The 53,981-nt window shown below is 71.8% G+C and carries 58 protein-coding genes and 2 tRNA genes (2 of these 60 cut by a window edge); 34 read left to right on the forward strand and 26 right to left on the reverse strand.

The annotated features are described in order from the left end of the window. Positions 1-360, forward strand: the 3' portion of a protein-coding gene (locus tag M1L56_RS10645) for an SRPBCC family protein (RefSeq protein ID WP_248599217.1). The gene continues 84 nt to the left of window position 1, outside the view; only the last 360 of its 444 coding nucleotides appear in the window; its start codon lies beyond the left edge, outside the window; the stop codon is at positions 358-360. Then, positions 357-1,829 carry an NAD(P)/FAD-dependent oxidoreductase gene (locus M1L56_RS10650; protein ID WP_248599218.1) on the forward strand — a complete coding sequence of 491 codons (1,473 nt, stop codon included), beginning with the start codon at positions 357-359 and terminating at the stop codon, positions 1,827-1,829. Before M1L56_RS10645 ends, M1L56_RS10650 begins: the two co-directional genes overlap by 4 nt. A 6-nt stretch (positions 1,830-1,835) precedes the next feature. Here M1L56_RS10650 and M1L56_RS10655 read toward each other — a convergent pair whose 3' ends face one another. Beyond that, the gene (locus M1L56_RS10655; RefSeq protein WP_248599219.1) at positions 1,836-2,531 is read right to left on the reverse strand and encodes an arsenate reductase ArsC; all 696 of its coding nucleotides are present in this window, start codon (positions 2,529-2,531) and stop codon (positions 1,836-1,838) included. Between the two features lie 649 nt (positions 2,532-3,180). On the opposite strand from M1L56_RS10655, the gene M1L56_RS10660 reads away from it, so the two are divergent. The 3 genes from M1L56_RS10660 to M1L56_RS10670 all read left to right on the forward strand — a co-directional run bounded on the left by M1L56_RS10660 (position 3,181) and on the right by M1L56_RS10670 (position 5,538). Continuing rightward, positions 3,181-3,684, forward strand: coding sequence for a hypothetical protein (locus M1L56_RS10660; protein ID WP_248599220.1), 504 nt, complete (start codon positions 3,181-3,183; stop codon positions 3,682-3,684). Between the two features lie 57 nt (positions 3,685-3,741). Next, positions 3,742-4,380, forward strand: a complete 639-nt coding sequence (locus M1L56_RS10665; protein ID WP_067948748.1) for a DNA-directed RNA polymerase subunit beta — start codon at positions 3,742-3,744, stop codon at positions 4,378-4,380. A gap of 270 nt (positions 4,381-4,650) precedes the next feature. After that, the gene (locus M1L56_RS10670; RefSeq protein WP_248599221.1) at positions 4,651-5,538 is read left to right on the forward strand and encodes an aminodeoxychorismate lyase; all 888 of its coding nucleotides are present in this window, start codon (positions 4,651-4,653) and stop codon (positions 5,536-5,538) included. 56 nt (positions 5,539-5,594) lie between these two features. Here M1L56_RS10670 and pstB read toward each other — a convergent pair whose 3' ends face one another. The 8 genes from pstB to M1L56_RS10710 all read right to left on the reverse strand — a co-directional run bounded on the left by pstB (position 5,595) and on the right by M1L56_RS10710 (position 14,899). Continuing rightward, positions 5,595-6,374 carry a phosphate ABC transporter ATP-binding protein PstB gene (gene pstB, locus M1L56_RS10675; RefSeq protein WP_067948744.1) on the reverse strand — a complete coding sequence of 260 codons (780 nt, stop codon included), beginning with the start codon at positions 6,372-6,374 and terminating at the stop codon, positions 5,595-5,597. A 26-nt stretch (positions 6,375-6,400) separates the two neighbouring features. Next, positions 6,401-7,495 carry a phosphate ABC transporter permease PstA gene (gene pstA, locus M1L56_RS10680; protein ID WP_248599222.1) on the reverse strand — a complete coding sequence of 365 codons (1,095 nt, stop codon included), beginning with the start codon at positions 7,493-7,495 and terminating at the stop codon, positions 6,401-6,403. Further along, positions 7,495-8,433, reverse strand: a complete 939-nt coding sequence (gene pstC / locus M1L56_RS10685; RefSeq protein ID WP_067948740.1) for a phosphate ABC transporter permease subunit PstC — start codon at positions 8,431-8,433, stop codon at positions 7,495-7,497. The genes pstA and pstC overlap by 1 nt, the downstream gene beginning before the upstream one ends. 86 nt (positions 8,434-8,519) lie before the next feature. Further along, the gene (locus tag M1L56_RS10690) at positions 8,520-9,617 is read right to left on the reverse strand and encodes a phosphate ABC transporter substrate-binding protein PstS (RefSeq protein ID WP_374256527.1); all 1,098 of its coding nucleotides are present in this window, start codon (positions 9,615-9,617) and stop codon (positions 8,520-8,522) included. A gap of 150 nt (positions 9,618-9,767) precedes the next feature. Continuing rightward, complete coding sequence (locus M1L56_RS10695; RefSeq protein ID WP_248599223.1) at positions 9,768-10,853, reverse strand: phosphate ABC transporter substrate-binding protein PstS; 1,086 nt, start codon at positions 10,851-10,853, stop codon at positions 9,768-9,770. 171 nt (positions 10,854-11,024) lie between these two features. Then, positions 11,025-11,969: an NUDIX hydrolase gene (locus M1L56_RS10700; protein WP_067948736.1), complete on the reverse strand. Its 945-nt coding sequence runs from the start codon at positions 11,967-11,969 to the stop codon at positions 11,025-11,027. Then, positions 11,966-14,164, reverse strand: a complete 2,199-nt coding sequence (locus tag M1L56_RS10705; protein WP_248599224.1) for an RNA degradosome polyphosphate kinase — start codon at positions 14,162-14,164, stop codon at positions 11,966-11,968. Before M1L56_RS10705 ends, M1L56_RS10700 begins: the two co-directional genes overlap by 4 nt. Positions 14,165-14,209: 45 nt before the next feature. Continuing rightward, positions 14,210-14,899, reverse strand: coding sequence for a response regulator transcription factor (locus M1L56_RS10710; RefSeq protein ID WP_067948732.1), 690 nt, complete (start codon positions 14,897-14,899; stop codon positions 14,210-14,212). 73 nt (positions 14,900-14,972) lie between these two features. Here M1L56_RS10710 and M1L56_RS10715 point away from each other — a divergent pair, with 73 nt between their 5' ends. The 3 genes from M1L56_RS10715 (at position 14,973) to M1L56_RS10725 (ending at position 17,214) form a co-directional block, all read left to right on the forward strand. After that, a complete protein-coding gene (locus M1L56_RS10715) occupies positions 14,973-15,320 on the forward strand; it encodes a hypothetical protein (RefSeq protein WP_248599225.1) in 348 nt (115 codons plus the stop codon). A gap of 140 nt (positions 15,321-15,460) precedes the next feature. Next, positions 15,461-16,069, forward strand: a complete 609-nt coding sequence (locus tag M1L56_RS10720) for an FABP family protein (RefSeq protein ID WP_067948728.1) — start codon at positions 15,461-15,463, stop codon at positions 16,067-16,069. Beyond that, a complete protein-coding gene (locus M1L56_RS10725) occupies positions 16,069-17,214 on the forward strand; it encodes a folate-binding protein YgfZ (RefSeq protein WP_248599226.1) in 1,146 nt (381 codons plus the stop codon). Before M1L56_RS10720 ends, M1L56_RS10725 begins: the two co-directional genes overlap by 1 nt. 39 nt (positions 17,215-17,253) lie before the next feature. Here M1L56_RS10725 and M1L56_RS10730 read toward each other — a convergent pair whose 3' ends face one another. After that, a complete protein-coding gene (locus tag M1L56_RS10730) occupies positions 17,254-18,081 on the reverse strand; it encodes a class I SAM-dependent methyltransferase (RefSeq protein WP_248599227.1) in 828 nt (275 codons plus the stop codon). Between the two features lie 110 nt (positions 18,082-18,191). Here M1L56_RS10730 and M1L56_RS10735 point away from each other — a divergent pair, with 110 nt between their 5' ends. Next, on the forward strand, positions 18,192-18,938 hold the full coding sequence (locus M1L56_RS10735; protein ID WP_248599228.1) for a phosphoglyceromutase: 747 nt from the start codon (positions 18,192-18,194) through the stop codon (positions 18,936-18,938). Between the two features lie 85 nt (positions 18,939-19,023). Here M1L56_RS10735 and phoU read toward each other — a convergent pair whose 3' ends face one another. Continuing rightward, entirely contained in the window at positions 19,024-19,677 is a 654-nt protein-coding gene (gene phoU / locus M1L56_RS10740) for a phosphate signaling complex protein PhoU (protein WP_067948720.1), read from the reverse strand. Between the two features lie 188 nt (positions 19,678-19,865). Between phoU and M1L56_RS10745 the strand changes: the two genes are divergently transcribed. Both M1L56_RS10745 and M1L56_RS10750 read left to right on the forward strand, forming a co-directional pair. Next, entirely contained in the window at positions 19,866-21,155 is a 1,290-nt protein-coding gene (locus tag M1L56_RS10745; protein WP_248599229.1) for a cell wall metabolism sensor histidine kinase WalK, read from the forward strand. Continuing rightward, a complete protein-coding gene (locus tag M1L56_RS10750) occupies positions 21,152-21,832 on the forward strand; it encodes a response regulator transcription factor (protein ID WP_067948718.1) in 681 nt (226 codons plus the stop codon). The genes M1L56_RS10745 and M1L56_RS10750 overlap by 4 nt, the downstream gene beginning before the upstream one ends. A 65-nt stretch (positions 21,833-21,897) precedes the next feature. On the opposite strand, the gene M1L56_RS10755 is transcribed toward M1L56_RS10750, so the two are convergent. Next, the gene (locus M1L56_RS10755; RefSeq protein ID WP_067948716.1) at positions 21,898-22,353 is read right to left on the reverse strand and encodes a hypothetical protein; all 456 of its coding nucleotides are present in this window, start codon (positions 22,351-22,353) and stop codon (positions 21,898-21,900) included. 161 nt (positions 22,354-22,514) lie between these two features. Between M1L56_RS10755 and M1L56_RS10760 the strand changes: the two genes are divergently transcribed. The 4 genes from M1L56_RS10760 to rlmB all read left to right on the forward strand — a co-directional run bounded on the left by M1L56_RS10760 (position 22,515) and on the right by rlmB (position 26,793). Next, a complete protein-coding gene (locus M1L56_RS10760; protein ID WP_067948714.1) occupies positions 22,515-22,997 on the forward strand; it encodes a CarD family transcriptional regulator in 483 nt (160 codons plus the stop codon). A gap of 83 nt (positions 22,998-23,080) precedes the next feature. Continuing rightward, positions 23,081-24,310 carry a 2-C-methyl-D-erythritol 4-phosphate cytidylyltransferase gene (gene ispD, locus M1L56_RS10765; RefSeq protein WP_248599230.1) on the forward strand — a complete coding sequence of 410 codons (1,230 nt, stop codon included), beginning with the start codon at positions 23,081-23,083 and terminating at the stop codon, positions 24,308-24,310. 54 nt (positions 24,311-24,364) lie between these two features. Beyond that, complete coding sequence (gene cysS / locus M1L56_RS10770) at positions 24,365-25,789, forward strand: cysteine--tRNA ligase (protein WP_248599231.1); 1,425 nt, start codon at positions 24,365-24,367, stop codon at positions 25,787-25,789. Then, positions 25,786-26,793, forward strand: coding sequence for a 23S rRNA (guanosine(2251)-2'-O)-methyltransferase RlmB (gene rlmB, locus M1L56_RS10775; protein ID WP_067948708.1), 1,008 nt, complete (start codon positions 25,786-25,788; stop codon positions 26,791-26,793). Before cysS ends, rlmB begins: the two co-directional genes overlap by 4 nt. 120 nt (positions 26,794-26,913) lie before the next feature. On the opposite strand, the gene M1L56_RS10780 is transcribed toward rlmB, so the two are convergent. The 3 genes from M1L56_RS10780 to M1L56_RS10790 form a co-directional block, all read right to left on the reverse strand. Continuing rightward, positions 26,914-27,195 carry a GIY-YIG nuclease family protein gene (locus tag M1L56_RS10780; protein WP_248599232.1) on the reverse strand — a complete coding sequence of 94 codons (282 nt, stop codon included), beginning with the start codon at positions 27,193-27,195 and terminating at the stop codon, positions 26,914-26,916. Positions 27,196-27,387: 192 nt separating this feature from the next. Then, on the reverse strand, positions 27,388-28,707 hold the full coding sequence (locus M1L56_RS10785) for a DUF4032 domain-containing protein (RefSeq protein ID WP_067948704.1): 1,320 nt from the start codon (positions 28,705-28,707) through the stop codon (positions 27,388-27,390). A 79-nt stretch (positions 28,708-28,786) separates the two neighbouring features. Continuing rightward, positions 28,787-29,887: an ABC transporter ATP-binding protein gene (locus M1L56_RS10790; protein WP_067948702.1), complete on the reverse strand. Its 1,101-nt coding sequence runs from the start codon at positions 29,885-29,887 to the stop codon at positions 28,787-28,789. A 274-nt stretch (positions 29,888-30,161) separates the two neighbouring features. Between M1L56_RS10790 and M1L56_RS10795 the strand changes: the two genes are divergently transcribed. From M1L56_RS10795 to M1L56_RS10805, 3 genes are all read left to right on the forward strand, one after another. Next, positions 30,162-31,085 carry a thioredoxin domain-containing protein gene (locus tag M1L56_RS10795; RefSeq protein WP_248599233.1) on the forward strand — a complete coding sequence of 308 codons (924 nt, stop codon included), beginning with the start codon at positions 30,162-30,164 and terminating at the stop codon, positions 31,083-31,085. 95 nt (positions 31,086-31,180) lie between these two features. Next, positions 31,181-31,256, forward strand: a tRNA-Thr gene (locus M1L56_RS10800). Continuing rightward, positions 31,256-32,344 carry a DMT family transporter gene (locus M1L56_RS10805; RefSeq protein WP_248599234.1) on the forward strand — a complete coding sequence of 363 codons (1,089 nt, stop codon included), beginning with the start codon at positions 31,256-31,258 and terminating at the stop codon, positions 32,342-32,344. The genes M1L56_RS10800 and M1L56_RS10805 overlap by 1 nt, the downstream gene beginning before the upstream one ends. Here M1L56_RS10805 and M1L56_RS10810 read toward each other — a convergent pair. Together M1L56_RS10810 and msrB are read right to left on the reverse strand one after the other, a co-directional pair. Then, the gene (locus M1L56_RS10810; protein ID WP_067948698.1) at positions 32,328-32,879 is read right to left on the reverse strand and encodes a nitroreductase family protein; all 552 of its coding nucleotides are present in this window, start codon (positions 32,877-32,879) and stop codon (positions 32,328-32,330) included. The genes M1L56_RS10805 and M1L56_RS10810 overlap by 17 nt on opposite strands. A gap of 2 nt (positions 32,880-32,881) precedes the next feature. After that, the gene (msrB, locus tag M1L56_RS10815; RefSeq protein WP_067948696.1) at positions 32,882-33,283 is read right to left on the reverse strand and encodes a peptide-methionine (R)-S-oxide reductase MsrB; all 402 of its coding nucleotides are present in this window, start codon (positions 33,281-33,283) and stop codon (positions 32,882-32,884) included. Between the two features lie 186 nt (positions 33,284-33,469). Here msrB and M1L56_RS10820 point away from each other — a divergent pair, with 186 nt between their 5' ends. From M1L56_RS10820 to groL, 4 genes are all read left to right on the forward strand, one after another. Further along, the gene (locus M1L56_RS10820; RefSeq protein ID WP_067948694.1) at positions 33,470-33,814 is read left to right on the forward strand and encodes a DUF3263 domain-containing protein; all 345 of its coding nucleotides are present in this window, start codon (positions 33,470-33,472) and stop codon (positions 33,812-33,814) included. Next, complete coding sequence (locus M1L56_RS10825; protein WP_067948692.1) at positions 33,811-34,353, forward strand: LytR C-terminal domain-containing protein; 543 nt, start codon at positions 33,811-33,813, stop codon at positions 34,351-34,353. The genes M1L56_RS10820 and M1L56_RS10825 overlap by 4 nt, the downstream gene beginning before the upstream one ends. 206 nt (positions 34,354-34,559) lie before the next feature. Then, on the forward strand, positions 34,560-34,763 hold the full coding sequence (locus M1L56_RS10830) for a cold-shock protein (RefSeq protein WP_067948690.1): 204 nt from the start codon (positions 34,560-34,562) through the stop codon (positions 34,761-34,763). Between the two features lie 180 nt (positions 34,764-34,943). Then, positions 34,944-36,563: a chaperonin GroEL gene (gene groL, locus M1L56_RS10835; protein WP_067948688.1), complete on the forward strand. Its 1,620-nt coding sequence runs from the start codon at positions 34,944-34,946 to the stop codon at positions 36,561-36,563. A 69-nt stretch (positions 36,564-36,632) separates the two neighbouring features. On the opposite strand, the gene M1L56_RS10840 is transcribed toward groL, so the two are convergent. The 3 genes from M1L56_RS10840 to M1L56_RS10850 all read right to left on the reverse strand — a co-directional run bounded on the left by M1L56_RS10840 (position 36,633) and on the right by M1L56_RS10850 (position 39,651). Continuing rightward, entirely contained in the window at positions 36,633-36,923 is a 291-nt protein-coding gene (locus tag M1L56_RS10840; RefSeq protein ID WP_248599235.1) for a WXG100 family type VII secretion target, read from the reverse strand. 166 nt (positions 36,924-37,089) lie between these two features. Further along, on the reverse strand, positions 37,090-38,916 hold the full coding sequence (locus M1L56_RS10845; RefSeq protein ID WP_248599236.1) for a cell wall metabolism sensor histidine kinase WalK: 1,827 nt from the start codon (positions 38,914-38,916) through the stop codon (positions 37,090-37,092). 42 nt (positions 38,917-38,958) lie between these two features. Further along, on the reverse strand, positions 38,959-39,651 hold the full coding sequence (locus M1L56_RS10850) for a response regulator transcription factor (RefSeq protein ID WP_067948682.1): 693 nt from the start codon (positions 39,649-39,651) through the stop codon (positions 38,959-38,961). 154 nt (positions 39,652-39,805) lie between these two features. On the opposite strand from M1L56_RS10850, the gene folP reads away from it, so the two are divergent. From folP to M1L56_RS10865, 3 genes are all read left to right on the forward strand, one after another. Continuing rightward, positions 39,806-40,690: a dihydropteroate synthase gene (gene folP / locus M1L56_RS10855; RefSeq protein WP_248599237.1), complete on the forward strand. Its 885-nt coding sequence runs from the start codon at positions 39,806-39,808 to the stop codon at positions 40,688-40,690. Beyond that, positions 40,687-41,448, forward strand: a complete 762-nt coding sequence (locus tag M1L56_RS10860; RefSeq protein WP_248599238.1) for a pyrimidine reductase family protein — start codon at positions 40,687-40,689, stop codon at positions 41,446-41,448. Before folP ends, M1L56_RS10860 begins: the two co-directional genes overlap by 4 nt. A gap of 98 nt (positions 41,449-41,546) precedes the next feature. Beyond that, positions 41,547-42,251 carry a Pr6Pr family membrane protein gene (locus M1L56_RS10865; protein WP_248599239.1) on the forward strand — a complete coding sequence of 235 codons (705 nt, stop codon included), beginning with the start codon at positions 41,547-41,549 and terminating at the stop codon, positions 42,249-42,251. 55 nt (positions 42,252-42,306) lie between these two features. Here M1L56_RS10865 and M1L56_RS10870 read toward each other — a convergent pair whose 3' ends face one another. The 3 genes from M1L56_RS10870 to M1L56_RS10880 form a co-directional block, all read right to left on the reverse strand. Then, positions 42,307-43,947 carry a DNA repair helicase XPB gene (locus M1L56_RS10870; RefSeq protein ID WP_067948675.1) on the reverse strand — a complete coding sequence of 547 codons (1,641 nt, stop codon included), beginning with the start codon at positions 43,945-43,947 and terminating at the stop codon, positions 42,307-42,309. Between the two features lie 69 nt (positions 43,948-44,016). Next, the gene (locus tag M1L56_RS10875) at positions 44,017-45,882 is read right to left on the reverse strand and encodes a helicase-associated domain-containing protein (protein ID WP_067948673.1); all 1,866 of its coding nucleotides are present in this window, start codon (positions 45,880-45,882) and stop codon (positions 44,017-44,019) included. 3 nt (positions 45,883-45,885) lie between these two features. Beyond that, on the reverse strand, positions 45,886-46,161 hold the full coding sequence (locus tag M1L56_RS10880) for a hypothetical protein (RefSeq protein WP_067948671.1): 276 nt from the start codon (positions 46,159-46,161) through the stop codon (positions 45,886-45,888). A 106-nt stretch (positions 46,162-46,267) separates the two neighbouring features. Here M1L56_RS10880 and M1L56_RS10885 point away from each other — a divergent pair, with 106 nt between their 5' ends. Both M1L56_RS10885 and M1L56_RS10890 read left to right on the forward strand, forming a co-directional pair. Beyond that, entirely contained in the window at positions 46,268-46,648 is a 381-nt protein-coding gene (locus M1L56_RS10885; protein ID WP_067948668.1) for a cold-shock protein, read from the forward strand. Then, positions 46,641-47,357: a DUF3027 domain-containing protein gene (locus M1L56_RS10890; RefSeq protein ID WP_248599240.1), complete on the forward strand. Its 717-nt coding sequence runs from the start codon at positions 46,641-46,643 to the stop codon at positions 47,355-47,357. The genes M1L56_RS10885 and M1L56_RS10890 overlap by 8 nt, the downstream gene beginning before the upstream one ends. Here M1L56_RS10890 and M1L56_RS10895 read toward each other — a convergent pair. Together M1L56_RS10895 and serC are read right to left on the reverse strand one after the other, a co-directional pair. Beyond that, complete coding sequence (locus tag M1L56_RS10895) at positions 47,346-47,615, reverse strand: DUF2530 domain-containing protein (protein WP_067948667.1); 270 nt, start codon at positions 47,613-47,615, stop codon at positions 47,346-47,348. The two genes, M1L56_RS10890 and M1L56_RS10895, sit on opposite strands and share 12 nt — an antisense overlap. 10 nt (positions 47,616-47,625) lie before the next feature. Next, complete coding sequence (gene serC / locus M1L56_RS10900) at positions 47,626-48,741, reverse strand: phosphoserine transaminase (protein WP_248599241.1); 1,116 nt, start codon at positions 48,739-48,741, stop codon at positions 47,626-47,628. Positions 48,742-48,900: 159 nt separating this feature from the next. Here serC and M1L56_RS10905 point away from each other — a divergent pair, with 159 nt between their 5' ends. The 5 genes from M1L56_RS10905 (at position 48,901) to M1L56_RS10925 (ending at position 53,038) form a co-directional block, all read left to right on the forward strand. Then, positions 48,901-49,689: a metal-dependent transcriptional regulator gene (locus M1L56_RS10905; protein WP_082847158.1), complete on the forward strand. Its 789-nt coding sequence runs from the start codon at positions 48,901-48,903 to the stop codon at positions 49,687-49,689. Positions 49,690-49,937: 248 nt separating this feature from the next. Further along, a complete protein-coding gene (locus tag M1L56_RS10910; protein ID WP_067948663.1) occupies positions 49,938-50,771 on the forward strand; it encodes a C40 family peptidase in 834 nt (277 codons plus the stop codon). Positions 50,772-51,110: 339 nt separating this feature from the next. Next, positions 51,111-51,608 carry an HNH endonuclease gene (locus M1L56_RS10915; protein WP_067948660.1) on the forward strand — a complete coding sequence of 166 codons (498 nt, stop codon included), beginning with the start codon at positions 51,111-51,113 and terminating at the stop codon, positions 51,606-51,608. Positions 51,609-51,948: 340 nt separating this feature from the next. Then, complete coding sequence (locus tag M1L56_RS10920; RefSeq protein ID WP_248599242.1) at positions 51,949-52,641, forward strand: CHAP domain-containing protein; 693 nt, start codon at positions 51,949-51,951, stop codon at positions 52,639-52,641. Between the two features lie 325 nt (positions 52,642-52,966). After that, positions 52,967-53,038 (forward strand) — tRNA-Arg (locus M1L56_RS10925). Between the two features lie 15 nt (positions 53,039-53,053). Here the strand turns inward: M1L56_RS10925 and M1L56_RS10930 are convergent. Continuing rightward, positions 53,054-53,308, reverse strand: a complete 255-nt coding sequence (locus M1L56_RS10930; protein WP_248599243.1) for a hypothetical protein — start codon at positions 53,306-53,308, stop codon at positions 53,054-53,056. Between the two features lie 182 nt (positions 53,309-53,490). On the opposite strand from M1L56_RS10930, the gene M1L56_RS10935 reads away from it, so the two are divergent. Next, the gene (locus tag M1L56_RS10935; protein WP_067948647.1) at positions 53,491-53,835 is read left to right on the forward strand and encodes an ATP-dependent DNA ligase; all 345 of its coding nucleotides are present in this window, start codon (positions 53,491-53,493) and stop codon (positions 53,833-53,835) included. Next, positions 53,832-53,981, forward strand: partial view of a hypothetical protein gene (locus M1L56_RS10940; RefSeq protein WP_248599244.1) — the 5' portion only. It continues 129 nt past the right edge of the window; only the first 150 of its 279 coding nucleotides appear in the window; its start codon is at positions 53,832-53,834; its stop codon lies off the right edge, out of view. The genes M1L56_RS10935 and M1L56_RS10940 overlap by 4 nt, the downstream gene beginning before the upstream one ends.

The following is a 53,981-nucleotide window of genomic DNA, read 5'->3' on the forward strand; positions in this document are numbered from 1 at the left end:
GTCGTGGGCGCCATGCGCATGCGCGACGTCGACCGCCGATGGCCGAGTCCGGGCGCGCGCCTGCACCACTCGGTGGGCATCTGGCCCATCTACCTCGACGACGTCACCGAGTCGCGCGAGTGGGATCCGCCGCGGCGTGCGGTGTTCCGCGCGAAGGGATGGCCGATCGGCGAGGCCGTCGTCGCCATCGAGGCGAAGCCGGCCGACGGGGGTTGCCTCGTGCGCATCTCCGAGGAGGCCGCCGAGGGACCGGCGAGGTTCGTCCCGTCGGTGATCCGGCAGCCCGCCATCCGCCTGCGCAACGTGGAGACGCTCCGTCGCCTGGCCTACCTCGCCGAGGGTCGCTGGGAGGGCAAGTGACCGACGCCGTCGACGCGATCGTCGTCGGGGCGGGCCCCAACGGGCTCGCCGCGGCCGTCACGCTCGCTCGCGCCGGGCTGTCCGTCCGCGTCTACGAGGCGGCACCGACCCCCGGCGGCGGCGCCCGGACCCAGGAGCTGACGCTGCCGGGCTACCTCCACGACGTGTGCTCGGCGGTGCACCCGATGGCGCTCGCCTCGCCGTTCTTCCGCGGCTTCGAACTCGAGCGCCGCATCGAGCTGCGCCTCCCGCCCATCTCGTACGGCCACCCGCTCGACGGGGGCCGCGCCGGCCTCGCGTGGCGCGACCTCGAGCGCACCGCCGAGGGGCTGGGGCGCGACGGCGCCGCGTACGCGGGGCTCGTGCGCGGGCTGGCCGCGCACGACGATGCGCTCATGGACCTCATCGGCTCCTCGCTCGTACGCGTGCCGCGGCATCCGCTCGTCGGACTGCGCTTCGGGCTGGCCGTGCTCGAGCAGGGATCGTGGGCATGGAACGCCCGGTTCCGCGAGGAGGTCGCCCCCGCCATGCTCGCCGGCGTCGCCGCGCACGCGATCCGACCCATGCCCTCGCCGGCGACCGCCGGTGCGGGGCTGGTGCTCACGGCGCTCGCCCACGCCCGCGGCTGGCCGATCCCCGTGGGCGGCAGCGGCGCGATCGTCGGCGCCATGGTCGACGACCTGCGGGCGCACGGCGGCGAGGTGGTGACGGATGCCCCGATCGACGACCTCGCGGCCCTGCCCGCAGCACGGGCCGTGGTCCTCGACGTCACCCCGCGCGCGCTCGACCGCATCGCCGGAGATCGCCTTCCCGACCGGTACCGGAGGGCGCTGCGGCGCTTCCGCTACGGCAACGCCGCCGCGAAGGTGGACTTCGCGCTCGCCGGGCCGGTGCCCTGGGCGAACCCGGCGCTCGCCGAGGCGGGCACCGTGCACGTCGGCGGCACCCGCGCCGAGATCGCCGCGGGGGAGCGCGAGGTCGCCCGCGAGCGGCATCCGGCATCGCCCTACGTGCTCGTGTCGCAGCCGTCGATCGTCGACCCGACCAGGGCGCCGGACGGGCGGCACACGCTGTGGACGTACACGCACGTCCCCGCCGGCTCGACCGTCGACCCCACCGAGGCCGTCGTGCGGCAGATCGAACGGTTCGCGCCCGGCTTCCGCGACGTGATCCTCGCGTCCTCCGCGCGGTCGGCGGTGGACCTCGAGGCCGACAACCCGAACTACGTCGGCGGCGACATCGCCTCCGGCGCGCCGTCGCTCATGCAGCTCGTCCGCCGCCCGGTGATCTCACCCGACCCGTGGCGCACGCCGCTCTCGGGCGTGTACCTCGCGTCGTCCTCGACGCCGCCGGGGCCGGGTGTGCACGGCCTGGCTGGCTGGAACGCGGCACGGAGCGCGCTGCAGCACGAGTTCGGGGTCCTGTCGCCGCCCGACCTCGCACCGGAGGACCGGCCCGCGCGCGGCTGACCGCCCTCAGACCGTCGGCAGGATCTCGGCGAGCAGCCGTTCGACGTGGGCGCGGATCTCGTCGCGGACGCGGCGGACGCCGTCGGCGTCGAGCCCCGCCGGATCCTCGAGTCGCCAGTCGAGGTACCGCTTGCCGGGGTAGACGGGGCAGGCGTCGCCGCAGCCCATCGTGACCACCGCGTCGGCGGCGCGCACGACGTCGTCGGTGAGCGGCTTCGGGAATTCCTCGCCGGGGTCGAGCCCGACCTCGCGCATGGCGTCGACGACGGAGGGCAGCACCGCCTCCCCGGGTTGCGACCCGGCGGATCGGACGTGCACCCGCCCGCTGCCGAGCTCGCGCATGAGCGCGGCGGCCATTTGCGAACGCCCCGAGTTCTGCACGCAGACGAACAGCACCTCGGGCACCGGCTTCGGGATGACGCCCTTCGACTGCGCGAGCGCGGTCAGGCGCTCGTTCGCGAACCGGTACGCGAGGCTCGGGAGGTGCGCGTCCACGCGGGCGGTCCGCTTCAGCGCGGCGTACGACTCGAAGACGACGCGCTCGGCCGTCTCGGCGCTCACGATGCCGTCGTAGTGCGAGGCGAGCCGCTCAGCGCTGCGCTGCAGCACCTCGTACGGGTCGTCGAGGGCTCGCAGCCCGCTCCGGTCGGCGGATGACGCGGCCGCGCGGTCGCGCGCGTCGCCCAGGTCGGCCTCGGTCATGGCACCTCGTTTCGTCTCGCTCTCTTCAACCATAGACCGCGGTCTATGGATTGATCGCCGGGCGGGCGAGACTTCACCGAACGTTCACGTGCGTCGGCCCGCCCGCCCTCAGGCCGTCGGCAGGATCTCGGCCAGCAGCCGTTCGACGCGAGCCCGAATCGTCGCGGCCGCGGCGGACGCCGTCGGCGTCGAGGCCTCGATGAGTAGCGATCACCTGATGGTGCCCCCAGAGAGGCTCGAACTCTCGACCCACGGATTAACCTGCTGCACTGGGTTTCCCCAGCCACCGCACGCGGCTTGCAGTCTGGACTATCTCATCACCTTCGGCCGCGCCGGTCAGGTGCGCCGCGTATAGTCTCTGAGGTTCCCTTGCGGTTACCTGCTGATTGCCCAATCCCTCGGATTGTCACTGCCAGTTCGGCGAGTACCTCGGGCTCTCAGGGTGTTCCAGCATATAGCGGCGTTCATTCGGCGCATTTCTGCGCCGACGCTCCTGTTTTCTGTTGAAGTCCGTTGCTCTAACCAACTGAGCTATGGGGGCTCGACCACACTAACAGGCGAGGCACCTGCAGCCCGAGCGCAGCCTTGGACGGCCTGCGCGCTCAATGTCGCTGGCTGGCCGTAACCTGTCGCTCTACGCCGACGGAAGGTGGGTGCGGTGAAGCCGTGCAGCGCTTGCAAGCAACAGCTCGCACTCACGGAGTTCAATAAGCGGGCCCGCGCTGCCGACGGCCTCCAGTCGGTGTGTCGAGCGTGCAATGCCGCCCGAGCGCGTCGCTACTACGCGGACAACATCGAGAAGCATCGGGCGGCGGTCGCTGCGCAGGTCGCTAAGACTCGCGCCGCGCACGTCGAGCGGATAGGCGCCTACCTCTTGCAGCATCCTTGCGTCGACTGCGGCCAGAGCGACATCCGTGTTCTCGATTTCGACCATCGCGACGGGGTGGAGAAGTCCGCGGATGTCATGGCACTCGTCAAGGCCGCCTATTCGTGGGCGCGCGTCGCCGCCGAGATCGCCAAGTGCGACGTTCGCTGCCGTAACTGCCATGCCATCGTCACCTACGAACGGCTCGGCAGGAACTGGCGTTCGACCGTTCGGCTCCAGTCGATGGCGGAGGTCGATGCCTTCCTCTCGGCGGAGGACGGGAGCTGATTCCGCGGAGCGCGGAATCGGCACGGCTCGCAGGTCGCGGCGGTATCGTGGCCCGCGATGACCGCAGATTTCCACCGTCCCACGCGCTTTCCGCCGCGCATGTTCGAGGGTTACCTCGGCGCGGAGGATCCCGCGCAGGTGAGCCGAGTCGCCCACGACACCGCGGCGGCGGTGCTGTCGCGCGTGCGCGCCGACCCCGATCCCGAGATCGTGTCGCGGCTGGTGTCGTACACCGATGAGCACGGCATCGACGCGATCGCCGAGTTGTGGTCGCAGGCTTCGCCCAAGAGCCTTCCGGGCGCGCTGTGGCGCATCTACCTGCTGCGCACGATGATCCGGCAGGATGCCGCGGGCGTGAGCCTCGCCTTCCAGCGCGGCACCGAGGTGTCGCGCACCATCGACCAGGTCGTGGCCGGCGCCCCCACCCCGGCCGGTCCCGCGGAGATGCGCGAGCTGGCCGACGTGATCCTTCGCGGCGTGTTCTCCGGCGACTTCGCCGCGGCCCTGGAACGCGCCTCGGCGTTCGGGCGCGTGGCCGCCACCGGCTTCACGAGCCTCGCCGACGACGCGGATGCCGCGGACGCCGTGCACCCCGATCGTCCCGGCATCCTCACGCGCCGAGCGCTGCGCCTGTCGTCCCTCGCCGAGGAGCTCACCGCCTGCGCGCGGCTCTGGCGGCACGACAGCCTCGACTGAGCAGCGGCGCAGGCTAGCACGGTCGAGTCCGACACGCCCGGCCCGCACCGGGATCGGGCGTGCGGAATAGTCCTCGGGGGCCCCTCGTTTACACTTGTCGTGGCCGGTCGCAGTAACCCCGGGCTCCAAATCTCGCCGCTTCGAGCGGCCTCGCGCCGAGAGGCGTTCTGCGGCCGGCCACTTCCATGCCCGCGGGCCCACCACGGCGCCGCGACGGCCGTGCGACCGCGGCCACGGCCGCGACGACGGCCACCGGCGTAGCATCGGAGGATGGCCGACACCGTCACGTTCCTGGTCGATCCGCTGCCGACCGACGCCTCGCCCCAGTTCCTCGAGTCGTCGTTCCGCGAGGTCGAACCGGGCGCCGGTGCCCTGGCCGTGAACGACCTCGCCCCGCACCGCGGCGACGGCGTGTTCGAGACCCTCGCGATCATCGACGGTCACCCGCAGGAGGTCGAACCGCACCTCGCCCGACTGGTGAACTCGGCGCGGCTCTGCGAGCTGCCGGAGCCGAACCTCGACCAGTGGCGCCTCATCATCACCCGCGCGACCGAGCGCGTTCCGGCGCAGGGCGAATTCGCCCTGAAGCTGGCGCTCAGCCGCGGGATCGAGCCGGGCCCGAAGCCGACCGGATGGGTGCACGTGACGCCCGGCGTCGACTTCACGGCGGCGCGGCAGCGCGGCATCCGCGTCGTCACCCTCGACCGCGGCGTCGCGCACGGCGTCGGCGAGCGCGCCCCGTGGCTGCTGCTCGGCGCGAAGACCCTGAGCTACGCGGGCAACATGGCCGCGCTGCGCGAGGCCAAGCGGCGCGGCGCCGACGACGCGATCTACATCTCCTCGGACGGGTACGTGCTCGAGGGGCCCACCTCGAGCGTGATCGTGCGGATGGGCGACCGGTTCGTCACGCCGCCCCCCGCAGCCGGCATCCTGCACGGCACCACCCAGCGCAGCGTCTTCGCGCACCTCGAGGCGACCGGACGCACCGCCGAGTACCGCGACCTCACCGTCGACGACCTGCGGGCAGCGGATGCCGCGTGGCTCGTGTCGAGCGTGCGCATGGCCGCGCCCATCGTGGAGCTCGACGGCGCGACCCTGCCCCTCGACGCCGAGGCCACGGCCGCGCTGAACGCCTACCTGCTCTCGCCGCGCGACTGACGGCGACGGCCCGCCCCCGGGATCGGGGACGGGCCGTCGGTGGAGCGCGGTCGGGATCAGCCGAAGCGGCCCGACACGTAGTCCTCGGTCGCCTTCTGCGACGGGTTCGAGAAGATCGTCGTGGTGTCGTCGTACTCGATGAGCTTGCCGGGCTTGCCGGTGCCGGCGATGTTGAAGAACGCGGTCTTGTCGGACACGCGCGACGCCTGCTGCATGTTGTGGGTCACGATCACGATCGTGTACTCCTGCTTCAGCTCCTCGATGAGGTCCTCGATGGCGAGGGTCGAGATCGGGTCGAGTGCCGAGCAGGGCTCGTCCATCAGGATGACCTCGGGCGAGACCGCGATCGCGCGGGCGATGCAGAGGCGCTGCTGCTGGCCGCCCGAAAGGCCCGAGCCCGGGCGGTCGAGCCGGTCCTTGACCTCGTTCCAGAGGTTCGCGCCCATGAGCGACTTCTCGACCAGGTCGTCGGCGTCGGACTTGGAGATGCGCTTGTTGTTGAGCTTCACGCCCGCGAGGACGTTCTCCTTGATCGACATCGTCGGGAACGGGTTCGGACGCTGGAAGACCATGCCGACCTGACGGCGGACGAGCACCGGGTCGACATCCGGGTCGTAGAGGTTGTTGCCGTCGATCAGCACCTCGCCCTCGACGCGCGCGCCGGGGATGACCTCGTGCATGCGGTTGAGGGTGCGGAGGAAGGTGGACTTGCCGCAGCCGGACGGGCCGATGAAGGCCGTCACGCTGCGCGGCTCGATCTCGAGGGTGACGCCTTCGACGGCGAGGAACTTCGAGTAGTAGACGTTGAGGTCGCGGACCTCGATGCGCTTGGACACGGGTTTCCTTACTGGGGGGTCTGGGCTCAGCGCCCGAACTTGGGGGCGAAGAACCGCGCGACGAGGCGGGCGATGAGGTTCAGCGCCATGACGATGAGGATCAGGGTGAGCGCGGCCGCCCACGCACGGTCGAGGTAGGCCGAGGCGGGTGTGCCCTGGTTGGCGTACTGGGTGTACACGAACACGGGGAGGGACTGCATGCGCCCCTCGGTCATGTCGTAGTTCATGCTGTTCGTGAAGCCGGCCGCGATGAGCAGCGGTGCCGTCTCGCCGATGACGCGGGCGATCGAGAGCATGATGCCGGTCGTGATGCCCGCGATCGACGTGGGGAGCACGACCTTCACGATCGTGAGCCACTTGGGCACGCCGAGCGCGTAGGCGGCCTCGCGGAGCTCGTTCGGCACGAGCCGCAGCATCTCCTCGCTCGAGCGGACGACGACGGGGATCATCAGCACCGCGAGCGCGACCGCCCCGGCGATGCCCGTTCGGGTGCCGGGACCCCAGAAGATCGCGAACAGCGCGTACGCGAACAGGCCCGCGACGATCGACGGGATGCCCGTCATCACGTCGACCAGGAAGGTGATGCCGCGCGCGAGGCGGCCGCGACCGTACTCGACCAGGTAGATCGAGGTCATCAGGCCGATCGGGATCGAGATGAGCGCCGCGGTGCCCGTCATCAGCAGCGTGCCGACGATCGCGTGCAGCGCACCGCCGCCCTCGCCGGTGACGCTGCGCATCGAGTACGTGAAGAACTCGGGGTCGAAGCGGGCGAGCCCGAAGGTCACGACCGTGATCGTGAGCGAGACGAGCGGGATCATCGCGAGCAGGAACGCGCCCGTCACCAGCGAGGTCACGAACCGGTCGGTGGACCGGCGCGATCCCTCGACGATGCGCGAGAGCACGGTGATCACGACGACGTAGATGATTGCGGCGACGACGAGGGTGCCGACCCAGTTGAACTCGGCGCCGCTCAGCGCGATCACGCCGAACAGGCCCGCCGAGACCAGGAGGCTCGCCGCGAGGATCATCCACGGTGCGCCGTTGGGCAGCTTGCCGGCGGTCAGCGAGTTGCTGACGGGCGTCGCGACGCGGGGCTCCGGAGGGGTGAGCGTGGTGGTCATCAGTTCGCTCCCGAGAACTCGCTGCGGCGCGCCACGATCCAACGTGCGAGCGCGTTCACCGCGAAGGTGACGATGAAGAGGATGAGGCCGGTGGCGATCAGCACGTTGACGTTGATGCCGTAGGCCTCGGGGAAGCTCAGCGCGATGTTCGCGGCGATCGTCGACGGGTTGACCGACGTGAGCAACTGGAAGGTGACGGCGCCGGTGGCCGAGAGGACCATGGCGACGGCCATCGTCTCGCCGAGCGCGCGGCCGAGGCCGAGGACGGCGGCGGAGATGATGCCGGGACGGCCGAAGGGCAGCACCGCGGTGCGGATCATCTCCCAGCGCGTGGCGCCGAGCGCGAGCGCGGCCTCCTCGTGCAGCACGGGGGTCTGCAGGAAGACCTCGCGGGAGATGGCCGTGATGATCGGGATGATCATGACGGCGAGGACGACGGCGGCGGTGAGGATCGTGCGGCCGGTGCCGGAGACGGGGCCGGAGAAGAGCGGGAACCAGCCGAGGTTGTCGACCAGCCAGGTGTAGAGGGGCTGCACCGCCGGAGCGAGCACGCCGATGCCCCACAGTCCGAAGACGACCGAGGGCACTGCGGCGAGCAGGTCGACGATGTAGCCGAGCACCGAGGCGAGGCGCCGCGGGGCGTAGTGCGAGATGAAGAGCGCGATGCCGATGGAGACGGGCAGTGCGAGGAGGAGGGCGAGCGCCGCCGCCCAGATCGTGCCGAACACGAGCGGGCCGACGTACGCCCAGAAGTTCGTGTCGAGGATCGATGCGGTCTCGCCGGTCGCGAAGAGCGCGGGGACGCTCTGCACGATGAGGAAGGTCGCCACGGCCGCGAGCGTGACGAGGATCATCGACCCGGCGAAGACCGCGGAGCGCGAGAAGACGCGGTCCCCCGGTCGCTGTTTCGCCCGGATCGGGGCGGGTGCGGTGCTCATCTGGCGAGTTCCTCTGGTCTGATTCGAAAACAGGGCTGTGCCCGGCCCCGGCTTCCGGGGAAGCGTCGGGGCCGGGCACGACCTTCTTACTGGATGGAGTCGATCGCCGCGACCGCCTGCTCGCGCAGGGTGTCGGAGATCGGGGCCGAGCCGGCGTTCTCGGCGGCCACGTCCTGGCCCTCGGCGCTGGCGATGTACGAGAAGTACGCCTTCACCAGCTCGGCGGTGGCCGAGTCCTCGTACTGCTGGCACGCGATCGAGTACGCGACGAGGACGATCGGGTAGGCGGCCTCGTCCGTCGTGCGGTCGAGCTCGAGCGAGAGGTCGCCGTCCGGGCGGCCCTCGACGAACGGCGAGACGTCGACGATGGCGGCGGCCGCCTCCGGCGAGTACTCGAGGAACTCGTCGCCGACCTGCACCGCGGCGGTGCCGAGGTCGCCGGCGCGCGACGCGTCGGCGTAGCCGATGGTGCCCGTGCCGTTGGTCACGGCGTCGACCACGCCCGACGTGCCCTGCGCGGCCTCGCCGCCCTCGAACGGCCAGACGCCGTCGGCCTCGTACGTCCACACCTCGGGAGCGGCCTGGGCGAGGTAGTCGGTGAAGTTCTCGGTCGTGCCCGAGTCGTCGGAGCGGTGGACCGGGGTGATCGCCAGGTCGGGCAGGTCGACGCCGTCGTTCGTCGCGGCGATCGCCGGGTCGTTCCAGTTGGTGATCTGGCCCGCGAAGATGCCGGCGATGGTGGGCGGGTCGAGGTTCAGCGAGTCGATGCCGTCGAGGTTGAAGATGACGGCGATCGGCGAGATGTAGAGCGGGAGCTGGATGATCGTCGAGTCCGGCGCGCACGCGGCGAAGCCGCCGGCGGCGATCTCCTCGTCGTTGAACGCACGGTCGGAGCCGGCGTAGCCGCTCGCGCCCTCGAGGAACGTGTCGCGCCCCGCGCCCGAACCGGACGGGTCGTAGTCGATGGTGACATCGGGGTTGGCGTTCTGGAACTCCGCGATCCAGGCCTGCTGGGCGGCATCCATGGCGGACGAGCCGGCGCCGACGAGGTTGCCGGAGAGCGTCGACTCCGAGCCGGCGTCGCCGTTCTCGGTGGCGCCGCCCTCGTTCGCAGCACAGGAGCTGAGTGCGAGCGCCGCGGTCATGGCGATGACGGCGGGCGCGCCGAAACGCTTGAGGTTCACGTGATTCCCTTCCGGGGTTGGAATGCAGGGGGTGGGCCGGTGCCGACCCGCCTGCGACGCTAACCAGCGTGCGTGACGAGCGTCCCCCACGAGGGTGAACGGCAGGTGAACCGGGATCGACCGGCGGGGGAGCCGCAGCTGGGAGTCCGCCTACCGGATCGACTCGATCGCCTGCATGGCGCGGTCGCGCAGCGCATCCGAGATCGGCGCCGAGCCGGCGTCCTCGGCAGCGGCCTGCTGGCCCTCCTCGCTCGCGATGTAGGCGAGGTACTCCCGCACGACCTCGACGTTCTCGGGGGAGACGTACTCCTCGCAGGCGATGAGGTAGCTGACCAGCACGATCGGGTAGACGCCCGCCTGCTCGGTGGTGCGGTCGATGGCGATGGTGAGGTCGCCCTCGGCGCGGCCCTCCTCGAGCGGTGACGCGTCGACGATCGCCGCCGCGGCTTCGGGCGAGAAGGGCACGAACTCCTCGCCGACCTGCACGGCGACCGTGCCCAGGTCGCCGGCGCGCGACGCGTCGGCGTAGCCGATCGTGCCCACGCCCTTGCCGACGGTGTCGACGACGCCCGAGTTGCCCTGGGCGGCCTCGCCGCCGGCGAACGGCCACACGCCGTCGGCCTCCCACTCCCACACGTCGGGCGCGGCCGCGTTGAGGTACTCCGTGAAGTTCTCGGTGGTGCCGGAGTCGTCCGAGCGGTGCACGGCCGTGATGGGCAGGTCGGGCAGGTCCACGTCGGGGTTCGTCGCGGCGATGGCCGGGTCGCTCCAGTTCACGATGTCGCCGGCGAAGATGCCCGCGATGGTGGCGGCGTCGAGGTCGAGCGTGTCGATGCCGTCGAGCCGGAACACGACCGCGATGGGGGAGATGTAGAGCGGCAGCTGGATGACGGTGGAGTCCGGTGCGCAGCGGCCGAACCGACCCTCGTCGAGCTCGTCGAGCGTGTAGGCGCGGTCGGATCCGGCGAAGTCGCTCGCACCCTCCATGAAGGTGTCGCGGCCGGCTCCGGACCCGGAGGGGTCGTAGTCGACGGTCACGTGCGGGTGCGCCGTCTGGAAACCGGCGACCCAGGCCTGCTGCGCGGCGCCCTGGGCCGAGGATCCGGCGCCGATGACGTACCCGTCGAGGTTCGAACCGGTGTCGTCGAGGCCCATCTCGTTGACGGCGCACGAGGAGAGGAGGAGGGCGGAGGTCGCGGCGAGCGCGGCGGACGCGAGCAGGCGCGTGCGATTCACTGGGATCCTTCGGGTGGGGGACACGGGAGCGGGGATCGACCGGCGCGGCCGATTCCGACTCGCGATCGCGTGAACAGCGAAACCCACCTCGGTGAACGGAAGGTGAACAGCCGGTGCCGAGACCGGGTGGGGAAGCTGCGCATCCGCTGCATGTCGGTCGCGTCCGAAGGCTCAGGACTTCGGGGCGTGCGTCTCGATGGCGATGATGCCCGAGGAGGGGTTCGTGGCCGACAGGTGGACGACGCTGAACTCGCCGACGTCGATGCCCGCGGCATCCGTCACGTACGAGCCGAGCGGCGTCCCCGTCGCGAGGGCGATCTCCCGCATGATCTCCGGCAGGACCGGCCCGTGGCTGCAGACGACGGCGGTCTTGCCGACCCGCACGCGCTTGCCGATGACCCGCCGGACCTCGTCGTGCCCGGCCTCCCACGCGTCCTGGCTGATGCCGTCGTCGCGCTTGACCGTGATGCCGGATGCCGCGGAGAGGGGGGTCACGGTGGTCACGCACCGCACGGCCGGGCTCGAGACGATCTTCTTCGGCCGCCACGCGGTCAGCGTGTCGGCGAGGGCGACCGCCTGCCGCACCCCGCGCTCGACGAGCGGACGCGTCGTGTCGGGGCCGTCCCATGAGCCGCGCGCCTGGGCCTTGCCGTGCCGGAGCACGATGAGCGCGAACGTCGACGTCACGCCCTGGTCGACGAGCTTCGCGAAGTTGTCGAGGATCTCGCGGTCGGGCTCGTAGGTGAGGTAGCTGCGGGCGCGCTTGATGGTCACCCATTCGAGCGCGGCGATCTCGGCGTTCGGGCGGAACGTGGAGCGCTGGACGGCCTTCTCGCTGACGCGGGCCGCCCAGTAGTGCACGATCTTCTCGCGACCGCTCGGCAGCGCGTACCGCGAGACGCCGAGCGGCACCCCGAGGGCCACCGACAGTCCGGTCTCCTCCGCGATCTCGCGGACGGCGGTGCGGGGGAGGGTCTCGCCGGGGTCGACCTTCCCCTTCGGGATGGTGACGTCGCCGTAGACGGTGCGGTGGACGACGAGCACGTGCACGCGCCCGTCGATGACGCGCCAGCACACCGCGCCGGCTGCGTAGACGGCGGTCGCGACGGGGCTCATCGTCGCTTCGCCGATCGTGCGCTCCGGGCCACGCGCGACGTGCGCTGCGCGACGCGCTCGATGCGCAGGTGCTGCAGGTCGGCGAGGGGCCGGCCCTCGTCGTCGGTGGAGTGCCGGGTCCAGATGCCGTCGCCGTCGAGGTGCCACGAGCTCGTGCCGTCGTCCATGGCCTCGTCGAAGAGCTCGCCGATGTCGGCGACGTGGTCGGGGTCGGTGAGGCGGACCAGCGCCTCGACGCGGCGGTCGAGGTTGCGGTGCATCATGTCGGCCGAGCCGATGTAGACGATGGGGTCGCCGTCGTTGTGGAAGCTGAAGATGCGCGAGTGCTCGAGGTAGCGTCCGAGGATGGAGCGCACCGTGATGTTCTCGCTGAGGCCGGGGATGCCGGGCCGCAGGCTGCAGATGCCGCGCACCCAGATCTCGACGGGCACGCCCGCGTTCGACGCCCGGTACAGCCCGTCGATGATCGCCTCGTCGACCATCGAGTTGACCTTGATGCGGATGCCGCTCGGCCGGCCGGCCTCGGCGTTGCGGATCTCCTGCGTGATGAGCTTGAGCAGACCCTTCCGCAGGTGCAGCGGCGCGACGAGCAGACGCTTGAACTTCTTCTCGATGGCGTACCCGGAGAGCTCGTTGAACAGCCGCGTGAGGTCCTTGCCGACCTGGTCGTCGGCGGTGAGCAGGCCGAGGTCCTCGTAGATGCGGCTGGTCTTCGGGTTGTAGTTGCCGGTGCCGATGTGGCTGTAGTGGACCAGCCGCCCCTTCTCCTGGCGGATGACGAGCGCGAGCTTGCAGTGCGTCTTCAGTCCGACGAGGCCGTACACGACGTGGACGCCCGCCTTCTCGAGCTTGCGCGCCCACGAGATGTTCGCCTGTTCGTCGAAGCGGGCCTTGATCTCGACGAGCGCGAGCACCTGCTTGCCCGACTCGGCGGCGTCGATGAGCGCCTCGACGATGGGGCTGTCGCCCGAGGTGCGGTACAGGGTCTGCTTGATCGCGAGCACGTCGGGGTCGGCGGCGGCCTGCTCGAGGAAGGCCTGCACGCTCGTCGCGAAGGACTCGTACGGGTGGTGCAGGAGGATGTCCTTGCGGGCGACCGCGCCGAAGACGTCGGCGGGCAGGTTCGGCTCGGACCGCATCAGCTGCGCGTTGGTCGCGGGCACGTGCGTGGGGTAGTGCAGTTCCGGCCGGTCGATGCGTGCGAGGTCGAACAGGCCGCCGAGGTCGAGCGGTGCCGGGAGCCGGTACACCTCCTGCTCGGTCACGTCGAGCTCGCGGACGAGCAGGCCGAGCGTGACGTCGTCCATGTCGTTCGAGATCTCGAGGCGGATGGGCGGACCGAACCGGCGGCGAAGGAGCTCCTTCTCGAGCGCCTTGATGAGGTTCTCGGTCTCGTCCTCCTCGATCTCGACGTCCTCGTTGCGGGTGACGCGGAACACGTGGTGGTCGAGGATCTCCATCCCGGGGAAGAGGTCCTCGAGGTGGTTCGAGATGAGGTCCTCGAGGGCGATGTAGCGCGCATCCTCGACCGGCTCGTCGGGGTCGACGCGCACGAACCGGTGCAGCATCTGCGGCACCTTCACGCGGGCGAACTCGAGCCGGCCCGTCCGGCTGTTGCGCACGCGCACCGACAGGTTGAGCGAGAGCCCCGAGATGTAGGGGAACGGGTGGGCCGGGTCGACGGCGAGCGGCATGAGCACCGGGAAGATCTGCGAGCTGAAGAACTCGTGGAGGTGCGCGTGCTCGGCCTCGTCGAGGTCCTCCCACGAGACGATGCGGATGCCGGCATCGGCCAGGGCGGGCTTGACGAGCTCCTGGTACGCGGCGGCGTGCCGCAGCTGCAGCTCGTGCGCCTTGCGGGAGATGTCGGTCAGCACCTCGTGCGGGGTGCGCCCCACGTTCGTCGGCACGGCGAGTCCCGTGTTGATGCGGCGCTTGAGGCCGGCGACGCGGACCATGAAGAACTCGTCGAGGTTCGTCGCGAAGATGGCGAGGAAGTTGGCCCGTTCGAGCACCGGCAGGCGCGGGTCCTCGGCGAGTTCGAGCACGCGCTGGTTGAACGCCAACCAGCTGAGCTCGCGGTCGAGGTAGCGCTCCGAGACGAGCTCAGGGGCGCCATCCGTGTCGAGCGGCTCGAAGTCGTCGTCGAAATCGCTCGAGGTGCGGTCTTCGTCGAGGGTGGTCTCGGCCGTCATCCCCACATCATGCCACCGGGGTGCGACCGGGTGGTGAAGCGGATGTCACCGGATGGTGACGTCGGCGTCGCGCTCGTCCTCCTCGTGCACGTTGAAGCGGTAGCCCACGTTGCGCACGGTGCCGATGAGGGAGTCGAGGTCGCCGAGCTTCGCGCGCAGCCGCCGAACGTGCACGTCGACCGTGCGCGTGCCGCCGAAGTAGTCGTAGCCCCACACCTCGCTGAGCAGCTGCTCGCGCGTGAACACGCGCGACGGATGCGCCGCGAGGAAGCGGAGCAGCTCGAACTCCTTGTAGGTGAGGTCGAGGGTGCGCCCGTGCACCTTCGCCGAGTAGCTGGCCTCGTCGATGACGACGCCGGAGGTCTGGATGCGTTCGGCCGGCTGGGATGCCTGCGCCCGGCCCACGGCGAGGCGGATGCGCGCGTCGATCTCGGCGGGGCCGGCGTGCTCGAGGATCACGTCGTCGACGCCCCAGTCCGGGGTGACCGCGGTGAGGCCGCCCTCGGTGACCACGAGCACGAGCGGCACCGAGAGCCCGGTGGTGCGGAGGATCTGCGCCAGCGCCTTGGCTCCCGCGAGGTTCGTGCGGGCGTCGAGGAAGACGAGATCGGACTCGGGTGCGCGCACGAGCTGGTCGGGCGACGCGGGGATCACGCGCACCCGATGGGTCAGGAGAGACAGGGCCGGGAGAACGTCATCGTTGGCTGCCGGCGTCAGGATCAGCAGCTGCGCCACGCACACCCTCCAGTAGTAAGGTGCGGTCAATACTACGGGACGCCCGAAGGGGCGCCACGGAACGAGGGACGGCATGGGCGACGCACACGGTCACACAGCACCGCCGGCCCCGGCATCGGCGTCGGCGTCGGCATGGGGGCGGTGGGCGATCCCCGTCGTGTGGGCGCTCGCCGCGGTGGGCTCGGTGCTCGTGGTCGCCGCCGCGTACTCCGGACGCCGCGTGTGGTTCGGCGACGATGCGCCGGGGGCGGTCTACGTGGCGCTCGGCATGGTGCTCGCGGCATCCGTCATCGCGTCGATGGCCCTGCAGCTCGCCTCGCGGGAGCCGCACGGATTCGTCGGACGGGTGAGCGCCTCGATCGCGGGCGCCGTGGTGGTCGTCGCCGTGGCCGCGCTCGCGCTGCTGCCGGTCGTGCTCTGAGCAGCGGGTAGACTCGCTGCATGGATTCGCTGCTCGCCCTCGAACTCTTCTTCATCGGCCTGCTCGGGCTCGCGAGCCTCGCCATCGCCTGGGTGAGCGGCGTGGTCGTCTTCCGGCTCTTCAAGGGGCAGCGCTAGGCCGTGATCGAACTCCCGGTCGACCTCCCCCCGGAGCTCGTTCCGCTCTCCTGGCTCATCGGGGTGTGGGAGGGTTCCGGCGTCATCGACTACAAGGTCGGCGACGAGTCGGTCACGCACGAGTTCGGGCAGCGCGTGAGCTTCAGCCACGACGGCCTGCCGTACCTCAACTACACCTCGTCCACGTGGCTCTTCCCGGGTGACGAGGGTGCGGAGCCCACGCCGATCGCCGCGGAGACCGGATACTGGCGGCTCGCCCGGCCGCTCGGCGAGGGCGACCCCGGCCCCGCGCTCCTGCCCGCGACCGGACCCTCCCGGTTCCCCGACGCCGAGGCCGTCGAGACGCTGCGCAACGCCGCCGGCGGATTCGACCTCGAGGTCTCGGTCGTGCATCCCGGCGGGGTCAGCGAGCTGTACCTCGGGCAGGTCAAGGGCCCGCGCATCGACCTCGCGACCGACGCGGTGATGCGCGCCGCCGGCGCGAAGGAGTACGCGGCCGCCACCCGCCTGTACGGCCTCGTCGAGAACCACCTGCTCTGGGCCTGGGACATCGCCGCCCTCGGGCAGGACCTCCGTACGCACGCCTCGGCGCGGCTGGCGAAGGTCGACTGATGACCGGCTCCCCGTTCCTCGCGCTTCCCGGTGCCGTGCCCGCCGAGGGCGTGGATGAGGGCGTCGCGGGTCACTACGGCAATCCCATGGTCGAGCAGCGCCGACTCGAGCAGGGGCGAGCGGTCGTCGATCTCTCGCACCGCGGCGTCGTGACCGTCACCGGCCCCGACCGTCTCTCCTGGCTGAACTCGATGGCGAGCCAGCGGCTCGACCACCTCCGCCCGGGCGAATCGGCCGAGGCGCTCTTCCTCGACGCCGCCGGCCACGTCGAGCACGCCGTGCACGTCGTCGACGACGGCGAGCGAACCTGGCTCGTCGCCGAGCGCGACGACGCGCCCGCGCTGGCGTCGTGGCTCGACCGCATGCGCTTCATGCTCCGCGTCGAGGTCGCCGACGTCTCCGCCGAGGTCGCGGTCGTCGGTGCGATGCCCGAGGGCGACGGGTTCCCGCTCGACCTGCCCGACGGCGCGCTGCGCTGGACCGATCCCTGGCGCCTCGAGCTCCCGGGCGGGCACCGCTACAGCGTCGACCCGGCGCATCCCGGCGCGTTCTGGCGGTACGTCGAGGTGATCGTGCCGCGCGCGTCGCTCGCGGGCCTCGCCGCGGCCGTCCGGTCGGGGACCGCCGAACCGGCCGGGGTGCTCGCGCTCGAGGCGCTGCGCGTCGCCGCGTGGCGTCCCCGGTTCGCGACCGAGGTCGACGAGAAGACCCTGCCGCACGAGCTCGACTGGCTCCGCAGCGCGGTCGACCTGCACAAGGGCTGCTACCGCGGCCAGGAGACCGTGGCGAAGGTCGTGAACCTCGGCCGCCCGCCGCGTCGACTCGTGATGCTGCACCTCGACGGCAGCGACACCGTCCTGCCGAAGGCCGGCGACGAGGTCGTCGGCGTCAAGGTCCGGCCCGAGCCCGCGCCCGGTGAGGAGCCCGAGCGCCGGGTCGTCGGCCACATCACCTCGGCCGCCATGCACCACGAACTCGGTCCGATCGCCCTCGCGGTGGTCAAGCGTGCGGTGCCCCCGCAGCTCGAGCTCATCGTCGAGAGCCATGGCATCGACGTGGCGGCCGCGCAGGTCGAGATCGTCCCGGCCGGCGCGGGGGCCGCGGTCGACGTGCCCCGCCTGCCGCGGCTCGGCGTCCGCCCCTGAGCCGGCACCCGAAGCTGCCGACACCCGACGTGCCGCCGTTCAGCGAGCGGATGCCGCCGCGCCCGGCGCGACCGCGTCCCACGCGAGCGTGAGCTCGCCGAGTCGCCAGCGGCGCACCCCGCCGAGCACGGGCCACCCCTCGTCGCGGAGTCCGCGCGCCACCGCGATCCACCGCTGCGAGGGGCCGTAGACGGACAGCGGCGCGTGGACCCGCCATCCGCGGTCGAGCGCGACGAGGAGGTCGTGCACGCGTTCGCCGGGCACGTTCCGGTGGATGAGCGCCTTGGGCAGGCGCTCGGCGACCACGGACGGCGCGTCGAGGTCGCGCAGGCGCAGGCTGATCGTGAAGGTGCGCGGGCCGGCATCCGTCACCCCCGCCCACGCCGCGATGCGACCGAGTTCGTCGCAGGTGCCCTCGACGAGCAGCCCGCCGGGCGCGAGCCGTTCGCGCATGCGCGCCCAGGCGCCGGTGACGTCGGACTCGTCGTACTGGCGCAGCACGTTGAACGCTCGGATCACGGCGGGGGAGCCGCCGCCGGGCACGGGCACCTCGAAGCCGCCGAGCCCGAAGGAGGCCGGGAGGTCCGCGGCGAAGTGGGTACGACCCGCCCGCACGTCGGCGAGCTGCGCCTCGGCGGTGCGCACGCGCCCGGGGTCGATCTCGAGGCCGAGCACGCGCACGTCGGGGCGCGTGCGTCGCAGCCGCGTCGCGAGCTCGAAGGCGGTGACGCCGCTCGCGCCGAAGCCCAGGTCGACGACGAGCGGATCGGCCGCGCGGCGGAACTCCGGCTGGTCGGCGATCCACCGGTCGACGCGGCGGAGGCGGTTCGTGTTCGTCGTCCCCCGCGTGATGGATCCGACCGGCATGCTCCCAGTCTCGCAGGCGCGCGCCGGGCGCACGGCTCCGCTGCGCGGCATCCGTCACGCGGCGACCGCGGGAATGGGGGGCGCCATGCCGCGCCGGTAGGCTGGGGCGCATGGTCTACACCCTCGTGCTGCTGCGCCACGGCCAGAGCGACTGGAACCAGAAGAACCTGTTCACCGGCTGGGTCGACGTGCGGCTCAGCGAACTCGGCAGCGCCGAGGCGCGCCGCGCCGGCGAGCTGCTCGTCGAGAAGGGCGTGCTGCCCGACGTGCTGCACACCTCGGTGCTCACGCGCGCCATCCAGACCGCGAACCTCGCCCTCGAGGAGGCCGACCGGCTCTGGATCGACGTCCGCCGGTCGTGGCGCCTCAACGAGCGCCACTACGGTGCGCTGCAGGGCCTCGACAAGGCCGAGACCCTCGAGAAGTACGGCCAGGACCAGTTCATGCTGTGGCGTCGTTCGTTCGACACCCCGCCGCCGCCCATCGACGACGACGGCGAGTGGTCGCAGGTCGGCGACCCCCGCTACGCGAACCTCTCCGACGACGAGATGCCGCGCACCGAGTGCCTGAAGGACGTCATCGCGCGCATGCTCCCGTACTGGGAGACCGACATCATCCCCGACCTGAAGGACGGCAAGACGGTCCTCGTGACCGCGCACGGCAACTCGCTGCGCGCGCTCGTGAAGCACCTCGACGGCATCTCCGACGCCGACATCGCCGAGCTGAACATCCCCACGGGCATCCCGCTGGTCTACGAGCTCGGCGACGACTTCATGCCGACCAAGCCCGCCGAGTACCTCGACCCCGAGGCGGCGGCGGCCGGCGCCGCGGCGGTGGCCGCGCAGGGCAAGAAGTAGGGTCGACGCCCCGAGACGAGCGAAGGGCCGAGCGGATGTCGCATCCGCTCGGCCCTTCGCCGTCGCGCCTCGCGGCGCGTGGTGGTCAGACGGGGTCCGGCACCCAGTCGCCCGTGGCGAGGTACTGGACCTTCTTGGCGATGGACACCGCGTGGTCGGCGAACCGCTCGTGGTACCGGCTGGCGAGCGTCGCGTCGACCGTGTCGACCGCCTCGCCCTTCCAGGTCTCGCCGAGGACCTTGTCGAACACCGAGAGGTGGAGGGCGTCGACCTTGTCGTCCTCGTTGCGGATCTCCTCGGCGAGGCGGACGTCCTCGTTGCGGAGCAGCTCGACGAGTCGCCGCGCGATCTCGACGTCGAGCGTGCCCATCTCGGCGAACGTGGGGCGCAGGCTCTTCGGCACGACCTTGTCGGGGAAGCGGTAGCGCGCGAGCTGCGAGATGTGCGTCGCCATGTCGCCCATGCGCTCGAGCGACGCAGAGATGCGCAGCGCGCTCACGACGATGCGGAGGTCGCGCGCGACGGGCTGCTGGCGGGCGAGGATCGTGATGGCGAGCTCGTCGAGCGCCTGGGCTCGCTGGTCGATGAGGTGGTCGTCGGCGATGACCTCCTCGGCGAGGCTCACGTTCGACTCGTTGAAGGCGCGCGTGGCCTTCTCGATGGCCTCGGCGACGAGCGTCGCGATCTCGACCAGGCCGTCCTGGACCTCTCGCAGTTCCTGCTGGAACACCTCACGCATGTAATTCGACCCCTTCGGTTTCGGCTCGCGCGTCGGGCACGCGCGAGCAGCCGGCAGCCGGCCGACCCGCGACATCCTCCCCGGTGCAGGTGAACGGCAGGTGCCGCGTTCCTGAACACTCCCTAACCTACCCTCGTCCACCGGCATCCCGGACGTGACGGGCCCGGGCGGTGGTTATCGTTGGTCCCATGGACTCCACCTGGTCCGTGCTCGCCGCGCTCGCGTTCGGCGTGCTCATCGGGGCCGGCTTCACCGTCGTGCTGCACATCGCCGAACGGCGTGGGCAGAGCGCTGCGCGCGTCGTCGCGCCCACCATCCCCGACGGCGTCGACCAGGTGCTCGATGTGCTCGAGTCGGCGGGCGTCGTGCTCGACCCGTCGAACAACGTGCTCCGCGCCTCGCCGGGCGCGCTCGCGATGGGCCTGGTGCGCAACCAGATGCTCGCCCACCAGGAGCTCATCGACCTCGTCGCCGCCGTCCGCCGCACCGGCGAGCCCGTGGCGACCGAGCTCGTGCTCGCGCGCGGTCCGTTCAGCGATGCCACCATGCAGGTCGACGTCAGGGTCGCCCGGCTCGGCACGCGCTTCGTCCTGCTCCTCGCCGACGACCGGACCGAGGCCCGACGACTCGACGAGGTGCGTCGCGACTTCATCGCGAACATCAGCCACGAGCTCAAGACCCCGATCGCCTCGGTGAGCCTGCTCGCCGAGGCGCTCGACCAGGCCGCCGACGAGCCGGAACGGGTGCGGCGCTTCGCCGATCGCCTCGCGGTCGAGTCGACGCGCCTCGGGCACATCACGAGCGAGGTGATCGAGCTGTCCCGCCTGCAGGCCCGCGATGCCCTGCGCCGCGACGAGCTGCTCGACGTCGACCGCATCGTCGCCGCCGCCGTCGACCAGAACCGGGTCGTCGCCGCGGCCAAGGGCATCGAGGTCCGGCTCCGCGCGAAGTCGAAGGCGAAGGTCTACGGCGACGAGGCGCTCATGGTCGTCGCGGTGCACAACCTCATCGCGAACGCGCTCGCGTACTCGAGCGAGGGCGGGCGCGTGGGCGTCGGCGTCACCGTCGACGACGATGCGGTGGAGATCGCCGTGGCCGATCAGGGCATCGGCATCGCCCCCGAGGACCAGGACCGCGTGTTCGAGCGGTTCTACCGGGTCGACCAGGCCCGCTCCCGCAACACGGGCGGGTCGGGCCTCGGCCTCAGCATCGTCAAGCACACGGTGCAGAACCACGGCGGCGACGTCCGAGTGTGGTCGCAGCCGGGGCGCGGCTCGACCTTCACCATCCGACTGCCGCTCGCCGAGCCGCCCGTATCCCCGCCCGAGCCCGAGGACACCGCCGCCGAGACCGTCGTCGACGGTCAGGGCGACGGCTCCGCACCCGCCGGCGCGGGGCGCGGCGAATCGTCCGAGACCCCCGATCGCATCGCCGCGGCCCTGCCGGCCGCAGCCCCTTCCCGAGGAGACCGCACGTGACCCGCATCCTGCTCGTCGAGGACGAGATCGCGCTGAGCGAACCGTTGAGCTTCCTGCTCGAGCGCGAGGGCTACGAGGTGGAGGTCGCCGCCGACGGTCCCGCGGCCGTCGCGGCCTTCGACCGCGCGGGAGCCGACCTGGTGCTGCTCGACCTCATGCTGCCCGGGCTGCCCGGGACCGAGGTGTGCCGCGAGATCCGCCAGCGCTCGCAGGTGCCCATCATCATGCTGACCGCGAAGGACTCCGAGGTCGACATCGTCGTCGGCCTCGAGCTGGGCGCCGACGACTACGTCACGAAGCCGTACTCGACCCGCGAGCTGCTCGCCCGCATCCGGGCGGTGCTGCGTCGACGGATCGAGCCGGAGGACCTCGACGACGCGATCATCACGGGCGGCCGCGTCCGGATGGATGTGGACCGCCACACCGTCGAGGTCGACGGCGAGACGGTGGCGATGCCGCTGAAGGAGTTCGAGCTGCTCGAGCTGCTCATGCGCAACGCCGGTCGCGTGCTCACGCGCGGCCAGCTCATCGACCGCGTCTGGGGAAGCGACTACTTCGGCGACACCAAGACGCTCGACGTGCACATCAAGCGCATCCGCTCGAAGATCGAGGTCACGCCCTCGGAGCCGGTGCAGCTGGTCACCGTCCGGGGTCTGGGCTACCGGTTCGAGGCCTGAGACGACGAAGCGGATGCCGCGCGCTCAGGCTGCGGCATCCGCTCGATCGGTCGTGGTGGGCCGGGTTACGGCACCAGGTCGGCGTACTCGGGGAGGCGGCCGTCGAGGACGGGCACGGAGATCTCGCGGCCCTCGGCGCCGTCGGTGGTGACGAACACGGGGACGAGCCCGCCGACCTCGGCGTCGAGGCCCTCGATGAGCAGGGGCTCCTCGTCGCCGGCGCCGGGGGCGACGGTCTGGCCGGCGTCGACGTCGACCTCGACGGTCTCGCTGCCGACCTGGAGCTCGAGCGTCGCGTCCTCCGAGCCGGAGTTCGAGACGGAGAGGATCATGCTGCCCTCGTCGCCGTCCTCGCTGATGATGAGGATGTTGCGCACCGCGAGCGAACCGACCTCGGCCGAGACGCCGTCGCTGGGGTCGTACCGCTCCGTGGTCGCCTGGTAGGTGATCATGCCGCAGCCGGTTCCGCCGATGGCGATGCCGAGAGCCAGGGCAGCGGATGCCGCGAGACGCGCCTTCACAGAACCTCCAACGAGACATGCGTGCGCGCGGATGCAGGCAACCGCGCGCAGGGGACTTCGATGAGTCTAGCCTACGGGCGCAGGGGGCTTCGGGCGTGGAGGCGGAACCCTAGCACTACCTCGGTGTGATATCCTGAAAGTTGCCGAAAGGACGTCTATTCATGCTGTTTGAGGTTGGCGAGACCGTTGTCTACCCGCACCACGGAGCCGCGACGATCGTCGAAGTCAAGAAACGCATCATCAAGGGCGAAGAGAAGCTCTACCTCAAGCTGAACGTCACGCAGGGCGACCTCGTCATCGAGGTTCCCGCCGAGAACGTCGACCTGGTCGGCGTTCGTGACGTGATCGGCAAGGAAGGCCTCGACAAGGTCTTCGAGGTGCTTCGAGCGCCCTTCACCGAAGAGCCGACCAACTGGTCGCGCCGCTACAAGGCGAACCTCGAGAAGCTCGCCTCCGGCGACGTGATCAAGGTCTCCGAAGTCGTGCGCGACCTGTGGCGCCGCGACCAGGACCGCGGCCTGTCCGCGGGCGAGAAGCGGATGCTGGCGAAGGCTCGACAGATCCTGATCTCGGAGCTCGCGCTGGCCGAGAAGACCGACGAGGAGCAGGCGTCGACCGTCCTCGACGAGGTCCTCGCCTCCTAGCCCGAGCCCGGCTCCCGTACGATCGCCGCCCGCGCACCAGCGCAGGGCGGCGATCGTCGTCCGGGCGGCGATACGCTCGACGCGTGAACGATTCGACCGTCGCCGTCATCGTCGTCGCCGCGGGCAGCGGCACGCGCCTGGGTCGCCCCGAGCCGAAGGCGTTCGTCCCGCTCGGCGACGACACGGTCCTCGGTGTCGCGTTGGATGCCGTGCTCGGCATGAGCGACGCCCCGTACCTGGTCGTCGTCGCGCCCGCCGAGCGCGTCGAGGAGGCGCGGGCCATCGTCACGGCCCGGGCCGGAGCGGCATCCGTCGCCTTCGACGTCGTTGCCGGCGGCGAGACCCGCCAGGAGTCGGTCTCGCGCGGCATCGCCGCGCTGCCGCACGTCATCGAGACCGTGCTCGTGCACGACGCGGCGCGGCCGCTCACGCCGTCGATCGTGTTCGACGAGGTCGCCGCGGCCGTCCGGGCGCGGGGCCACGGCGTCGTGCCCGGCCTGCCGGTGATCGACACCATCAAGCGGGTGGACGCGCGGGGCCGGGTCGTCGCGACCGTCGACCGATCGGAGCTCGCCGCCATGCAGACGCCGCAGGGATTCCCGCGGTCGGCGCTCGAGCACGCCTACTCGCGGGCGCACGGCGAGCACACCGACGACGCGGCCCTCGTCGAGTCCGTCGGCATGCCGATCGACATCGTCCCGGGTGATGCGCGGGCCTTCAAGATCACGGTCCCGGCCGACCTGCACCGGGCCGAGCAGCTCGTGGCCGAGCGCGCCAGAGCGGATGCCGCCGCCGACGTCGCACCCGCCGCGGCCGCCGACCCCGCGGCATCCGTCTCGCTGCCCCGCGTCGGGACGGGCATCGACGTGCACGCGTTCGCCGACGATGCCGACACGCCGCTGTGGCTCGCCGGCCTCGAGTGGCCGGGGGAGCGAGGGCTCTCCGGTCACTCGGACGGCGACGCCGTCGCGCACGCCGTCTGCGATGCGCTGCTGGCCGCCGCCGGCCTCGGCGACATCGGCGGCATGTTCGGCACGGCCGACCCGCGCTTCTCGGGCGCGCACGGCGAGGTGTTCCTCGCCGAGACCGTTCGGCGCCTGGCCGACGCCGGCTTCCGGGTCGGCAACGTGTCGGTGCAGGTCGTCGGCAACCGACCCAAGCTCTCGCCCCGCCGCGCGGAGGCGGAGGCGCTCTTGTCCGGCATTCTCGGCGCACCCGTGAGCGTCGCCGCGACCACGACCGACGGCCTCGGCTTCACCGGACGCGGCGAGGGCGTGGCCGCGATCGCCACGGCGCTTGTCGTGCCCGCCTGAGCCGCGGCATCCGTCGCATCGGTCTCGCAGCGGGCCCGCCGGTAGGCTTGCGGGGTGACCGTGCGACTCTACGACTCGAAGGCCCAGACCCTGCGTGACTTCGTGCCCCTCACCGAGGGACACGTCGGCATGTACGTCTGCGGTCCGACCGTGCAGTCGAGCCCGCACATCGGTCACCTGCGGAGCGCGCTCGTCTACGACCTCATGCGCCGGTGGTTCACGGCGCGGGGCGACCGGGTCACCTTCATCCGCAACGTCACCGACATCGACGACAAGATCCTGAACGCCGCGGCCGACGAGGGCATCGGCGACCAGTGGTGGTCGCTCGCCTACCGCGTCGAGCTCGAGTTCACCGCCGCCTACAACGCGCTCGGCATCCTCCCGCCCACGTACGAGCCGCGCGCGACTGCGAGCGTGCAGCAGATGCAGGAGCTCATCGCGCGCCTCATCGAGGCGGGGCACGCCTACGTCGCGGCCGACGGGTCGGGCGACGTGTACTTCGACACGGCCACGTGGCCGGCCTACGGCGAGCTCACCAGGCAGTCCCGCGACCACATGGAGGCGGCGGCCGACGCCGACCCGCGCGGCAAGCGCGACCCGCGCGACTTCGCGCTCTGGAAGGGGCGGAAGGACACCGAGCCCGCCTCGGCCGGATGGGACGCGCCGTGGGGACACGGGCGCCCGGGCTGGCACATCGAGTGCTCGGCGATGGCGGCGCGCTACCTCGGCACCGAGTTCGACATCCACGGCGGCGGGCTCGACCTGCGGTTCCCGCACCACGAGAACGAACTCGCGCAGTCCGGCGCCGACGGCCAGCGCTTCGCCCGGTACTGGGTGCACAACGGCCTCGTGAACGTCGGCGGCCAGAAGATGTCGAAGTCGCTCGGCAACTCCGTCTACGCCGACGAACTGCTCGAGCTCGCCTCCCCGCTCGCCGTGCGGTACTACCTCGGCCAGGCGCACTACCGATCGACCCTCGACTACTCGCCCGAGGCCCTCGCCGAGGCCGAGGCCGCCGTCGACCGCATCCGCACCTTCCTCGCCCGCGTCGACCGCCGGCTCGCCGGCACGCGCCACGCCGAGACCGGCACGGATGCCACGTGGCCGGCCGCCTTCGCCGAGGCCATGGACGACGACCTCGGCGTGCCGCAGTCGCTCGCCGTGCTGCACGAGACCGTCCGGGCCGGCAACCAGGCCCTCGACGACGAGGACCTTCCGGTCGCCGCCGAGCGTCGCGGGCAGGTGCACGCCATGGTGCGCGTGCTCGGCATCGACCCGGCCGACCCGGCCTGGGCGACGGATGCCGGACCTGCGGCATCCGCGCTCGACGCCCTCGTCACCCGGCTCATCGATGACCGTCGCGCGGCGCGCGACGCGAAGGACTGGGCCACCGCCGACCGCATCCGCGCCGAACTCGCGGGCGCCGGCATCACCATCGAAGACAGCCAGACCGGAACGCATTGGAGCCTCACCTCATGAAGGGCAGCAGCGGAAAGCCTCGCGCGGGAGCCGTGCGCAAGAAGGGCAAGGGCCAGAAGGTCGGGACCGGCGGCCACAGCCGCAAGGCGCTCGAAGGCAAGGGCCCGACCCCGAAGGCCGAGGACCGGCCGTACCACAAGGCCTACAAGCGCAAGGCCGCAGCCGAGCGCGCGGCAGAGAAGTCGGGCGGCCGCACGCCGCAGCGCGCCGGCGCCCCTCGTGGCGCGTCGGGTGCCGCCCGCCGGTCGAAGTCGGGTGACGAGTCGGAGATCGTGACCGGCCGCAACGCCGTCGTGGAGGCGCTGCGCACCCGCATCCCCGCCACCACGCTCTACGTCGCCGCGCGCATCGAGATGGACGACCGCGTGAAGGAGGCCGTGAAGATCGCGACCAATCGCGGCATCCCGATCCTCGAGGTCATGCGGCCCGAGCTCGACCGGCTCGCGGGTGAGGGCGGGGTGCACCAGGGCCTCGCGCTGAAGGTGCCGCCGTACGAGTACGCGCACCCGATCGACCTGCTCGACGAGGTGCTCGCCGACGACGAGACGCCGCTGCTCGTGGCGCTCGACGGCGTCACCGACCCGCGCAACCTCGGTGCCATCATCCGCTCGACGGCCGCGTTCGGCGGGCAGGGCGTGATCGTGCCGCAGCGCCGGTCGGTCGGCGTGACGGCCGCGGCATGGAAGACCTCCGCCGGCGCGGCGGCCCGGGTCCCCGTGGCGATGGCGCCCAACCTGACGCAGACGCTCAAGGCGCTGAAGGAGCGCGGCGTGTTCGTGCTCGGTCTCGACGGGGACGGCGACGTGTCGCTGCCCGGCCTCGACTTCGCCGACCGGCCGATCGTGGTCGTCGTCGGGTCCGAGGGCAAGGGGCTGTCGCGATTGGTCACCGAGACGTGCGACGCGATCGTGTCGATCCCGATCTCGGCGGCCACCGAGTCGCTGAACGCCGGCATCGCGGCATCCGTCACGCTCTACGAGATCGCGAAGCTGCGCGCCGAGTAGCCCCCGGTGGTCGAGTAGGACGCGAAGCGCCCGTATCGAGACCCGGTGGTCGAGTAGGACGCGAAGCGCCCGTATCGAGACCCGGTGGTCGAGTAGGACGCGAAGCGCCCGTATCGAGACCTAGGTCCAGCGCTTCCTGCTCGCCGAAGCCAGGGTCTCGTGATTCCCGTGAGCGAGCGCGAGCCGCTTCGCCCGACTCCAGTTCTGGACCTGCTTCTCGCGGCGGAAGGCGTCATCGACGCGTGCGTACTCCTCGACGTGGATGAGTTCCACCGGACGGCGTCGTCGCGTGTACTCGGCACCTTCCCCCGCCTGGTGCTGGGCGATGCGGCGCTCGAGGTCGACCGTGCTTCCCACGTAAGTCGTGCCGTCGGCGCACCGGAGCATGTACATGTATGCCATGTGGGCGAGTCTGGCGCAGGCGGGCGCACGGCCGCCGGGACTGTGCACACGCGGTCTCGGTACGGGCGCGGCTTCGCCGCGTCCTACTCGACCACCGGGGCTGGGGGCAGGCGCGGCTTCGCCGCGTCCTACTTGACCACCGGGTGTCGGTACGGCGCGGCTTCGCCGCGTCCTACTCGACCCCCGGGGCGTTCAGACCTTGAGGCGCCAGTCGCCCTCGTCGTCGGGGTCGTGCACGGCCAGTTCGGCGGTGTCCGGGCCGACGGCCGGCAGCGCGGTCGTGATCGCCTCGGTCGGCGGACCGATCACCGTGGCCTCGTCGCGACGGTGCCGCAGCACATCGTTGATGTAGGCGGTGAGCGCCTCGGCCAGCGGGATGTCGTGACCCTGCTGCTGCGCCATGTACCACCGGTGCTCGAGCAGCTCGTGGAACACCTCGGCGGGCTCGAGCTTGCCGCGGAGCTCCTGCGGGACGGCGCGGACGACGGGCTCGAACACGCGCATCTGCCACTCGTGCGCGACCATCTCCTCGTCCTGATCCTGCTTGTTGTATGCCGCACGGTACGAGTCGAGGTCGTTCAGCAGGCGCCGGGCCTGGTTCTCGCCCGCGTCGAGCCCCGTGAGGCGGAGCAGCCGACGCTGGTGGTGGCCCGCATCGACGACCTTCGGCTGGATGCGCAGCGTCGTGCCGGACTCGTCGGTGCGGATGGCGAGTTCCTCGATGTCGAACCCGAGCTCGTTGAGGCGGTTGACGCGTTCGTTGATGCGCCACCGTTCGGCGAGCCCGAACGACTCGGAGCCGGTCAGCTCGGTCCAGAGGCTGCGGTAGGCGTCGACGATGCCGTTCGAGATGTTGACCGGATCGAGCTCGTCGGCGACGCGGCCGCCCGCCTCGAGGTCGAGCAGTTCACCGGCGATGTTCACGCGCGCGATCTCGAGGTCGTTCTCACGCTGGCCGTTCGACAGGCCGCCCTCGTAGAGCTTGCCCGTCTCGGCGTCGACGAGGTACGCGGCGAACGCTCCGGCGTCGCGACGGAACAGCGTGTTCGACAGCGACACGTCGCCCCAGAAGAACCCGACGATGTGCAGTCGCACGAGGAGGACCGCGAGCGCGTCGACGAGGCGGGTCGCGGTGTCGGGGCGGAGGGTCTGCGAGAACAGCGCCCGGTACGGCAGCGAGAAGCGCAGGTGCCGGGTGACGAGCACCGGCGCGAGCTCCTCGCCGTCGGCATCCGTTCGGTTCGTGATGACCGCGACGGGCTCGACGCAGGGGATCTCGAGCCGCTGCAGGGTGCGCAGCATCTCGTACTCGCCCTTGGCCATCTCGGCCGTGGTCTCCTTGATGGCCACGACGTGGCCGCTGAGGTGCGCGAAGCGGACCAGGTGTCGCGAGATGCCCTTCGGGAGCGCCGCGATGGTCTCGCTCGGCCACGCCTCGAGCGGGAGGTCCCACGGGAGGTCGAGCAGGGCGGGGTCGGTCATCGCCGACGTGATCGAGAGTGTGCCGCTCATCAGGCCCAAGCGTACCCGGGAACGACGATGCCGGCCGGGCCGGAGCCCGACCGGCATCGCGGTCGCATGGTGCGGTGCGTCAGCTCGCGACCGGCGCCTGCAGCAGGCGCGCACCCGACTCGGCGTCGAACACGTGCACGTGCTTCGGGGTCGGCATGAGGTAGACGGTGTCGCCCGCGAACGGGTGGACGCGGCCGTCGACGCGCGCGACGATGTCGGTGCGCTTGCCCTCGATGGTCGAGTGGCCGTAGAGGTAGCCGTCGGCGCCGAGCTCCTCGACGAGGTCGACGACGACCTCGAGGCCCTCGCCCTGCGTGTTCGACACGACGATGTCCTCGGGGCGGACGCCGACCGTGACGACGGGGCCGGACGCCGACGCGAGCGCCTCGCGCTCGACGTCGATGGTCGCGGTGCCGAACTTGATGCCGCCCTCGACCACGTCGGCGTGGAACAGGTTCATCGCCGGCGAGCCGATGAAGCCCGCGACGAAGACGTTGTTCGGCCGCTCGTACAGCTCGCGCGGCGTGCCCACCTGCTGGAGGACGCCGTCCTTCAGCACGGCGATGCGGTCGCCCATGGTGAGGGCCTCGGTCTGGTCGTGCGTGACGTAGACCGTGGTGACGCCGAGGCGGCGCTGAAGCGACGCGATCTGGGTGCGCGTCTGGACGCGGAGCTTGGCGTCGAGGTTCGACAGCGGCTCGTCCATGAGGAACACCTGCGGCTGGCGCACGATCGCGCGGCCCATGGCGACGCGCTGACGCTGGCCGCCCGAGAGCGCCTTCGGCTTGCGGTTCAGGTACGGCTCGAGGTCGAGCAGCTTGGCGGCCTCGAGGACGCGCGCGGCCCGCTCCTCCTTGCCGATGCCGGCGATCTTGAGCGCGAAGCCCATGTTCTCGGCCACGGTCATATGCGGGTACAGCGCGTAGTTCTGGAACACCATCGCGATGTCACGGTCCTTCGGCGGCACGTCGGTGACGTTCCGGTCGCCGATGAAGATGTTGCCGTCGTTGACCTCTTCGAGGCCCGCGAGCATGCGGAGCGACGTGGACTTGCCGCAGCCGGAGGGGCCGACCAGGACGAGGAACTCCCCGTCTTCGATCTCGAGGTCGAGCTGGTCGACGGCGGGACGGGTGCCACCGGGATAGAGGCGGGTGGCCTTGTCGAACGTGACTGACGCCATGGTTCTGTTCTCCTTCACCGGCAGGTACGTGCCGGACGATCCGTAGTGAATGGAAACGCCGACCTCGGTGTCGACGCTCCCTCAGTATGTCACGCGAGCTCCGCATCGCCGCATCCGCGTCGGTGCCCGCGGCGTGCGACCGGGGTGCGCGGATGCCGCGACCAGCCGCCGCTCGGGCGCCGTTTGGGCGATTCACAGTGTCCGCTCCTACACTCAACGGTGCGTGCGCCTGCATCCCCGCGCGCCCCCACAGCTGACCCGGAGTTGACCATCGATGAGCACTGGATCCATCCAGCCGCGCCCCAGCCGCAACGAGCGACGCGAGGCGGCCCGTGAGAAGGCCCGCCTGCTGCGCGAGGAGCAGCGGCGGAAGGACCGCCGCAAGAAGTTCCTGATCCAGGGCGGCGTCATCGTCGTGGTGCTCGCCATCGCGGCGCTCATCGGCACGATGATCTTCAACAGCGTCCGTCCCGAGGGCCCCGGCCCGCAGAACATGGCCAGCGACGGCATCCTGCTCGTCGGCGGCGAGAGCGGCATCGAGCCGGTCTCGACCCGCGCGATCCCCGCGAACGGCGAGCCGACGCCGAGCGAGCCCGACGACAGCGGCACGGTCGCGAACATCGTCGTCTACGTCGACTACCTCTGCCCCTACTGCGGCCAGTTCGAGCAGACGAACTCCGAGTCGATGCGCACGATGGTCGAGCAGGGCGCCGCGACGCTCGAGGTGCACCCGATCGCCATCCTCACGAACAAGTCCGCCGGCACCCAGTACTCGCTCCGCGCCGCCAACGCCGCGGCGTGCGTGGCCGACCGGTCGCCCGAGGCGTTCTTCGACTTCAACGCGCTCATGTTCGAGAACCAGCCGGAGGAGCTCTCGGCGGGCCTCTCGAACGACGAGATCAAGGCGCTCGCCGCCGAGGCCGGCGCGTCCTCGTCGGTCGACGAGTGCATCGACGAGACGCGGTTCAAGAGCTGGGTCGAGGATGCCACCAACCGGGCACTGACCCAGCCGATCCCGAACTCCGAGCTCGAGTCGGTCAAGGGCACGCCGACGGTGCTGGTGAACGGCAAGCAGTACGTCGGCTCGCTCGAGGACCCGGCCGAGTTCCGCGCGTTCGTGCTGCAGGCGGCCGGCCAGAGCTACTCGGAGTCCAACGGCACGCCGACGCCGACGCCCACCCCGACCCCCGCCGGCTGAGCGCCGCTCCGGTCGAGTCGACGGCCCGGTCCCCTCGCGGGGCCGGGCCGTCGTCGTCCGCTCGCGCCGCGATCGGTAGGATGTGGGGGAGTCACGCCGGCTTGGCGCAATTGGTAGCGCACCGCTCTTGTAAAGCGGTGGTTACGGGTTCGAGTCCCGTAGCCGGCTCCATGTCGAGCACACCCGCCCCGTCGTCGCAGCCCGCAGCGGGCGGCGCGGCGAGTCATCCGCACCACTCGCCCCCGCACGCGCACGCGGCCGATTCGCGGGTGCCGATGTGGGTCGCCATCGCCCTCACCGTGGTGTCCGGCGGCCTCGTGGCGCTGCAGTCCCGGGTGAACGGGCAGTTGGCGCGCGCCCTCGACGACTACTCCGTCGCTGCGGTGATCTCGTTCGGGTCCGGCCTCGTGCTCCTCCTGGTGCTCGCGGCGGCGTGGCCCGGGGGGCGCCGCGGGCTCGTCCGCCTCGGCGTCGCGTTCCGCGCCGGCGCGGTGCCGTGGTGGATGCTGCTCGGCGGCGTCGCGGGCGCCTGGTTCGTCGCGACTCAGGGCATCGCCGTCGGCGTCCTCGGCGTCGCCCTGTTCACGATCGGGATCGTCGCCGGACAGACGCTCGGCGGGGTCGTGTTCGACGTGATCGGCATCGGTCCCGGAGGGCGCCGGCCCCTGTCGGTCGCGCGCGTCGCGGGCGCCGTGCTCGCGCTCGCGGCGGTGGGGTGGGCGGTCTCCGCGCAGGTGTCCGAGTCGGTCCCGCTGTGGGTCATGCTCCTGCCGTTCACGGCCGGCATCGGCGCCTCCTGGCAGCAGGCGATGAACGGGCGGGTCCGCACCGCGTCGGCGAGCGCGCTCGCCGCGACCGTCGCCAACTTCGCGGTGGGCACGGCGGTGCTCGTCGGCGTGATGCTCGTGCATGCGGCATCCGTCGGCTGGCCCGATCGCATGCCCGCCGACTGGTGGCTCTACACGGGCGGCGCGATCGGCTGCGTGTTCATCGCCGCGCAGGCCGTGCTGGTGCGCCGCGTGGGGGTGCTGCTGCTCGCGTTGGGGCTCGTGGCCGGGCAGCTCACGGCGGCGCTCGCGCTCGACCTGCTCCTGCCGGCCACCGGCCGCCCCGTCGGGCTGGCCACGGTCGGCGGCACGGTGCTGGCGCTCGTCGCGGTCGCGCTGGCGAGCATCCGCTGGGGGCGAGCGAAGCACGCGGCGCCGCCGGAGCCCGAGCCGGTCACCGGGTCGACCGCGGCCGTCAGGCCAACGAGCTGAACCGCTGCGCCACGTCGGGGCCCACGCGCCGCTCCGGGCGGACGCGTTCCGGCCGGCCGCCGACGTAGAGCCACCCCAGCAGGTGCTCGCCCGGGGCGAGGTGGTGTGCGTCGGCGACGAGCGGATGCCGCGTGAGCGGCCCCGTCCGCCACATCACGCCCCACCCGGCCTCGTCGAGCAGGAGCGAGAGCAGGTGGGCGACCCCGGCCGCCGCGGCGTCCTGCTCCCACTCGGGGACCTTCGGATGCGGCCTCGTGCAGGCGACGACTGCGAGCAGGAGCGGGGCGCGCAGGGGCTTCGCCGCGAGCTTCTCGGCCGCGGCTCCCTCGGCGCCGGCGGCGGCCGCGAGCGACCGGCCCACGCGGGCGCGGGCGTCGCCGCGCACGGCGATCACGCGCCACGGGGCGAGCGACGCGTGGTCGGCGACCCGACCGGCCGCTTCGAGCAGGTCGCGGAGCTCGTCGTCGCCGGGTGCGGCATCCGTCACCTCGGGCCACGACCGGCGGGCGAGCGCCGCCTCGCGCACGGATGCCACGCTCAGGACTCGGGCGTGAAGTCGAGGGCGATCGAGTTCATGCAGTACCGGTCGCCGGTGGGCGTGCCGAAGCCGTCGGGGAAGACGTGGCCGAGGTGCGAGCCGCAGCGCGCGCAGCGCACCTCGGTGCGCACCATGCCGAGCGAGGTGTCCTCGAGGAGCTCGACCGCCTCGGGCCGGACCGACTCGTAGAAGCTCGGCCAGCCGCATCCGGAGTCGAACTTCGTGCCGCTCTTGAACAGCTCGGCGCCGCAGGCGCCGCACGCGTAGACGCCGGCGCGTTCCTCGTCGAGCAGCTCGCCGGTCCACGCGCGCTCGGTCCCGGCACCGCGGAGCACGGCGTAGCGCTCGTCGCCGAGCTCCTCTCGCCACTGCTCCTCGGACTTCTCCACCTCGTACGGCATGCGGTCTCCTCGTCGTGTGCGGTCATCCCATCGTCGCAGTTCCGGCGACGTGCGGTGCAACGCATGACGCTCGACGCGTGTTCCGTGACGGCGCTCCGCCCGAGTGCGGCGGGTGCGCGGCATCCGCTCTCTAGGATGTCGTCAGACGAGCGGGCGACCGCCGACCGAGACCGACGAGGAGGTGCGATGGACGCCGCAGGCAGGCCCGACCCCGACTCCGCGACCACGCACCGGAGCACGGACGGACTCGACGAGCGACGTCGGCGCATCCTCGCCTTCGAGGCGCGCGCGTGGCGCGACCCGGCGCGGAAGGCCGATGCGATCCGCGACGAGCTGGATCTCTCGCCGGCCCGGTACTACCGGTTGCTCGCCGAACTCGTCGACGACCCCGCCGCCCTGCGGCACGATCCCATGCTCGTGAAGCGCCTGCAGCGGCAGCGCGCGGCGCGGGCGGCGGCGCGGGCCGAACGCGCCATCCCCACCGGCGCGGCGATCGAGACGGGCCGACCACGACCCCGGCAGGATCCATGACGCAGAAGTTCCCCCGAGACCGGTTCGATTCGATCCCGCACGGTATCGAGCGCGTCGGCGCGCACCGTGCCCCCGCCCGCCGTGGCGCCCGGTGGATCGCGTTCGGCTGGGCCGCCCTCGCGACGGTCGTGCTGGCCGGTGCGGGCATCGCCGCGGTGAGCGTCTACAACGACCGGCTCGACTTCGGCGGGGGGCAGCCGGTCCCCACGCAGACTCCGGTGGCGACGGCGCCGCCGACCCTGGCGCCCGACGTCCCGGTCGCGGTGCTGAACGGTACGGGCACCTCGGGCCTGGCGGCGAGCGTCGGCGAGACGCTGACGGCGAGCGGGCTCACGGTGGGCATCACCTCGAACGCCGACACGTCCGACATCGAGACCACCGTCGTGTACTACGCGGCGCCGGAGCTCGAGGGCGCGGCCCGCGGAGTGCTGGGGCTGCTGCCCGTCGGCGACGTCCGGCTCTCGGAGGAGTACGGGGCGACCGGCATGCAGCTCGTCGTGGTGCTCGGGGCGGACTACGTGGAGGCGTCCGGCCGCTGACGGTGACCGAATCGTTGCCATTCTGCGACCATTCGGGACCGCGGAACCCTTGTGCCGGGCGCGCGCGCTGTGACTATCTGGATTCGGCCGCTCGATCGCGTGTGGAGCATCCGGTGCCGGGCCCCGGCGCCGTGTCGGCACGTCGACGGCCCGGTACAGGCGAAGGCACGTGCTGACTCGGAAACTCGGCAACATGGGAGCAACGCATGGCGAACGGAACCGTGAAGTGGTTCAACGCTGAAAAGGGCTACGGATTCATCACCGTCGACGGGGGCGGTCAGGACGTCTTCGTCCACTACTCCGCGATCGACATGGCGGGCTACAAGGTGCTCGAAGAGGGCCAGCAGGTGACCTTCGAGGTCGGCTCAGGCTCCAAGGGCCCCCAGGCCGAGGCGGTCCGCCCCGCCTGATCCCCTCAGCGTCGAAGCGCCGTCGGCTCGCCCGGCGGCGCTTCCGCGTTCCCGGGGGATGCGGCATCCGTCGCTCGCTTGCACTCGGGCCGGGTGAGTGCCAGAATCGCTTTAGCACTCACTCGTTTTGAGTGCTAACCCTTGGAATCTTTGAACGTCCGGAAGGGACGAGAGACACACATGGCAAAGATCATTGCTTTCGATGAGGAGGCCCGCCGCGGTCTCGAGCGCGGGCTCAACCAGCTCGCCGACGCGGTCAAGGTGACCCTCGGCCCGCGCGGCCGCAACGTCGTCCTCGAGAAGAAGTGGGGCGCCCCCACCATCACCAACGACGGCGTGTCGATCGCCAAGGAGATCGAGCTCGACGACCCGTACGAGAAGATCGGCGCCGAGCTGGTCAAGGAGGTCGCGAAGAAGACCGACGACGTCGCCGGTGACGGCACCACCACGTCGGTCGTGCTCGCCCAGGCGCTCGTGCGCGAGGGCCTCCGCAACGTCGCCGCCGGCGCCGACCCCATCTCGCTGAAGCGCGGCATCGAGAAGGCCGTCACGGCCGTCTCCGAGCAGCTGCTCGCGACGGCGAAGGAGGTCGAGACCAAGGACGAGATCGCCGCGACCGCGTCCATCTCGGCCGCCGACCCCCAGATCGGCGAGATCATCGCCGAGGCGATCGACAAGGTCGGCAAGGAGGGCGTCGTCACCGTCGAGGAGTCGAACACCTTCGGCACCGAGCTCGAGCTCACCGAGGGCATGCGCTTCGACAAGGGCTACCTGTCGGCGTACTTCGTCACGGACCCCGAGCGCCAGGAGGCGGTCTTCGAGGACCCGTACATCCTCATCGCCAACCAGAAGATCTCGAACATCAAGGACCTGCTCCCGATCGTCGACAAGGTGATCCAGTCGGGCAAGCAGCTCCTGATCATCGCCGAGGACGTCGACGGCGAGGCCCTGGCCACGCTCGTCGTGAACAAGATCCGCGGCATCTTCAAGTCGGTCGCCGTCAAGGCGCCGGGCTTCGGCGACCGCCGCAAGGCCCAGCTCCAGGACATCGCGATCCTCACCGGCGGCCAGGTCATCTCCGAGGAGGTCGGCCTCAAGCTCGAGAACGCGACCCTCGACCTGCTCGGCCAGGCGCGCAAGGTCGTCATCACCAAGGACGAGACCACCATCGTCGAGGGCGCGGGCGACCCCGACCAGATCGCGGGCCGCGTCGCCCAGATCCGTTCGGAGATCGAGAACACCGACTCGGACTACGACCGCGAGAAGCTCCAGGAGCGCCTCGCCAAGCTCGCCGGCGGCGTCGCCGTCATCAAGGCGGGCGCGGCCACCGAGGTCGAGCTCAAGGAGCGCAAGCACCGCATCGAGGACGCCGTCCGCAACGCGAAGGCCGCCGTCGAGGAGGGCATCGTCGCCGGTGGTGGCGTCGCCCTCATCCAGGCCGGTGCCAAGGCGTTCGAGACCCTCACGCTCGAGGGCGATGAGGCGACGGGCGCGAACATCGTGCGCGTGGCCATCGAGGCGCCGCTCAAGCAGATCGCCCTCAACGCCGGCCTCGAGCCGGGCGTCGTGGCGAACAAGGTCTCCGAGCTCCCCGCGGGTCACGGCCTCAACGCCGCGACCGGCGAGTACGGCGACCTCATCGCGCAGGGCATCATCGACCCGGCGAAGGTCACCCGCTCGGCGCTGCAGAACGCCGCGTCGATCGCCGGCCTCTTCCTCACCACCGAGGCCGTCGTCGCCGACAAGCCCGAGAAGGCTGCTGCGGCTCCCGCCGACCCGACGGGCGGCATGGACTTCTAGTCCGCACGGCACCACCACGCGCGAAGGGCGCCTCCTCCGGGAGGCGCCCTTCGTCGTCGTGTCGAGCGCTCAGCGCAGGAACAGCCGGGCATTGGCCGACTCGGCGTCGGCGTAGTGCGACGCCGCCGCGCCGAGCGCCTGGCTCAGCCCTGCGAGGCTCTGCTCGACCTGCTGCTGCGTGGCGCGCCAGTCGGTCACCGCCGCCTGGAACGCCGTCGCCGCCTGGCCCGACCACGAGGCCTGCAGGCCCGTCAGCTGGGCGACGAGCGACGCGACCTCCGACTGGATGCGTCCGATCGTGCCCTGCGCACTCGCGGTCGCCGCCGCGACCTGCTCGCTGTCGACCTGGTATCGGGTCATGGATGGTCCTCTCGTCGGGAGCCCCGGGAACCTCCCGGGGTGCCCGTCGGACGCTACGCGGGCGCGACCGGGGGCACGACGGGTGCCGCGGCATCCGTTGCCCGATCGCCCCCGCGGGAGAGGTGGGGAGGAGCGGTCCTGGCCCCGGAGGACCGGCCCGTCGGGCTCAGGAGGTCGCGACCGGGTGCGGCGCCGCCGACGACCCGGCCAGGGGCAGCGCCACGCGGAAGGTCGCGCCGCCACCGGGCGTCTCGACCACGTCGACCTGGCCGTTGTGCGCGCTCACGATCGAGGAGACGATCGCCAGTCCCAGTCCCGATCCGCCCGTCTCGCGCGTGCGCGAGGTGTCGGCCCGCCAGAAGCGCTGGAAGATCTTCTCGCGGATCTGCGGCGGGATGCCCTCGCCGTGGTCGATGATCTCGAGCACCGCGCGCTCGGCCGCGTCGTCCACCGAGACGCGGATCTCGATCGGGCTGTCCTCGGGGGTGAAGCGCATGGCGTTGCCCATGAGGTTGGTGATGACCTGCCGGACCTTGTTCTCCTCGGCCAGGACCACCGCGCGGCGAACCGGGACGATGGGCGCCTCGCCGGACTGGCCCCCGGCGGCGGGTACCGAGAGCTCGCCGGTGCGCGTGGGCGCGGCCAGGTCGCCCGTGCGGGTGGCCGCGGGCAGGGCCAGCTCGCCCGTGCGCGTCGCGGCTCCACGCGACCCGCGACCGCGTCGGGTGCGTCCGCCGTTCTCAGCCGAGGTCGGCGTGCGGCGTCCCCGGAGGCGCGCGAGCGTCGCGCCGGCGAGCGCCATCGCGCCACCGGGACGCGTCGTCGCGGAATCGAGGTCGACCTCGACGTCGGCCGGCACCGTGTCGTTCGAGCCCGTTCGCACCTCCTCGGGCGCGATCACCGTCACCACGCGGCCGGGGTTCGCGGCCATCGCGTCGAGCGCGGCATCGCGCGCGAGCGGCACCAGGTCGACCTCGGCGAGGTCGAGCGGCTTCGCCTCGTCGAGGCGTGCGAGGGCGAGCAGGTCCTCGACGAGGCCGCCCATCCGGATGGCCTCCTTCTCGATCCGGTCCATCGCCTGCGCGACGTCCTCGGGGGTCTGCAGCGCGCCCATCCGGTAGAGCTCGGCGTAGCCCCGCACGGAGACGAGCGGCGTGCGGAGCTCGTGGGACGCGTCGCCGACGAATCGCCGCATCTGGTCGATCGTGCGTGCGCGGTCGCGGAACGCCCGGTCGATGCGGTTCAGCATCGTGTTGAGCGAGCGGTTCAGCCGGCCGACCTCGGTGTTGGGCGTCGCGCCGCCGAGCCGCTGGCCGAAGTCGCCGTCGGCGATCGCGGCCGCCGTGCGCTCGACCTCCCGCAGGGGCGCGAACGTCGAGGTCACGAGCATCCGGGTGAGCAGCGCGCCGACGAGCACGACGCCGAGGCCGAAGCCGAGGAAGATCGTCAGGTACGCCGCGAGGATCCGCTCGGTGTCGCGCGAGGAGATCGCGACGATGATCGGCGCGAGCCCGCCCTGCTGGTCGGCCGTCACCACCGCGTAGACGCCCCGGAACGTCGGCTCGCCGCCCGCGTCGTAGAGGGAGAAGACGCGGAAGCCCCCGCTGGAGTTCCACGCGTACACCTCGCCCTGCGTCAGCCGCTCCGGCAGCATCGGGTAGGTCGACGGGTCGCGGTCCTTCCAGTTGTGGTCGCGGAACTCGCCCGTGCGCGCGTCGTACAGCGCGATGAACACGTCGTCGTTCGCGTCGCTGAAGTCCAGGCCGCCGGCGTCGCGGCCGGAGCCCGGTCCGCCGTCGAAGTACTTGTCGAGGTCGCCGGACGCGATGGCGCTGAGCTTGGACTCGAGCTGCGCCTCGACGTAGGTGCGCAGCATCGCCGCGGTGCCGATGCCGGACACGAGGAGCCCGAGCGTCAGCATGAGCACGGTGACGCCCGTGATCTTGGTGCGGAGCGAGACGCGGCTCCAGCGGTCGGCGAGGCTCTGATGCATGGCGTCGGCGAGTCTACGCAGGCACCCTGTACCGGCGCTGGACTACGGCTTCGACGACTTCAGCATGTAGCCGAAGCCGCGCTTGGTCTGGATGAGCGGCTCGGAGGAGTGCTGGTCGAGCTTGCGGCGCAGGTACGAGATGTAGCTCTCGACGATGCCGGCGTCGCCGTTGAAGTCGTACTCCCAGACGTGGTCGAGGATCTGCGCCTTGGAGAGCACCCGGTTCGGGTTCAGCATGAGGTAGCGCAGCAGCTTGAACTCGGTGGGGGAGAGCTCGACCGGGGTGTCGCCCACGAGCACCTCGTGCGTGTCCTGGTCCATGGTGAGCTCGCCGGTGCGGATCACCGCGTCCTCCTCGGCGTGCATGGTGCGGCGCAGGATGGCGCGGATGCGCGCGACGATCTCGTCGAGGCTGAAGGGCTTGGTGACGTAGTCGTCGCCGCCGACGGTGAGGCCGGTGATCTTGTCCTCGGTGTCGTCCTTCGCGGTGAGGAAGAGGATCGGCGCGGTGTAGCCGGCGGACCTCAGGCGCTTGGTCACGCCGAAGCCGTTCATGTCGGGCAGCATCACGTCGAGGATGATGAGGTCGGGCTCCTCCTCGAGCACCGCCGAGATCGTCTGCGCGCCGTTGGCCACGGCGCGCACCGCGAAGCCGGCGAAGCGGAGGCTGGTCGTGAGGAGATCGCGGATGTTGGGCTCGTCGTCGACGATGAGGATTCGAGGTCCGTCGCTCATGCCCCCGATTCTCCTGCGCGTGGGCTGGAACTTGGCTGGGAATCGCTCGAACGGGCGACGAGCGGATGCCATGAGCGCCGTCCGGGCGCCCCGGGCGTGGGAGACTCGCGTCATGGCGCGTGAAGAGACCGGCGCAGGTCCGGGGGAGCCTCCGATGACGGCCGTCGGTCGTCGCCGGATCGGCCCGCGCGAGTTCGACTTCTCGCGTCAGGTCGCGGTCATGGCGATCGTGAACCGCACCCCGGACTCGTTCTACGACCGGGGTGCCACGTTCGAGCTCGACCGTGCGGTCGCCGCCGCGCACGCCGCCCTCGACGAGGGGGCCGACTGGGTCGACATCGGCGGGGCGAAGTTCGCGCCCGGTCCGCCCGTGCCCGTCGACGAGGAGGCGGACCGCGTCGTGCCGGTCGTCGCGGCGCTCGCGGGTACGGCCGCGGTCGTCTCGGTGGACACGTTCCAGCCCGAGGTCGCCCGCCGCGCCATCGACGCGGGCGCGCACGTCATCAACGACACCACCGGCATCCACGACCCCGCCATGGCCGACGTCGTCGCCGACAGCGATGCCACGATCGTCATCACCCACAGCCTCGCCGCGCCGCGCACGCCGCACCCCGCGCCGACCTACGGCGACGTGGTCGCCGAGGTGTCGACGTTCCTCCGGGAACGCATCGACCTCGCGCTCGCGCACGGGGTGCCGCCGGAGCGGATCGTGATCGACCCGGGCCACGACCTGAACAAGAACACCCGGCACTCACTGGAGCTCACGCGGAGGCTCGACGAGATCGCGTCGATCGGGCCGCCCCTGCTCGTGGCGCTGTCGAACAAGGACTTCGTCGGCGAGAGCCTGGGTCGCCGCGACCGTCGGGACCGCCTCGCCGGGTCGCTCGCCGCCGCCGTGTACTGCATCGGTCGGGGCGCCCGCATCGTCCGGGTGCACAACGTGCGCGAGACCGTCGACGCGGTCCGCATGGTCGAGGCCATCGAGGGATGGCGCGAGCCCGCCTTCCTCGAGCACAACATGCCCGGCGGCGCGGCATGAGCGGCGCGGCATCCGTCGGCCCCGGCCGGGCGCGCTTCGACGCCGACCGCATGCACGCCGCCTACGCGGTCGACGTGGTCGACGCGGGCGCGCCGGGCGCCGCGGCGTTCTGCCGCGTGAACATGGTCGCGAGCCTCGACGGCGCCGCGACGCTCGGCGGACGCAGCGGCAGCCTCGGCGACCACGAGGACCAGCGACTGCTGTCGGTCCTCCGCTCGCACGCCGACGTGGTGCTCGTCGGCGCCGGCACGGTCGAAGCAGAGGGCTACGGCGGCGCCGCCGTGGTCGACGCGGATGCCGCATGGCGGACCGCGCGCGGCCGCGAACCGCAGCCCAGGTTCGCCGTGGTCTCCTCGCGGCTGGGGCTCCCGCCGCGGCATCCGTTCTTCACGGACGCCGTCGCGCGACCGCTCGTCGTCACGTCCGAGCACGCGCCCGCCGACCGCCGCGCGGCGCTCGCCGAGGTCGCCGACGTGATCGTCTCGGGCGAGCACCGCGTCGACCTGGGAGGGGCGCTCGACGAGCTCGCCGCTCGCGGCATGCCGTCCGTGCTCTGCGAGGGCGGTCCCGGCCTGTACGGCGCGCTCGCCGAGGCCGACCTCGTCGATGAGACGTGCCTCACGCTCAGTCCGACGATCGTCGCGGGCGACGCGCCGCGCACGGCGTCGTCGGCGCACGAGGTCGCCCGCCGCATGCGCCTCGTGCACGCGATCGCGGGGGAGCGGATGCTGTTCCTCCGCTACGGCCGGGCCGGTTGACAGTGGCCGGGCGCGTGCCTAGATTCGGCCTGCGGCGCGCGCGGCGACCGCTCGACGAGGAGGGTGACCGGGTGGCGATCGAGGCGTCGGAACAGGCGATGAGCGACCCCGGGACGCGCGAGGAGCGTCGCGTGAACGTGTGGGCGACCCCGCAATTCTGGTGGCGCGTCGCGATCGTCGTCGTGGTGCTCTGGGGACTCATCGCCGCGGAACGGCGCCTGGCGTACTTCACGACGCAGAGCAACGTCATCGTCTTCGGCTACTACGCCGCGGCGCTGTACTGGATGGTGCGGCGCGCCACGACGGCGCCACCCGCACCGCGCCTGCGCGGCGGCGTCACGGTCTGGATCCTCACGACCATGATCGTGTCGCACGTGCTGCTGAACGACCTGGCGAATCCGATCCCGGGCCTGTTCGTCGAGGACCCGCGCGAGCAGCTGTCGGAGCGGGCGCTCTTCGCGGTGCACTACGTGGTCCCCGTGATGGTGCTCGTGGACTGGGTGCTGTTCGGGCCGCACCGCGTCGTCCGCTGGCGCGACATCGGATGGTGGGTGCTGTACCCGTTCGCGTACGGGATGATCTTCCTCTGGCGCGCCCTCGCGCTGCCGGAGGTCCCCGACCGCTTCCCCTACCCGTTCCTCGACACCGACGAGCTCGGCGCGCTCGGTTCGTTCGTGGCGATGCTCGAGGTGCTCGTGTACATCTCCGTGCTCTCGGCGCTCGTGATCCTGCTCGATCGGCTCGCCTGGTGGGTCGGCCGGCGCGCCGGGCGCGGGCGTGCCGACCGCGTCGACGAGACGTAGCGCGCCTCACCGGAGAAGACGCAGCGGGCCCCGACCGGCGGATGCCCGCCGAGCCTCAGGCCGCCAGGGCGTGCGCGTCGAGGATCGTGTACGAGTAGCCCTGCTCGGCGAGGAAGCGCTGCCGGTTCTGCGCGAAGTCCTGGTCGACCGTGTCGCGCGCGACCAGGGTGTAGAAGTTGGCCGAGAGACCCGACTCCTTCGGCCGCAGCAGGCGTCCGAGTCGCTGCGCCTCCTCCTGCCGCGAGCCGAACGAGCCCGAGACCTGGATGGCGACGGTCGCCTCGGGCAGGTCGACCGAGAAGTTCGCGACCTTCGACACGACCAGCACCGGCGTGGTCCCGTCGCGGAACTCCTGGAACAGCCGCTCGCGCTCGTCGACCGGAGTCGCGCCGGTCAGCTGGGGTGCGCCGAGCGCGTCGGCGAGCTCCTCGATCTGGTCGAGGTACTGGCCGATGACGAGGATCCGCTCGCCCGCGTGCCGCGCCACGAGTTCCTTCACCACTCCGAGCTTGGCCGGCGCGGTGGCCGCCAGCCGGTATCGCTCGTCGTCGGCGGATGCCGCGTACGCGAGCCGCTCGGACTGCGGCAGGTCGATGCGCACCTCGTAGCAGGCCGCGGGGGAGATGAAGCCCTGCGCCTCGATCTCCTTCCACGGCGCGTCGAAGCGCTTGGGCCCGATGAGCGAGAAGACGTCGCCCTCCCGCCCGTCCTCGCGGACCAGGGTCGCGGTCAGCCCGAGGCGGCGGCGCGCCTGCAGCTCGGCCGTGAGCTTGAACACCGGCGCGGGCAGCAGGTGCACCTCGTCGTAGACCACGAGGCCCCAGTCGAGCGCGTCGAGGAGCGCGAGGTGGGCGTACTCGCCCTTCCGCTTCGCCGTCAGGATCTGGTAGGTCGCGATGGTGACGGGCTTGATCTCCTTGACCTGGCCCGAGTACTCGCCGATCTCGTCGGCGGTGAGCGACGTGCGCTTCAGCAGCTCGTCGCGCCACTGCCGCGCCGACACGGTGTTCGTGACGAGGATGAGCGTCGTGGTCTTCGCGGTCGCCATCGCGCCCGCGCCGACGAGGGTCTTGCCCGCGCCGCACGGCAGGACGACGACGCCCGAGCCGCCGTCGAAGAAGTTGTCGACGGCCTTCTGCTGGTAGTCGCGCAGGTGCCATCCGTTCTGCTCGAGGTCGATCGGATGCGGCGTGCCGGGCGTGTAGCCGGCGAGGTCCTCGGCCGGCCAGCCCAGCTTCACGAGTTCCTGCTTGAGCTGCCCGCGCGCCCACGCCTCGACGAGGAAGCTGGCCTCGTCGATGCGTTCGGTGAGCAGGGGCGCGATGCGCTTGGCGCCCGCGACCTCCGTGAGCACCGCGAGGTCGTCGCTGCGGAGCCGCAGTGCGCCGTCATCCGTGCGGTCGACCACCAGCCGGCCGTACCTCCCGACCGTCTCGCGCATGTCGACAGCCACGGTCTGCGGCACGGGGAACTTCGCATACCGCTCGAGCGTGCCGAGCATGTCCTCGGCCGTGTGTCCGGCCGCGCGCGCGTTCCACAGTCCGAGCCGCGTGATGCGGTACGTGTGGATGTGCTCGGGCGCGCGTTCGAGCTCGGCGAAGATCGCGAGGTCGTGCCTCGCGTCCTCGGCGAGCGGGTGCGCCACCTCGAGGAGCACGGTGCGGTCGCTCTGGACGATCAGGGGGCCGTCTGACATAGCGGACCAGTCTATGCCCGGATCCTCCGAGGTCACCCGGAGCGGTCGCCTCGGCGCCTCGACGCGGACTCAACTGCCGGCGGGCGCCGGAGCGACCGCGGCGATCGCCGAGATCGGGAGGGTGCGCTCGATGTCGGCCTTGCGGTCGCGGGCGCGCAGTCGTCCGTTCGCGACGCTCGCGGGCGCCAGCAGGTAGTCGGCCGTGTCGCCGCCGGGCATCCGCACGGTCACCGTCAGGGTCTCCTTCGCCCGGGCCGCGGCCTCGAGCTGGCGCGCGAGCCACGCCTGCTCGGTTCCCCCGCCCGCGTCGGCCTCGGCGATCCGGTCGAGCAGGTCCTCGATCGGATCGGAGCGGGGCGCCGCAGCCGGGACGTGGCCCACGTGGTGGCGGCGCAGCCGGATGATGCGGCCCTGCGCGTCCTCCGCGGCGACGGGGTAGCGGGCGTCGCTGAGACCCCAGAACACGACGTCCGGCGGGAAGCGGGACATCAGGCGGTGCGGCCCGGCCTGGCGCAGGCCGAGCGCCGAGAGCGACTGGTCGACCGCGAGGGTGCCGATCAGCTGCGCGTCGTCCGAGCGGACGGACGAACGAGCGGGGGCGTCGGAGGCATCCGCCGCGCTCACCCGCACGCTGCCGAATCGCGCCGCCGACTCGCCCACGAGGTACTCGAGCGGCTGCGGGATGCCGGTCAGCGAGATGGACTCGAGGAACGAGCGGATGGATTCGGCGGTCTCGCCCGCGGCGAGTGCGCGATTGACGGATGCCGCGGTCACCCGGTAGCTCGAGGCGAGGTCGCGCCCCTCGACGTCGGCGAAGCCGCGCAGCCGCGCGTCGAGCGACGGCTCGAGGGGGCCCGGCGAGACGATCGTCAGGTCGTGCTGCACGTAGACGCGGTCGACCTGGTGGGGGAAGTGCCGCGCGAGGCGTTCGGCCGCGCCCGTGAGATCGCCCGCGAGCACGAGACGCGCCGTCTCGACGGGCTCGCCCGCGACCGCCAGGCCGAGCGCCTCGGCGTCCTCGAGCAGTCGATCGAGGCCGTCGGCGAGCCAGCGGCCGCCGCCGGGGTAGTACCAGGTCGCGTCGTCGCGCACCGAGCTCGCGCTGAGCCCCTCGCTGCGGCGCACGACGAGGTCGCGCAGCGCGGCCGGGATGCGTTCGCGCCACGACTCGGCGAGGCGGGTCCAGCGCGCCGCGGTGGCGTTCATCGCCCACTCGGCGCCGCGGTCCGACTCGAGCCACACGGGACCGTCTCGCATGACGAGGCCGGCCTCGATGGCGCGACGGACGAGCCGGGGGAGCTCGGCGAGGTCGACGCCGGTCGCCTCGGCGAGTCGCTTGGCGTCGGGCAGTGCGAGCCCGCCCTTCGCGAGTTCGCGCGCGGGCTGCGCGGCGAGTCCGGCGAGCAGCTCGGCGGTCGCGGCGACCGTCGCGTACGCGGCCTCGGCCGCGCGACGCTCGAGCAGGCCGTGGTCGGGGCGGTCGGCCCGCACGGCCACCGGCGGTGCGGGCGCGGCGAGCGCCTCGGCGTCGGGCAGGTCGTCGCCGAGCCGTGCGGCCAGGCGGGCGCGCACCTCGCCGGGCACGTGCACGCGGTCGCCGTCGCGCAGCGCGAGCAGCGAGGCATCCAGCCGGTCGAGGGCGGAAGCCGCGTCATCCGCCAGCGGCTCGGCGGCGCCGAGCCGAGCCAGCTCGGCGTCGACGAGGGCGCTCGAGGTCCACCCCGCGTCGTCGGCGGTGGCGGCGCTCGCCGCGAGGACGGCGAGGGTCGGTCGCTCGAGGCGGTCCAGTGCATGGTCGATCGAGTCGTGCGAGGTGATCGCCTCGGCGAGGTCGAACAGGTCGCGCACGCCCGCGGCGTCGAATTCGCGGGTCCGGAGCGCGTCCGCGAGCCGCTCGCGCTGCAGCGCGCGGAGCCTCGCGGCGAGCACCAGCATGTCTCAGTCGGAGCCCTGCCGGGACTCCCTCGACCGGCGGACGCCGTTGACGATGAGGAGTGCGATGAGAAGGAGGAACCCGATGGGGAGCCCGATCAGCGGCAGCACCAGCACGAACGGCCAGATGCCCTGGCTGAACCCGTCGTCGGCGCCGACGCCGGCGAGCGTGCCGAACATGACCGCGAGGAACGCGATGATCGACAGGCCCACGGTCGCCGCCACCATGTAGGCGAGGATGCGCTCGACGCGCTGGTCGGCGATGGGACCCTGACTGCTCACCCGTCCAGAATAGGCCCAGCCGCCCCGCTCGCGTGCGGGACCTAGACTGGAATCCGACGTCGCCGCGGTTCCGGCGCGCCCCCACGACAGAGCGAGGTTCATTCGTATGCCCACCGGCAAGGTCAAGTTCTACGACGAGGAGAAGGGGTTCGGCTTCATCCAGGGCGATGACGGCCAGGAGGTCTTCCTCCACGCCTCGGCGCTTCCCGCCGGAGCGACCGTCCGCTCGGGCAGCCGCCTCGAGTACGGCGTCGCCGAGGGCAAGCGCGGTGCGCAGGCCCTCTCGGTCCGCGTCCTCGACGCGCCGCCGAGTCTCGCGCGCCTGAACCGCAAGCCGGCCGACGACATGGCGGTCATCGTCGAGGACCTCGTGAAGGTGCTCGACGGCATCGGCGCCAACCTCAAGCGCGGCCGCTACCCCGACAACGCGCACAGCCGGAAGATCGCGGCGCTGCTGCGGCGTGTCGCGGACGAGCTGGATGTCTGACGCACCCGAGCTCGAGCCCGCCGGCCCGGACGAGACGGCCGAGCAGGCCCCGGCACCCTCATGGGCGCCCGACGAGGTGCTGCTCGGTTCGGTGGCGCTCGCGCAGCGCGCGCTGCTCGAGGTGACGGCACCGGAGACCGTCGGCTCGGTGATCGGTCACGTCGCCGAGGGCGAGCACGTGCTCTCGCTGCACTTCGCGGCCGACCTGACCGGGTACCCGGGCTGGCACTGGAGCGTCACGCTCGCGCGCGTCGAGGACGGCGAGCCCACGGTGCTCGAGACCGAGCTGCTGCCCGGCGAGCGCGCGCTGCTCGCGCCGGAGTGGGTGCCGTGGTCGGAGCGACTGGCCGAGTACCGGGCCGCGCAGGCTGCGGCGGCCGCGGCCGCGACGGGCGACGAGGTCGACGGTGACGGCGACGGATCGGGCGACGACGGCGACGCCGGGCCCGACGACGCGGATGCGACGGACGACGGCTACGACGACGCCGATGACGATGCGGACGACGCCGACGACGCCGCGGCCGACGACGACGACGTGTTCGACGGGATCGACATCGACGCGCTCGCCGACGACGCCGACGCTGACGACGCCGACGCTGACGACGCAGCCGTGGACGACGACGCGGCTGACGACGACGCAGCTGACGACGACGCCGCTGACGAGGCAGTCGTCGACGACGAGGCGGAGACGCCCGGCTCAGTCGACTGAGTCGCGGTCGGCCGGGTCGCGCCGGCCCCGACGGCGCAGCTGCACCACCGCGAGTCCGACGAGGCCGAGGGCCACGCCGATGATCGCGGCGGTGACGAACCAGCCCGCGCCGATCGAGTCGAGCCAGTCGCGCATCACCAGGGCGACCACGAGCACCACGGCCCAGGCGGCCGTGCCCGCCAGCAGCGCCTTGCGCGCATCGGTCCGGACCGGCGCCGGATCGGGACGCCGCTCGGACTCCCTGAGCCACAGCCGCATGGCCGAAACCCTATCGGGCCTGCTCGAGCACCCAGTCGAGCGACGCCGTGAGGGCCCGCACGTCGTCCGGCTCGATCGCGGTGAACGTCGCCACGCGCAGCTGGTTGCGGCCGAGCTTCCGGTACGGCTCGGTGTCGACGATGCCGTTCGACCGGAGCGTCTTCGCCAGGGCCGCGGCATCCGTCGACTCGTCGAAGTCGATGGTGACGACGACCTGCGAGCGGTGCGCCGGGTCGGCGACGAACGGGCTCGCGACCTCGCGCGACTCGGCCCAGTCGTAGAGGACGCCCGACGACTCGCGCGTGCGCGCGTCGGCCCAGGCGAGCCCGCCGGACGCGTTCATCCACTCGAGCTGGTTCTCGAGGAGGAGCAGGGTCGCGAGTGCGGGCGTGTTCAGCGTCTGGTCGAGGCGCGAGTTGTCGACCGCGTTCTTCAGCGAGAGGAACTCGGGGATGTACCGCTCGGACGCGGCGATCCGCTCGATGCGCTCGATGGCGGCCGGGGACATGATCGCGAACCAGATCCCGCCGTCCGAGGCGAAGTTCTTCTGCGGCGCGAAGTAGAGGACGTCGAACTCGGCCGGGTCGACGAGGACCCCGCCGGCGGCGCTGGTCGCGTCGATGACCGTGAGGGCGCCCTCGTCGCCGTGCACCCGGCGCACGGGCGCCTGCACGCCCGTGGACGTCTCGTTCTGGGGCCAGCCGTACACGTCGATGCCCTCGACGGGCGCCGCGTCGGCGCGCGAACCGGGTTCGGCCTTCCGCACGTCGGGTGCCTCGAGCCACGGGGCGGCGGCGGCCTTGGCGAACTTCGCGCCGAACTCGCCGAACGAGGCGAGCTGCGCGCGGCGCTCGATCAGCCCGAACGCGGCGGCATCCCAGAACGCGGTCGAGCCGCCGTTGCCGAGCACCACCTCGTAGCCGTCGGGCAGGGCGTACAGGTCGGCGATGCCCCGGCGGACGCGGCCGACGAGCTGCTTCACCGGCGCCTGCCGGTGGGACGTGCCGAGCAGGCGCGGGCCCACCTCGGCCAGGTGCGCGAGCTGCTCGGGCCGCACCTTCGACGGTCCGCAGCCGAAGCGGCCGTCGGCGGGCAGGAGCGACGAGGGGATGACGAGCTCAGGCATGGTCCGATCCTACGGCGAGCCCCGTTCGCCATGGCGGCGGATGACGCGGGCCCGGACCGTCGCGGTGTCGGATCCGGCCGCTCCCCGTGCCGGCTCCCGGTCCGGCGGGGACAAGTAGGCTTGTGGGTCGGACGCGCCCCATGGCCGAGGAGGAGTGAGTTGACGGATCTCATCGACACGACCGAGATGTACCTGCGCACCATCCTCGACCTCGAGGAGGAGCACATCGTGCCGCTGCGCGCCCGCATCTCCGAGCGCCTCGGGCACTCCGGGCCGACCGTGTCCCAGACCGTCGCCCGCATGGAGCGCGACGGGCTCGTCGTCGTCTCCGGCGATCGCCACCTCGAGCTCACGGAGGCCGGGCGGAGCAAGGCCGTGCACGTGATGCGCAAGCACCGGCTCGCCGAACGGCTGCTCGCCGACGTCATCGGGCTCGACTGGGAGTACGTGCACGACGAGGCCTGCCGGTGGGAGCACGTCATGAGCGAGCAGGTCGAGCGCCGCCTCGTCGAGATCCTGGGCAACCCGACGCACTCGCCGTACGGCAACCCCATCCCCGGCCTCGAGGAGCTGGGTGTCGAGCCCGCCGCGCCGTTCATGTCCGGGGTGCGCAACGTGCTGACGGCCCTCGACGAGGGGTCGGGCCGCGCGACGGGCGTCATCCGCCGGCTGGCGGAGCCGGCCCAGTTCGACCCCGAGCTGCTCGCCCGGTTCAAGGGCGCCGGGATCCTCCCCGGTGCGGTCGTCGAGTTCCGCCGCGAGGGCGACCTCGTCGTTGCCGAGGCCGCCGGGCACGAGGCGCTGCCGATGCCGGTCGGCATGGCCGGCCACCTCTTCATCGGCGATGCGGGCGCCGCGCCCGAGGCGCCAGACGCGGGCTCGGCCCGCGCCGAGCTTCCCGGCGCCGCTCCGCGCGTGGTCTCGGGCACCGCGCTCGAGCACGGTTGACCGGGCTCCCGCGCCGCTGATCCGCGGCGTCCGGGGCGCCTGCGGAAAGCGATTCCGCCGCTCCGTGATCGAAATGTGACAATCGGCCGAGCGTCGCGTATCCTCGATCGAGTCCGCCGGCGCCAAGCCAGTCGGCGGAACAGGGTCGAGACGCCTCCGGTGCCCACCGCTCGCCCCCGATACCCGTGACGCGCCCCCGGCGCACAAGGTGGGACGATGCTCCGGCGTCGTGGGGCGGAGGACACGTTTTGGCTCGATTCCCCCGGCGCTCCCGCGCGACCACTTCCCCCAAGCCCCCCATCCGAACCGCTCTCGTCCGCCGCGAGACGCCCTCGGCGCCCGTCGGCACCGAGACCGCGCCGGCGCCGGTGCGCCGCGAGCACCGCTCGCTCGGCCGCCGCATGCGCTCCGGCGGCGCGAAGAACGTCGTCGTCATGGCCGTCGCCGCCGGCCTCGTGGGCACGTTCGCCATCCCGGCGTACGCGTTCGCCCCCGGCACCGACGGGATCCAGTTCGGCGCCACCGCCGAGACGCAGCTGACCAAGGCGCAGCCGCAGGCCGTCGACGTGGCCGACGACGTGATCGCCGCGCCGCTCTCGCAGGACGGCTACGACGCCGTCTCCGGCGAGGAGATCCGCGCCGCCGAGGAGGCCCGCGCCGCAGAGGAGGCCCGTCAGGCCGCCGCCGCGGCGATGACCTCCTACGCCGCCGAGGCCAGCCAGTACGCTCCGGCGCAGGTGTCCGGCGCCGCGAGCCCGTCGGCCGTCTTCTCCGTGGCCCAGCAGTACCTCGGCGTGCCGTACGTCTACGGCGGTGCGACGCCCGCGGGGTTCGACTGCTCGGGTCTCGTCAAGTACGTCTACGCGCAGTTCGGCATCGACCTCCCGCACTCGTCCACTGCGCAGGGCGCGGCGGGCACGCAGATCCCGCTGTCCGAGGCGGTGCCGGGCGACCTCGTCGTCATGTCGGGGCACATCGGGTTCTACGCCGGCGACGGCCAGATCCTGCACGCCCCCTACGAGGGCACCGTCGTCCGGATCCAGCCGATCTGGACCAGCGACTACTGGATCGTGCGCATCTGACGCGTGAACGACGCATGAAGCGTGATGCGAAATGGCGTGCCGGGAGGACCCGGCACGCCATTCGTGTCGTAGCCTTGGGTTCTGACGATCCGAATACCGGGTAGGGGAAGTCGATGGTCGTTCCGCGCAGCAGCACCCATTCCGCGGGTGCGCGCGCGCTCTACGACCAGCGACGCAGCAGTCAGCCGAGTCGCGACTGCGCCGGGATGCCGACGGGCACTGTCTTCACGACGGTGCCCGTTTCGCGTTTCCGGGGGAGTGCGCTCCGCCCCGCGGCATCCGTGTCGTCGATCCCTTCACGCGGCTGGAAGCCATCCAGCACCGATCGAAAGGCACGTCATGCGCACCCTGGTGCTGAACGCCGGATATGAGCCCCTCGCCGTCGTCTCGTTCAAGAGAGCGCTGCTCCTCGTGATGAACGAGAAGGCCACCGTCATCCTCCACGACGAGGGCAATCCGGTGCACGGCGCCAACGGCGACTGGGTCCGCCCCAGCGTGATCCTCCTGACCCGGTACGTGCGGACCCCTCGGGTCCACCAGGTCCCCGTGAGCCGCCGCGGCGTGCTTCGGCGCGACGAGCACCGGTGCGCCTACTGCGGCAAGTCGGCGGCGACGATCGACCACGTGCTCCCGCGCTCCCGCGGAGGCCGCGACACCTGGGAGAACCTGGTGGCGTGCTGCCTGCGCTGCAACAACGCCAAGGGCGACCACACGCCGGCGGAGATGGGCTGGGACCTCCGCATCACGCCGCGGATGCCGCACGGACGCGGCTGGGTCGTGCGCGGATTCGAGCGCCCCCTGCCGCAGTGGAGCGACTTCCTCGGACAGGCCGCCTGACGCCGCCCGACCTCGCGGCACGCCGCGACGGGGACGCTGGCACGGCTCGGAGCCGTGCCCTATGGTGGTACGAGTCCGGAGCGACCCCCCTCTCCGCGACCTGTACGCCTCCCGCATCCGGAGCCCTCCGGACGCGGGTCCCGGAGGTTCACGACCCTTGAACGGTGACGACGCGATCGGCCAGCCCCCCACCCGGCCGAGACGGCGGACCGAGCGACGCCCCGGCGTCCGGCGAGTCCGCGACGACGCCCATCTCGTGCCGGCACGGTCGGCCGCAGCGCCGTCTGCCCGCCGCGCTCGCCGCAACGGCCCGGCCCGGGTCGCGGCCACCGTGCTGATCGTGCCCGCGCTCGTCGGCACGCTCGCACTGCCGGCCTACGCGTTCCTGCCGGGCGGCCGACTGCCCGGCGGGCCGACCCAGTTCAGCCTGTCGGTGGCCGAGGCCCAGGCGGTCGAGGTGTCCGTCAATGCCGGCGGGGCGACGCTGTCCACCGACGGCTACGCGGTCACGACCAAGGCCGAGATCGACGCCGCGGCCGCGGCGGCCGCCGAGGCGGAGGCCGAGGCTCGCGCCGCAGAGCTCGCCTCACGGGCGGCCACGGGGGACTACGCCCGGGTCGCGCAGCAGGCCGAGGGCGACGACTATCCATGGTGGTACGAGACGCCCGACGACTACGGCGGCGGGCTCTCCCCGCTCCGGTACTACTACCGCGAATGCGTCGACTTCGTCGCGTGGCGGCTCAACCGCGACGCGGGCGTGTACGGCGCGCCGTGGAAGTGGGACTGGTCGAACCTCGCCTCCGGCAGCGCCTGGACGTGGGCCGACTCGTGGCGTTCGAAGGGCTGGCCGACGAGCAGCGAGCCGGTGGTCGGCGCGGTGGCGTGGTTCCCCTACAACCACGTCGCGTACGTGCAGGCGGTGAACGGCGACGGCACGGTCACGATCGAGGAGTACAACTGGAACTCCGACCACTCGTATCACCGGCGCACGATCTCGGTCGGCGACGCCCTGTACCTGTATCCGCCCGCCTGAGCCGGCGTGCGCCGACCGGCGACCGTGCGACATCATGGCGAATCGCGGTACGGAACTTGGACGTTCCGGCCAATGACCTCGCCGGCCGCGGGCGGTTAGCCTGACCGGCATCCCCCACGGAAGAAGCAGGTGACCGCGATGACGCAGCCCTCCGACGACGACCGGACCGACGAGATCGCCTTCGTCGACGAGCTCGCCCCGGCGACCTCCGCGATCGTCGTGCTCGGCTACAACTGAGCGACGTCGACACTCCGGTCCGACGCGCGCGCGTGCCGCCCTGCCCGGGCCGCCAGGCCCGCACGGGGCCGGTAGACTCGTGCGGTCAGCCTCTGTAGCTCAATGGAAGAGCAGTTCCGTCCTAAGGAAAGGGTTGGGGGTTCGAGTCCCTCCAGGGGCACCGATCCGGTGCGGCTCAGCTGCGCAGGAGCCGCAGTCGGGTCGCCGTGGCATCCACGGCGTCGTCGAAGGTGTCGTAGCGGTACATGACGCCCGGGCGCGGCCGCATCCAGAGCATCTCGAACCCGTCCTGGGCCGTCGTGATGTAGCCGACGATCCGCTTCGTGTCTCCGTCTCGGCGTGAGTCGCACACTCGCCAGGTGGTCGGGGTCAGCGGGACCACTTCGACGACCGGTCGGGCCGTCGTGCCGTGGTGCGTCGTCATCGTCATCACCCTCCTCGGCTGGGACGCGGGTGCATCCCTCCTCATCCTTCCTACGCGACCTCGGGCACCCGGGCCAGAGGCTTGACACCGGCGGAGCGGCGAGGCAAGCCCCTGTCTTGGGACTCCACCGGGCGATATCCTTGCCACACGGGACCGGCGTGGGCCCGGAACTGAGCGCGGAGGTACTCGTGGGAAAGCTCACGTACGACTCGACGCTCGGCGTCGACTTCGACGATCGGGTGCTCGCGCACCTGCAGCTCGTGATCGGCGCGAAGCTGCGTCGCGGCGAGTCCTTCTACTTCAGCTGGCGCGATGATCCGGCGATCGGCGACGGGCGCAGCACGCTCTGGCTCCATCCGCGGATCTCGCTGGTGTTCAAGTACGCCGGGGGTCGGCAGCCGTCGATCAACCGCGCCTGGGTCGATGCGCTCATGTCCACCGCGAACTCGCCGGGAGGTCTCGTCCTCGTGCCCGAGCCCGAGGCGCGCACCGAGCACGATTCGGCGAACCACGCGGGAGGGAACGAGTCGTGAAGCGGGTCAACATCATGTACGACGGCGCGCAGTACTCCGTGGGCCAGGCCGACGTCGAGGCCCTCAAGGCGGCCATCGAGGAGGCGTTCGCCACGGGCACCCCGCGGTGGATCACGGTCAACTTCGGCGAGGGGCGTCCGCAGCCG

The sequence above is a fragment of the Agromyces sp. C10 genome (assembly GCF_023217995.1).
In the GTDB taxonomy this organism is placed as follows: domain Bacteria; phylum Actinomycetota; class Actinomycetes; order Actinomycetales; family Microbacteriaceae; genus Agromyces; species Agromyces indicus.

Excerpts from the sequence above, each read along its gene's own strand:
- M1L56_RS10745 (WP_248599229.1), top strand. The coding sequence starts at position 19,866 with ATGGACTCCACCTGGTCCGTGCTCGCCGCGCTCGCGTTCGGCGTGCTC.
- M1L56_RS10735 (WP_248599228.1), top strand. The coding sequence starts at position 18,192 with ATGGTCTACACCCTCGTGCTGCTGCGCCACGGCCAGAGCGACTGGAAC.
- serC (WP_248599241.1), bottom strand. The coding sequence starts at position 48,741 with ATGCCTGAGCTCGTCATCCCCTCGTCGCTCCTGCCCGCCGACGGCCGC.
- phoU (WP_067948720.1), bottom strand. The coding sequence starts at position 19,677 with ATGCGTGAGGTGTTCCAGCAGGAACTGCGAGAGGTCCAGGACGGCCTG.
- M1L56_RS10760 (WP_067948714.1), top strand. The coding sequence starts at position 22,515 with ATGCTGTTTGAGGTTGGCGAGACCGTTGTCTACCCGCACCACGGAGCC.
- M1L56_RS10860 (WP_248599238.1), top strand. The coding sequence starts at position 40,687 with ATGAGCGGCGCGGCATCCGTCGGCCCCGGCCGGGCGCGCTTCGACGCC.
- M1L56_RS10730 (WP_248599227.1), bottom strand. The coding sequence starts at position 18,081 with ATGCCGGTCGGATCCATCACGCGGGGGACGACGAACACGAACCGCCTC.
- M1L56_RS10875 (WP_067948673.1), bottom strand. The coding sequence starts at position 45,882 with ATGCTGGTGCTCGCCGCGAGGCTCCGCGCGCTGCAGCGCGAGCGGCTC.
- pstC (WP_067948740.1), bottom strand. The coding sequence starts at position 8,433 with ATGAGCACCGCACCCGCCCCGATCCGGGCGAAACAGCGACCGGGGGAC.
- M1L56_RS10840 (WP_248599235.1), bottom strand. The coding sequence starts at position 36,923 with ATGACCCGATACCAGGTCGACAGCGAGCAGGTCGCGGCGGCGACCGCG.
- M1L56_RS10825 (WP_067948692.1), top strand. The coding sequence starts at position 33,811 with ATGACGCAGAAGTTCCCCCGAGACCGGTTCGATTCGATCCCGCACGGT.
- M1L56_RS10725 (WP_248599226.1), top strand. The coding sequence starts at position 16,069 with ATGACCGGCTCCCCGTTCCTCGCGCTTCCCGGTGCCGTGCCCGCCGAG.
- M1L56_RS10890 (WP_248599240.1), top strand. The coding sequence starts at position 46,641 with ATGTCTGACGCACCCGAGCTCGAGCCCGCCGGCCCGGACGAGACGGCC.
- M1L56_RS10700 (WP_067948736.1), bottom strand. The coding sequence starts at position 11,969 with ATGAGCCCCGTCGCGACCGCCGTCTACGCAGCCGGCGCGGTGTGCTGG.
- M1L56_RS10780 (WP_248599232.1), bottom strand. The coding sequence starts at position 27,195 with ATGGCATACATGTACATGCTCCGGTGCGCCGACGGCACGACTTACGTG.
- M1L56_RS10850 (WP_067948682.1), bottom strand. The coding sequence starts at position 39,651 with ATGAGCGACGGACCTCGAATCCTCATCGTCGACGACGAGCCCAACATC.
- M1L56_RS10830 (WP_067948690.1), top strand. The coding sequence starts at position 34,560 with ATGGCGAACGGAACCGTGAAGTGGTTCAACGCTGAAAAGGGCTACGGA.
- M1L56_RS10915 (WP_067948660.1), top strand. The coding sequence starts at position 51,111 with ATGCGCACCCTGGTGCTGAACGCCGGATATGAGCCCCTCGCCGTCGTC.
- groL (WP_067948688.1), top strand. The coding sequence starts at position 34,944 with ATGGCAAAGATCATTGCTTTCGATGAGGAGGCCCGCCGCGGTCTCGAG.
- M1L56_RS10795 (WP_248599233.1), top strand. The coding sequence starts at position 30,162 with ATGAGCACTGGATCCATCCAGCCGCGCCCCAGCCGCAACGAGCGACGC.
- M1L56_RS10820 (WP_067948694.1), top strand. The coding sequence starts at position 33,470 with ATGGACGCCGCAGGCAGGCCCGACCCCGACTCCGCGACCACGCACCGG.
- M1L56_RS10665 (WP_067948748.1), top strand. The coding sequence starts at position 3,742 with ATGACCGCAGATTTCCACCGTCCCACGCGCTTTCCGCCGCGCATGTTC.
- folP (WP_248599237.1), top strand. The coding sequence starts at position 39,806 with ATGACGGCCGTCGGTCGTCGCCGGATCGGCCCGCGCGAGTTCGACTTC.
- M1L56_RS10670 (WP_248599221.1), top strand. The coding sequence starts at position 4,651 with ATGGCCGACACCGTCACGTTCCTGGTCGATCCGCTGCCGACCGACGCC.
- pstA (WP_248599222.1), bottom strand. The coding sequence starts at position 7,495 with ATGACCACCACGCTCACCCCTCCGGAGCCCCGCGTCGCGACGCCCGTC.
- msrB (WP_067948696.1), bottom strand. The coding sequence starts at position 33,283 with ATGCCGTACGAGGTGGAGAAGTCCGAGGAGCAGTGGCGAGAGGAGCTC.
- M1L56_RS10715 (WP_248599225.1), top strand. The coding sequence starts at position 14,973 with ATGGGCGACGCACACGGTCACACAGCACCGCCGGCCCCGGCATCGGCG.
- M1L56_RS10845 (WP_248599236.1), bottom strand. The coding sequence starts at position 38,916 with ATGCATCAGAGCCTCGCCGACCGCTGGAGCCGCGTCTCGCTCCGCACC.
- M1L56_RS10885 (WP_067948668.1), top strand. The coding sequence starts at position 46,268 with ATGCCCACCGGCAAGGTCAAGTTCTACGACGAGGAGAAGGGGTTCGGC.
- M1L56_RS10655 (WP_248599219.1), bottom strand. The coding sequence starts at position 2,531 with ATGACCGAGGCCGACCTGGGCGACGCGCGCGACCGCGCGGCCGCGTCA.
- M1L56_RS10930 (WP_248599243.1), bottom strand. The coding sequence starts at position 53,308 with ATGACGATGACGACGCACCACGGCACGACGGCCCGACCGGTCGTCGAA.
- M1L56_RS10870 (WP_067948675.1), bottom strand. The coding sequence starts at position 43,947 with ATGTCAGACGGCCCCCTGATCGTCCAGAGCGACCGCACCGTGCTCCTC.
- M1L56_RS10895 (WP_067948667.1), bottom strand. The coding sequence starts at position 47,615 with ATGCGGCTGTGGCTCAGGGAGTCCGAGCGGCGTCCCGATCCGGCGCCG.
- M1L56_RS10705 (WP_248599224.1), bottom strand. The coding sequence starts at position 14,164 with ATGACGGCCGAGACCACCCTCGACGAAGACCGCACCTCGAGCGATTTC.
- M1L56_RS10785 (WP_067948704.1), bottom strand. The coding sequence starts at position 28,707 with ATGAGCGGCACACTCTCGATCACGTCGGCGATGACCGACCCCGCCCTG.
- M1L56_RS10805 (WP_248599234.1), top strand. The coding sequence starts at position 31,256 with ATGTCGAGCACACCCGCCCCGTCGTCGCAGCCCGCAGCGGGCGGCGCG.
- rlmB (WP_067948708.1), top strand. The coding sequence starts at position 25,786 with ATGAAGGGCAGCAGCGGAAAGCCTCGCGCGGGAGCCGTGCGCAAGAAG.
- M1L56_RS10865 (WP_248599239.1), top strand. The coding sequence starts at position 41,547 with ATGAGCGACCCCGGGACGCGCGAGGAGCGTCGCGTGAACGTGTGGGCG.
- M1L56_RS10790 (WP_067948702.1), bottom strand. The coding sequence starts at position 29,887 with ATGGCGTCAGTCACGTTCGACAAGGCCACCCGCCTCTATCCCGGTGGC.